Source organism: Nocardioides sp. cx-169 (assembly GCF_021083605.1).
Lineage (GTDB): Bacteria > Actinomycetota > Actinomycetes > Propionibacteriales > Nocardioidaceae > Nocardioides.
Genome location: NZ_JAJNRO010000017.1, coordinates 55611 through 108159, shown reverse-complemented (window position 1 = coordinate 108159; position 52549 = coordinate 55611). Strand labels below are relative to the sequence as shown.

Genomic DNA, 52549 nt, shown 5'->3' with positions numbered 1-52549 from the left:
GGCGACCTGCTCACGCAGCCGCGCCACTCCGGCGGCCACGAGGTGGCTCGCGGTGGGGGTGGCGGGGCTGCTCATAGGACTACTCAAGCACCCGCCACCGACAGTGGCAGGGTCGAGAATCCCCTTTATCCACAAGGGTTCTGAGGATTTCACGACCCTCTTCGCGTGGGCGGCGGTCTCCTCGGTGGTCGAGGTGCGAAGGCGCCCTGGCGCCTGAGCCTCGAGACCCGCCCCCACCAGGAGTCAGGTGAAGCTGGCGGCGCGGGTGAGGACGGCATCGATCATGGGTTCGGTGAGCTTGCCGGTGAAGGTGTTCTGCTGGCTGGGGTGGTAGCAGCCGAGGAGGGTGATGTCGCCGTACGGGGTGCCGATGGTGGCGGAGGCGTCGTGGCCGAAGCGGGGCTGGGGGCGGGGGACGGTCCAGCCGGCGGCGCGGAAGGCGCGCAAGGAAGCGGCCCAGCCGATCGAGCCGAGGGCCACGACCACACGCAGGGACGGGGCGACGAGCTTGAGCTCGATGTCGAGCCAGGGGGCGCAGTTGTCGCGCTCCTGCGGCGTGGGCTTGTTCTGCGGCGGGGCGCAGCGGACCGCGGCGACGATCCGGGTGGCGGTGAGCTCGAGGCCGTCGTCGGCGTGGGTGCTGGTGGGCTGGTTGGCCAGGCCGACGCGGTACAGGCTCGCGAACAGCCAGTCGCCGGAGCGATCGCCGGTGAAGATCCTGCCGGTGCGGTTGGCGCCGTGGGCGGCGGGCGCGAGCCCGACGATCAGCACCGCCGGGTCGGCGACCCCGAAGCCCGGGATCGGGCGTCCCCAGTAGGTCTCGTCGGCGAACGCCGCCCGCTTCTCGCGCGCGACCCGCTCGCGCCACTCCACCAGCCGCGGGCACCGGCGGCACTCCACGATCTCCGCCTCCAGTGCGGCGAGGGCGTCGGGCGCACCGGTCATACGAGCGACCAGGCGATCCCGTCGAGGATGTCGGACTCGGAGACCACCAGGGTCGGGACCGACGTGCGCCGCAGGACGCACGAGAGGATCAGTGCGCCGGCGTCGATCACGTCGGCACGTCCAGGATGCATGTAGCCCAGCGCCAGCCGCTCCGACACCGGCATCGCGACCAGCCGCGACACCGTCGCGTGCACCGCCTCGACCGCCAGCACCTGCTGGTCGATCGCGCTGCGCTCGTACGTCGGCAGGTCGAGCACCCCGGCGGCGACCGTGGTCACCGTGCCGGCGATGCCGACGACCGTCGCCGCGTCCGCGGGCGAGACCGGGCAGGCGTCCAGCGCCGCGTCGATGTCGGCGACGCACGCCGCGACCTCGTCGGCGGTCGGCGGGTCGGAGCGCAGGTGCCGCTCGTGCAGGCGCACCGAGCCGATGTCCATCGACGCCGCCGCGGACGGCGCGGTGTCGCCGAGGATCAGCTCAGTCGAGCCGCCGCCGATGTCGACGACCAGCACCGGAGCGTCCGGCCGCGCGGCGAGGTTGCGCACGGCGCCGGCGAACGCCAGCGCCGCCTCCTCCTCCCCCGAGAGCACCTCGGGCCGCACACCGAGCCGCGCGTAGACCCCGTCGGAGAACTCCTGCGCGTTGGCCGCGTCGCGGGTCGCCGAGGTGGCGCAGAAGCGCAGCCGGGAGACGTCGTGCTCGGCGAGGATCGCGGCGTACTCCTCGATCGCGGCGAACGCCCGCGCCAGTGCCTCCGCGCCCAGCCGCCCGGTGCGGTCGACGCCCTCGCCCAGACGCACCATGCGCATCTCGCGTACGGCGACGTCGGGCAGGTCCCCCACCAGCAGCTTGATCGTGTTGGTGCCGCAGTCGACGGCCGCGACAGTGCTCATGGCTCGACGGTCACGCACGGGCCGGCGGCCCACCACTCGCCGAGCAGGGCGAGCACCTCGTCGCCGAGCGGGTTGACGCCGGGCCCGGCGGCGAGCGCGTGAGCGGCGAGCACGTGGAGGCACTTGACGCGGTCGGGCATTCCCCCGGCGGAGATGCCCTCGATCTCAGGCACCTCGCCGAGCGTCGCGCGGTAGGCGAGGTAGGACTCGTGGGCGGCGCGGTAGGCCGCAGCGAGCTCGGGGTCCTCGCCCAGCCGGGCCTGCATCTCCTTCATGAGCCCCGAGCCCTCCAGCGTGCCGATCATCGAGGCCGCGCGGGGACAGGTGAGGTAGAAGGTCGTGGGGAACGGCGTGCCGTTGGGCAGGCGCGGCTCGGTCGTGACGACGTCGGGGTTGCCGCAGGGGCAGCGGTGGCCCACCGCATGGATGGACCGAGGGGACCGGCCGAGCTGTGCCTCGACCGTCGCCTCGTCCGCGGGGTCGATCACTGGTCGCCGTCGGGCTCGGCGGAGCCGTCGATCTGGGCGGCCGGCGGGGGTGCGGGCTTCGGCGGATGACCGGCGAGCTCGACGGACTCCCACGCCCGGCCCCACCATGCCTCGGGCGGCTCCCGGTCGAGGTCGGCGGGGTCGCTGAGCTCGGACTCGCTCTCGAGCGCCTCGCCGTCCTCGTCGAGGACGACGTAGGACCGCTCGCCCCGCATGACGAACTTCAGTCGCTCGCGCGCCTGGGCCTGGACGTACGCCGGATCCTTCCAGCGCCGCGTCTCGCGCTCCAGCTCGTCGATGCTGGCGGAGGTCTTCTCGTTGCGCTCCTTGAGCGCGTTGATCTCCGCGCGCTGGTCGAGGTAGGCGCCCATGGAGGAGGCGTAGGACACCGCGAGCACCGCGACCACCAGCACCAGCACCGCGGCACGCGCGGTGAAGCGCGACCGCCGCTGGGGCGGCGGGGCGACCCCGCGTCCCGCAGCGGACGCGCCACCCCGGGTGACCGCGCCCCGCCCCGGGACGCGCCCGGGGCCGGTGCGGCCCCGCGGGCGGGACCCGCGGGGCGGCGTACGGCGGTTGTCGGCCATGGGGCTGGGTCAGGCCTGGAAGCGCGGGAAGGCGGACGCGCCGGCGTAGCGGGCGGCGTCACCGAGGTCGTCCTCGATGCGCAGCAGCTGGTTGTACTTGGCGACCCGGTCGGACCGCGCCGGGGCTCCGGTCTTGATCTGCCCGCAGTTGGTGGCGACCGCGAGGTCGGCGATCGTCGTGTCCTCGGTCTCGCCGGAGCGGTGGCTCATCATGCAGCGGTAGCCGCTGCGGTGGGCCAGCTCGACGGAGTCGAGGGTCTCGGTGAGCGAGCCGATCTGGTTGACCTTCACCAGCAGCGCGTTCGCCTGTCCGCCGCTGATGCCGCGCTGCAGGCGCTCGACGTTGGTGACGAACAGGTCGTCGCCGACGATCTGGGTGCGGCCGCCGAGCTCGTCGGTGATGGCCTTCCAGCCGTCCCAGTCGTCCTCGTCGAGGGGGTCCTCGATGGAGACGATCGGGTACGAGGACACGAGCTCGGCGTAGTAGGCCGTCATCTCGTCGGCGCTCTTGGTGCCGCCCTCGAAGGCGTAGGAGCCGTCCTTGAAGAACTCCGACGCGGCGACGTCCATGGCCAGCGCGATGTCGCGTCCGAGCGTGAGACCGGCGGCCGAGACGGCCTCGGCGATCAGGTCGAGCGCGGCGCGGTTGCTGTCGAGGTTGGGCGCGAACCCGCCCTCGTCGCCGAGGCCGGTGGAGAGGCCCTTCTTCTTCAGCACCGACTTGAGCGCGTGGTAGACCTCCGCGCCCTGACGCAGGGCCTCGCGGAAGGTGGGGGCGCCGATGGGCGCGATCATGAACTCCTGCACGTCCACGTTGGAGTCGGCGTGCGAGCCGCCGTTGAGGATGTTCATCATCGGCACCGGCAGCAGGTGGGCGTTGGGCCCACCGACGTAGCGGTAGAGCGGCAGCTCGGCGGAGTCGGCCGCGGCGCGGGCCACGGCGAGCGAGACGCCCAAGATGGCGTTGGCGCCGAGCGTGGCCTTGTTGGGCGTGCCGTCGAGCTCGAGCATGGTCTGGTCGAGCACCCGCTGGTCGTCGGCGTCCAGGCCCTCGACGGCCGGGCCGATCTTCTCGACCACGGCGGCGACGGCCTGCTGGACGCCCTTGCCGCCGTAGCGATCGCCGCCGTCGCGCAGCTCGACCGCCTCGAAGGCGCCGGTCGAGGCGCCACTGGGCACCATCGCCCGGGCGAAGGACCCGTCGTCGAGGAGCACCTCGACCTCGACCGTGGGATTGCCGCGCGAGTCGAGGATCTCTCGCGCGCCGACTGCTTCGATTGCTGCCACTGGGAATGCACTCCTGAGCTGGGGGCCGTCTGCCCGGCCAGCCTAGTCCGGTCGGGCCGAGGTTGCCGGGAGGCGGGTCCGGCCGTCGAGCACCGTGGCGGATACTGCGAACTCGTAGTACTTTCGGGACACCCCGATCCCATCCCGCCGAGGCCCATGCCGCACCCACCAGAGCGTCCTCGAACCCGCCCGCGGCTGCGCCGCGCCTGCCTCGTCGCGGTCCTCGTCGCCGCCCTGGCGCTGGCCGGGTGCGCCGGCGAGCGGTCCCAGGACGAGGAGGGTGCCGGCAGCCCTACCGACCGCCCGACCGACAGCGGCGCCCCGGCCACCGAGACCGCGGCCGAGGCCTGGGACGACCAGGAGGATGTCGCCGAGCAGTGCCTGAGCGACACCCCCGCGTCCGCCACGATCCGACCGGCGACGCTGCGCGGAGCCGGCATGGACCTCAGGGCCGCCGCCCTCCTGCCGCCGCGACCCAGCGGTGCCGCCGTGGTCATGCTGCCGCAGGCCGGGTCGCCCGGCCTGTGCGGCTGGCTGCCGTACGCCGCCACGCTCACCGCCCGCGGCATCGTCACCCTCAGCATGGACCCCTGCGGCTCTGGTGCGAGTGCGTGCGACGACGACCGCGCGGCCGCGATCGCGGACCAGGTCGACCTCGCCGCCGGCTGGCTGCGGCGCGAGGCCGGCGCGCGGACGGTCGTCGTGCTCGGCGCCTCCATGGGCGGCTCGCTCGCGGTGCGTGCCACGGCCCAGGGAGCCGCGGTCGACGCGTGGGTGGACCTCTCGGGGCCCAGCGCCTGGGACGGCGTCCACCTGCTCGGGCTCGCCCCCCGGCTCACGTCGCCGGGGCTGGTGGCCCGCGCCCGCCGCGACGGCGCGTCCTCGGAGTTCCGCGCCGCCCGCGAGCTCGCCGCCCGCGCGGGTGCCCGGTTCCTCGCCCTGCGCGACGGGCACGGATGGGACCTGGTCCTCACCCTCGAGGGAGACCAGACGGCCACCGGCCGGGTGGTGGCCGACTTCATCGCGGCCGCCCGGCCCGGGACCCGGTCGTGACGACGCCGTCGCCGGACCCGACCCCGGGAGGCCGCACCCCCCGAGCGGACGAGCCACGCTTCGTCGTGGACCAGCCCGGCGGCAACGTCGCCCTCGACCTGTTCGTCATCGACCAGCACCTGGGCGCCCTCCTGGACTCCGCGCTCGCCCCGTGCGGCGTCTCCGCAGCCCAGTACGCCGTCTACAGCCAGCTCGCGGCCGGGGCGCGCACGCCGGGCGACCTCGGCCGCGCGCTCGGCATCCGGTCCACCACCCTGTCCGGCTACCTGTCGGCCATGGAGCGGGCCGGGCACCTCGTGCGCCGGCGCCACGCCCGGGATGGACGGTCCTGGGACCTCGAGCTGACGGAGTCGGGTCACGCGAAGGTCGCCGAGTGCCTCCCGCGGCTCCGCGCGAGCGTGCGGGCCGTGCAGGACCGGCTCGGCACCGCGGACGACGTCGTGGCGGTGCGGAGCATGCTGGCGAGGCTGGATCGCGCCATCACCGGTGTCCCGGCGGCCGCCGACGGGGACTAGGGCTGCCCGTCCGTCCGCTCGACGCGACGGCGTACGGCGTCGCGCAGCGCCTGCTCTGGGTCGCGGCCCTCCGCGCGGGCCTCGGCGACGAGGCCGAGCAGCCGGTCGCCGAGGTCGTCGCCGGTGGTGTCCACGGCGGCGCCCTGACGGGCGAGGCGGTCGAGCACCTTGTCGGCGTAGAGCAGGGCCGGCAGGGTCGGCGGCAGCCCGTCGGTGACCGAGGAGCGGTCCTTCTCGGTGGCCTTGATGGCCTCCCATGCCTCGTTGACCGCCGTCGCGTCGTTGGACGGCTCACCGTCGCCGAAGACGTGCGGGTTGCGGCGCACCATCTTCTCGGTGATGTCTCGCGTGACGTCGTCGAGGTCGAAGTGGCCGGACTCCTCGGCGATGACGGCGTGGAAGTAGACCTGCAGCAGCAGGTCGCCGAGCTCCTCGCGCAGGTGCTCGGTGTCGCCGGTGTCCAGCGCCTCGAGCGTCTCGTGCGTCTCCTCGAGCAGGTAGCGCGCGAGCGAGCGGTGGGTCTGCGAGGCCTTCCACGGGCACTCGGCACGCAGCCGGCGCATGACGTGCAGAAACTCGACGAGCGGCTGCCCCTCGTCGCGCCCGGTCACGGGCCCGGTCACGGGCTCAGCCGCAGCGCTGCGAGGCCGGAAGGCTCTTGGCGTACTGCTGGTCGGGCTCCTGGAGCGCCGCGGTGCGGGCGGTGTCGCCGACACCGACGGCCAGCTGGGTGTCGGCGTCGACCGGCTGCCCGTCGACGATCTCGATGCCGTACTCGGGATTGATCTCGACGTCGTGCTCCTCGAGCCACGCGTTGAGCTCGTCGACGCCACGCTGCCCCGCGGTCTGGTCGTCGGGCGAGCGCTGGCCCTCCTCGGAGAGCAGCTTGCGGCCGACCGCGAGCTCGACGGCCTGCACGTAGACCCCCGAGCCGTTGATCTCGAGGACGGCGTCGCGCTGCGCCTCGGTGAGGGCGGCGGTCTGGGCCCGCAGCTCGGCCAGGGCGCTGGCGTACTCCTGGGTCGGCTCGACCCCCTGCTCCTCGGCCAGCTGCTCGGCCGCGGCGGCGAGCGTGAGCTGGCCGACGACGCCGGAGCGGAGGTAGCCGAGCGGGACGGCGCTGCCGTCCTGGCTCAGCTGGTCGCGCACCGCCTCGCAGTAGTCGTAGACCAGCTCGTCGACGTGGCCGGTCGTGACCGTGTCGCCGTCGATGTCGGCGGCCACGCCGGGGTGGAAGGAGGTGCCGGCGACGCCGCAGCCGGTGAGGCCCACGGTCACCGCGGCGGCCACGATGGCCAGTCGGACTCGGCTGCTGCTGGTCACGCGAAATCTCCTCATGGCCGTGCTGGTGCTGGGCTCATTGCTGTGGCGGGTCGATCACGCTGTCGATGACGCCGCGGGCCCATTCAAGCAGGGCGATGCCGGTGAGCGGCGTGCCGGTCCGCCCGGGGGTGCCGGGGCGCGGCACCAGGATGGTGTCGACGGAGGTCTTGACGATGGACTTCGGGTAGAGCCGCTGCAGCCGCAGCACCCGCGACTCCGGCAGGCTGACCGGCGCGAAGCGGACGTTCTTCCCGGCGATGGTGACCTCCCCGATGCCGGCGGCGCGGGCGCGGGCGCGGAAGCGCGCGACGAGCAGCAGCGCCTCGACCTCCTGCGGCGGGTTGCCGTAGCGGTCCAGCATCTCCTCGCGGATCAGGTCCACGTCCTCGTCGGCGCGCACCTCGGCGAGGCGCTTGTACATCTCCAGCCGCAGCCGCTCGCTCGGCACGTAGTCGTGCGGCAGGTGGGCGTCGACGGGCAGCTCGATGCGCACCTCGTTCAGCTCGGGCTCGGTCTCACCCTTGAACTCGTTGACGGCCTCGCCGACCAACCGCACGTAGAGGTCGAAGCCGACGTCGGCGATGTGACCGGACTGCTCGCCGCCGAGCAGGTTGCCGGCGCCGCGGATCTCCAGGTCCTTCATGGCGATCGCCATGCCGCCGCCGAGGTCGGAGTGCTGGGCCAGGGTCGCGAGTCGCTCGTGGGCGGTCTCGGTGAGCGGCTTCTCGGCCGGGTAGAGGAAGTAGGCGTAGGCACGCTCGCGGCTACGGCCGACCCGGCCGCGCAGCTGGTGGAGCTGGCTGAGGCCCAGGGTGTCGGCGCGCTCGATGATCATCGTGTTGGCGTTGGACACGTCCAGCCCGGACTCGACGATCGTCGTGCAGACGAGCACGTCGAAGCTCTTCTCCCAGAAGTCCAGCATCACCTGCTCGAGCTGGTGCTCGCCCATCTGTCCGTGCGCCACCGCCACCCGCGCCTCCGGCACGAGCTCGCGGATCCTGGCCGCCGCCTTGTCGATCGAGTTGACCCGGTTGTGGATGTAGAACACCTGGCCCTCACGCAGCAGCTCGCGGCGTATGGCAGCGATGACCTGGCGGTCCTCGTAGGCGCCGACGTAGGTGAGGACCGGGTGCCGCTCCTCGGGCGGGGTGGTGATCGTGGACATCTCGCGGATGCCGGTGATCGCCATCTCCAGCGTGCGCGGGATCGGGGTGGCGCTCATGCTGAGGACGTCGACCGACGTGCGCAGGCGCTTCATCTGCTCCTTGTGCTCGACGCCGAAGCGCTGCTCCTCGTCGACGATGATCAGCCCCAGGTCCTTCATCCGGATGTCGGGGTTGAGCAGCCGGTGGGTGCCCACGACGATGTCGACGCTGCCGTCAGCCAGGCCGGCCATGACCTCCTTGGCCTCGGCGGGGGTCTGGAAGCGGCTGAGCCCCTTGACCACCACGGGGAAGCCGCTCATGCGCTCGCTGAACGTGCTCAGGTGCTGGGTCACCAGCAGTGTGGTCGGCACGAGCACGGCGACCTGCTTGCCGTCCTGGACCGCCTTGAACGCCGCGCGCACGGCGATCTCGGTCTTGCCGTAGCCGACGTCACCGCAGACCAGCCGGTCCATCGGCACGGTCTGGCGCATGTCGGACTTCACCTCCTCGACCGTCGTCAGCTGGTCGACGGTCTCGGTGAACGGGAAGGCGTCCTCGAGCTCGCGCTGCCAGGGGGTGTCGGGCCCGAAGGCGAAGCCCTTGGTGGCCTGCCGGGCTGCGTAGAGCTTGATCAGCTCGGCCGCGATCTCGCGGACCGCCTTGCGGGCGCGGCCCTTGCGCTTGGCCCAGTCGGCGCCGCCGAGCCGGTCCAGGCTGGGCTGCTCGCCGCCGACGTAGCGGGTCACCTGGTCGAGCGCGTCGGCCGGGACGTACAAACGATCATGGAGCGGACCACTGGCATTTCTGGGCTTGCTGGCGCCGTACTCCAGGACGAGGTACTCCCTGGTGGCACCGCCGACGACCCGCTGCTTCATCTCCACGAACCGCCCGACGCCGTGGGCCTCGTGGACGACGTAGTCGCCGGCCTTGAGCTCGAGCGGGTCGATCTGCTTCTTGCGCCGCGCGGGCATCTTGCGCATGTCGCGCGTGCTGGAGCGCTGGCCGCTGAGGTCCTCGCCGGTGAGCAGCACCAGGCGGTTGGTGTCGTCGACGAAGCCGTGCTGCACCGCGCCGCAGGTGACGGTGACGACGCCGTGCTCGATGCGGTCGGGGTCCTCCTCCAGCCGCGCCGCGATCTCACGCTCGCCCAGGACCTCCACCATGCGCTGCGCCGGTCCGTGGCCGGGGTGGACGACCACCGCGCGGAAGCCGTCCTGGAGCCAGCGGTCGAGGTCCGCAATGGCCTTGTCGAGGTCGCCGCGGTAGGCGTCGACCGGGCCGGCCGGGAGCGCGCGCGTCGGGACCCCCACGTCCTCGGCGCTGCCTCCGGCGCTGCCCTCGGCCCGGGCGTCGTCCAGGCCGAAGGGGCTCATGGTCCACCAGGGCTTGTCCTGCTGCAGGGTGTGCAGACGGACGTCGGCGATCGAGTGGTAGGACGCCGCGCCGAGGTCGATCGGGGCGGTGCCGCCGCCGGCCGCGGCCGCCCAGCTCGCGCCGAGGAACTCCTCGCTCGTCGCGACCAGGTCGTGGGCGCGGCTGCGGGCGCGCTCGGGGTCGAGGACGAGCACGTGGGTCTCGGGCGGCATCAGGTCGACGAGCAGCTCCATCTCGTCGACGAGGACGGGGGCCAGCGACTCCATGCCCTCGACGGCGATGCCGGCGGCGATCTTGTCGGTCAGCTCCAGGAGCTGGGGGTGCGCCTGGCCGAGCTCGGCGGCGCGGCGGCGTACCTCGTCGGTGAGCAGCAGCTCGCGGCACGGCGGCGCCCAGAGCCGCTCGACCTTGTCGAGGGTGCGCTGGTCGGCCACGGAGAACGAGCGGATCTCCTCGACCTCGTCGCCCCACAGCTCCACGCGCAGCGGGTGCTCCTCGGTGGGCGGGAAGACGTCGACGATGCCGCCGCGCACCGCGAACTCGCCGCGGCGCTCCACCAGGTCGACCCGGGAGTACGCGGCGTCCGCCAGGCGGCGTACGAGGTCGTCGAGCGGCTGGGTCTCGCCTGCGGCCAGCTCGACCGGCTCGAGGTCGGCCAGGCCCTTGACCTGCGGCTGCAGCAGGGAGCGGACCGGCGCGACGACGACCTGCAGCGGGCCGTTGCTCGGGTCGCTGCCGGGGTGCCGCAGCCGGCGAAGGATCGCCAGGCGACGACCGACGGTGTCGCTGCGGGGGCTGAGCCGCTCGTGGGGCAGGGTCTCCCAGCTGGGGTAGTAGCCGACGCCGGCCGGGTCGAGCAGGTCGCCGAGGGCGGTGACCAGGTCCTCGGCCTCGCGGGAGGTCGCGGTGACCGCGAGCACCGTGCGACCGGCGCGGACCAGCCCCGCCACCACGAAGGGGCGCATCGCCTCGGGGCCTGTGAGGTCGAGGGCGCGGACCCGCCCGCCCTCGGCGTCCGCGAGGACGTCGGCAAGGGTCGGGTCGGACAGGACGGCGTCGGCGAGGCCGGCGAGCGACACGGGGGGCTCCTGGGAGGGGCTGACAACACGACAGCCCCCGGTCACGGATGACGGGGGGTGGACGTCTCCCAGTCTACGACGACGTCGTCGAGGGGCGCGCCGCCAGAGCGCCGTACGGGCCGGCGGCGGCGTCGGGTCATCCGGCGGCGGTCTCCGCGGCGGCGAGCTCGGCCTTCCAGTCGCGGAAGCCCTCCTCGGTGCGGCCACGGCGCCAGTAGCCCGAGACCGACGCGTCCTCACGCGGCACCCCACGCTCCTTGAGCAGGTAGGGACGGATGCCGTGCATGACGGCCTGCGCCTCGCCGTGCACGAACGCGTGCACGCGACCCTCGCGCCAGGGCAGGGCGCGGACGGCGGCCACGAGCGGGTCGCCCTCGGTCGCGCCGCGGCGGTGCACCCAGGTGACGGTGACGCCGTCGGACTCGGGCAGGTCGACTTGGTGCGCGGCGTCCTCCACCTCGATCAGCACGTCGGCCACGGCGCCCTCGGGAAGCGCGGCCAGGGCCTGCCGGATCGCCGGGATCGCGGCGTCGTCGCCGGCGAGCAGGTGCCAGTCGGCGTCGGGCGAGGGGGCGTAGGCGCCGCCGGGGCCGCGGACCTGAAGGGTGTCGCCGGGGCGGGCGGCGGCGGCCCAGGGGCCGGCCACGCCGGTGTCACCGTGCACGACGAACTCGATCGCGAGCGTGCCGGCGTCGACGTCGGGCTCGAGCGCGGTGTAGGTGCGCACGACGTCGGCGCCCTCGACGGGCAGGACGAGCTTGACGTAGCGATCGGTGTCGACGCTGGCCGCGAAGGCGGAGAGGTCGTCGCTGCGGAACCGCACGCGCACCAGCGCGGGGCTGACCCGCTCGGTGGACGTGACGGTCAGCTGGGTGGTGCCGGGCACGGGCGCTCCTGGGGTCGGTTGTTAGGTCAGCCTAACTCGGTGTCGCCGGCCGCGGCGGCCCGTCTCTCCACGCGGGCGTCACCCGTCTTGGGTAAGTCGTCGTCCCAAGCCAGCGCCCCCTCGCTCGCGCTCCTAGGTTCGAGCCGCTCGACACTCGACCGAGGGAGACACCGATGAGAACCGTCGTGGGGTACGCGCCCGGGGTGTACGACCTGTTCCACGTGGGCCACCTGAACCTGCTCTGGCGGGCGCGCACCACGTGCGAGCGCCTCGTCGCAGGGGTCGTCTCCGACGAGCTCTGCCTGCGGATGAAGGGCGTGCGGCCGATCGTCCCGCTCGACGAGCGGGTCGCCATCGTCGGCGCCATCGACGTCGTGGACGCCGTGTACGTCGAGGACGTGCCGGACAAGCTCGTGGCGTGGGACGCGGTGCGGTTCCACCGCATCTTCAAGGGCGACGACTGGCGAGGCACGCCGAAGGGCGAGCAGCTCGAGCGGCGCATGAGGTCGGTGGGCGTGGACGTCGTCTACTTCCCCTACACCCACCAGACCTCCAGCACCCGGCTGCGGCTGGCGCTGCGTCAGCTCGACGCGGCTAGCGTCGCAGCGCAGGACGACGCCCGCGAGCTCCAGGTCTGACCACCAGGTCGTCGACGGCCGAGGCGATCTCCTCGCCGTACCGCCGGACACCGAACCGCTCCTCCGCCTCGTGCAGCCCCTGCGTCGCCAGGCGCCGGCCGAGCTCCGGGGCCTCCAGGAGCCGCGCGACCGCGTCCGCGAGCGCCTCGGGGTCCTGGGCCGGCACCAGCAGTCCCGTGACCCCGTCCTTGACGGTCTCCAGGTGCCCTGGCACGGCCGAGGCGACCACGGGCCGCCCCGCCAGCTGACCCTCCACCACCGCGTTGCCGAAGGACTCCCCCAGGGAGGTCGCCACCAGGGCGTCCGCCCGCTCCAGCGCCGGCCAGATCGGCGCCTGGTAGCCGGTGAAGCTCACGGCGCCGCACAGGTCGGGGCGCTCGGCGCGCCGGCGCAGCCCCTCGACGTAGGCCTCGTGCCCCGGTCCCGTCGTGCCGCAGAGCTCGAGCTCCACGGGCAGTGCGGCCGCGCGCAGGAGGGCCGCCGCCTCGATCGCCACCTCGGGCGCCTTGCGGGGTGAGAGCCGTCCGACGACCAGCATCCGGAACCGCCCGTCTCGCGGGTGGGAGACGGGGTGCCCGCCCGGCCCACGGACGCCGTTGGGCACGAGCCGGAGCCGGCGGCGCAGGTACGGCGCCGTGCGCACGGTGAGGTCCATCGTGGTCCGGCTGTTGGCGACGACCGTGTCGGCAAGCGCGAGAGGGGCCGCGAGCGTGGCGCGGATCCACGCCGGGTCGCGGGCCTCGGCCTCGTGCACGTGACACAGGACCGGCACCCCCGCCATCCGGCCGGCCAGCTGCCACCAGGGCAGCGTCAGCGTGTTGACGTACAGGACGTCCGGCTGCAGGCGCTCCAGCAGTCGTCTCATCCGCGTCAGGGCGTCATGGCTGCCGCGGACCAGCGCGGCGACGCCGCCCGGACACAGCGCCGCCCGGCACAGCACCGGGAACGGCAGCAGCTCGACCTCGGCGCCGAGGTCAACCAGCCGGGGCAGCAGCGGCCCCGTCGAGGGCGTCACGACGACGACCCGCCAGCCGCGCCCCCGGTATGCCCTCACGCTCTCCAGGAGCTGCAGGTCCGCGCCGTAGACGTCGGCAGAGGGGTTGGCCATCACCACGGTTCGTTGCGTCATCCGTGCAGTGAAGGAAGACCCGGTCCGGCACCGGCGATTGCGCGCTGCCTATGCCCAAAATTGGCTACGTCTCCCCTGAGCGCGCCTTGCGGTACCGGGGCCGTCCTTACGTTCGTGGCCCGGCCCCGGCCCGACACGTGACGAGGCCGCCCGTCCGGGTCCGCCCAGCTCCAGGAGGCCGTCGATGGCCGTGTCGCCGACGTTCAGCCCTACGCCACCGACGCCCGAGCCCGTCCCCGAGCACGCCACCGTGCTGGCGTGGTACCGCGTCCACCTCGAGGCCCTGGGCAGGGCACAGAAGCCGTCGCGCGGGACGCCGGCGTACTCGCGCCTGGTGAACCGGCCCGTGGCCCGCCGAGTCGCCGCCGCGGCGCACGTCGTCGGGCTGTCACCCAACGCCGCCACGCTCTTCGGAGCGGCGTTCACCAGCACAGCGCTGGTGCTGCTCGTCGTCAACGAGCCCTCGCTGGAGCTCGGCCTCACCGTCTCCGCGCTGCTCGCCCTCGGCTACGTCATGGACTCCGTCGACGGCCAGCTGTCCCGGCTGCGCGGCGGCGGCTCGGTCAGCGGCGAGTGGCTCGACCACACGCTCGACTGCGTCAAGACCTGCGTGTTCCACCTGGCCGTGCTGGTCTCGCTGTTCCGGTTCCCTCCGGTGGAGTCCGAGGCCGCGCTGGTGCTCCCGATGGCGTTCCTGGTCGTGGACATGACGACGTACTTCGGGATCATCCTGGTGCCCTATCTACGACGCCGAGCCCCCCTGGCAGCCGCAGCCGAGCCTGGCCCGGAACATCCGTTGCGGACGTGGCTGGTACTGCCCAACGACTACGGGACCTTCTGCTGGGTCTTCGTGCTCCTGGCCTGGCCCCACGTCTTCCTCGGCGGCTACGCGGCCCTCCTGGTGGCCAACGCCGCCTTCCTCCTGCTCGCCTGCGTCAAGTGGTGGCGCGAGCTCCGTCTGCTCGACGTCCTGGGGGCATAGATGCGCATCGCGATGCTGGGGACCCGCGGAGTGCCCGCCCACTACGGGGGCTTCGAGACCGCAGTCGAGGAGATCGGCCGGCGGCTGGTGACCCGCGGCCACGAGGTGACGGTCTACTGCCGCGAGACGGCGGACGCCGCCCCCGACAACTACCTGGGGATGCGACTCGTCCACCTCCCGAGCTGGAAGGTCCTGCGCGCGATGGGCGCGGGGACGCACGTGCTCGCCTACGACGTCTCGTTCAACCGTGAGGTGCTCGGTGAGCACGGCGGCTACTTCGCCGGGCCGACGGACCTTCCGGCGCTCCTGCACGCCGCCGAGCTGCGGCCGGGGCTGGCCAGGGAACGAGGCGCCCTCCACCGCGCGCGGGCCGCCCACCGCTACGACTGGTTGGAGGTGGCCGCGGGCTACGAGCAGCTGTGCAAGAAGCTGGAAGGCGGTCAGTCGATCCGACACAGCGCCGATGGTCGTCGGCGCGCCTCGGCGGACGCGGTGTGAGAGGGCCCACGCCCCCGCGCCCCCGGCTGCCCGCCGCGGTGGGGGCCGTCGCCGCGCAGGCCGTCCTGGCGCTCGGCAGCTTCGCCCTCCAGCTCCTGGCGGCCCGGGCGCTCGGTGCCGAGGGGCTGGGCGTCTTCGCCATGCTCCTGGGCTCGGCGGTGATCGCGACCGCCGTGTCCAGCGGCCTGGTCGGCGACTCGCTGACGGTGCTGGACCGCCACGATCCCGCCATCCGGTCCGCCCTCGCCCGGCTCGCCGTCGTCGCCGTCACCGGCGCTTCCGGCGCCGCCCTGGTGCTGTCCTGGACGCTGGGCGACCTGCCGGCAGGCACGGCGGTGGTCTTCGCGGCCGCCACGGCCGCCTTCATGACGGCCGACCTCCTGCGCCGCGTGCTGATGGCGTGCCAACGGTTCTGGCATCTGGTCGCCGTCGACTGCGGCGCCTTCGTGGCGAGCATGCTGCTGCTGAGTCTGCTCAGCGGCGGTGGCCTCTCGCTCGACGGCTTCCTGTCCGCGCTGCTGGTGGGGCAGGTGGTGGCGTGCGCCGGGTGCCTGCGCGCGTTGCCGCGCCGCGAGCGCCGGTGGCCTCTGCGACAGCGCGGCACGGGGCGGGAGAGGGCGCTGCACGCCGTGCTGTCGTTCGGCTCCTGGCGCGCGGTGCAGCAGTTCGTGCGTCCGACGACGCTGAACCTGGTGCGCTGGGTCGTGCTGGTCACCGCGGGACAGGTGGCAGTGGGCGAGCTGGAGGCCGCCCGTCTCTTCGCCGCGCCGGCGATGCTCCTGGTGCAGGGCATCGGCTCCTACCTCTTCTCGTCGTACGCCGTCGGCCGGGAGGAGTCGATGTCCACCCTCCTGCGCCGAGCCGATCGCGGCGCGAGAGTCCTGCTCGGCGTCTGCGCTGTGGTGGCAGCCGCCGCCACGGCGGGAGCACCGCACCTGGGGCCCGTGCTCACCGCCGGGCGCTTCGACCTGGCCAGGCTCGCCGTGCTCGGGTGGGCCGTCTACGCCGCGTCCTGCGCCGTGGTGCTCCCCTACGGAACCTTGGCCGCCGTACGTGGCGACCAGGCCAGGGTGCTCGGGCTGCGGGTGCTGGACTCGCTGGCCGGGCTCGGCGCCACCGCCGCAGCGCTGCTCTGGCTGGACCTCCCGGTCTCGGTGGCTCCGTGGCTGCTGTCCGCTGGCTCGGTAGCCGCCGGTGTCGTGTGCCGGCAGTGCCTGCTCGTCCCCCGGTGTGCGGAGCGACCCGAGCCCTCCACGCAGCCGGCGGTGGCGCCATGAGGACGGCGGTGCCCACGTCGCGCCCCGCCGCCTCGAACCGGGCGGGCCTCGCGCGTGCGGACCTCGGCGTCGTCTCGCCCCTGGGCCGCCCACCGGCACGCGCCCTCGTCGTCTGCCTGCTGCTGCTCGTCTCCTCGGTGGCCTGGCGCAAGGGCAGCTACTTCTCCGGCGGGGTCGACGCCGTCGTCATGGCCAAGGCGGCCCTCAGCCTGGTCGCGCTCGCCGCGGCCGCCACCGCGCCCGCGAGGGGCACGCCCTGGGCCCGGCTCCGCGTGGGCCCCCTGCCGCTGCTCGGGGCCTACCTCGCCGTCACGACGGTGGGCGCGGCGCTGTACGACTCCGCGATGCCCACGATGGTGCTGGCCGCACGGCTGCTCATCCTCGCGGCGACCGCGGTCTGCCTGGTCCATGCCTTCCCCGCCGGGGAGCTGCTGAGCGCTCTCACCTGCGCCATGCTCCTGCTCGCCGGGTTCGCGTCGGTGACCGGGTTGGGGTCGCTCGCCTCCTCGGGGCGGCTCTACGGAGGGGTGCCCCCGCTCAACGCCAACGAGATCTCGCTGCTGGTCAGCGTGCCGCTCCTGTGCATCCTGTGGCGCTGCGTCCACCGCTACGCGACCTGGAGGGACTTGGCGGCGATCGCGCCGTGCCTCGGCGTGATCTGGCTGACCGGGACGCGCACCGGTCTGGTCGCCCTCGCGCTCGCGGCCCTGGTGCTGGTCCTGATGGCCCCTCGGATCCCGGTGCCGATGATGTGCGCCGGGCTGCTGGCGATCCCGTCGGTGCTGGGCATCGTGTTCCTCACGCCGGTGGTCAACGCCTACGCCACGCGCGGCGACTCGGCCAGCCTCCTGACTCTGAACTCCCGGACCGTCGCCTGGCACGCCGCCTTCAACTTCGCCGACACCTGGCCGGAGAGGGTCCTGGGGGTGGGCCTGGCCGTCAAGCGGATCCCGGTCTCCGCGATGTACCGCTCCGACCAGATCCTCGACAGCACCTGGGTCTCGGCGTACGTGCAGGCCGGGGTGGCCGGCACCGCGCTGCTGCTCCTGCTCGTCCTGGCGACGGGCGCCCGGGTCGCCGCGACGCGGCCGCCGATGCGCTCGCTCTCGGCGTCCCTGCTGCTCCTGCTGCTGGGCCGCAGCTTCCTGGAGAGCGGGGTCCTCGACGCCACGCCCTCGGGCATCACCTTCCTCCTCGTCGCCCTGGCGCTCCAGCCCCGTCCCCCCCAGGAGGAGCCATGACCTTCACCGTCCTCACCGTGTGCGCGGCCAACATCTGCCGCTCCCCCCTCATGGCCATCTGCCTGGAGCGCTCCTTCCTCGCCCGCGGGTTCGGGGGCGACGTCGACGTGCGCAGCGCCGGCGTGAGCGCCGCCGAGGGCGTCGGCGCGTGCCCCGAGGTCACGCGGCTGACCCGGTCACGCGGCCTACCGTGGCTCACGCTCGAGCAGCACCGGTCCCGCGTGCTCACCGACGAGCTGATCGACCGGGCCGACCTGATCCTGACCGCCGACCGAGGCCTGCGCTCGGAGATCGTCAAGCGCGCCCGGCCCGGCTCCATCGGCCGTACCTTCACCCTGCGGGAGGCCGCCGAGCTGGCCGAGGCGGTGTCCTTCCGGGTCGAGGAGCGCACCATGGAGGGGAACCTGCGCACCCTGACCACCCAGCTGCACCACAGCCGCGGCTTCATCGACCTGCCCCGCGTCCAGCGGTTGCCCACCAGGTCACTGCCATGGCGCCGACTCGAGGTGCACACCCACGACGTGCCGGACGCCCACGAGGGAGCACGCGCTCCCCATGGCATCGTCCTCCGCCTCACCGTGCCCACAGCCGACCGGCTCGCGGCGACCCTCGCCCATGGCGTGCTCGCCCACCTGCGATGAACGCCGCCGCGTACGTCGAGCTCCGGCTGCCGGCCGTCGGGCCTCGCGGCTGGCACCTCGCCCTGGCCGCCGCGCTGTGCCGCGTGGGGCACCTCCGGGTGGGGGTCGCCTGGGGCGACGACGTGCCGGTCCCCGAGCGCGACCTCGAGCGGCTGCTCGCGATCGAGCGGAGGCTGCACCGGCTACCGAGCGCCGGGGCGACCCGCGCGGGGCGCGAGCGCCTGGCCCACCTGAGCACGAGGCGGCCCGAGAGCGGGCGGGTGCTCGTACTCGACCTGACCGCCGGGCCGGCGGGCGGTGGTGAGGGATGGTCGCTGACCTTCGACGGTCGCCGGGGTGAGGGTGCCGCCGCGGCCGCCTTGCTCGCCGGGCGGTTCCCGGTGGTCGAGGTCGTCGACGCCTCCGGCACCCCCCTCGCCAGCGCGCGTCCCGGCAGCGAGTGGCCCGGCGTGACCGCGGCCGCCCTCGACGACGTGCTGGCCGGCTGCGTCAGCCTCCTCGTCGCCGCCGTCGCGGGGCGACCGCCGCGGCTTCCGGAGGAGCCGGCCCTGGACCGCCGTCCGGCCGGCGGTCGATCCCCCACCCACCAGGCGGTGCGGGCCGTGGCGAGGGTGCCCCTGCGCCGAGCCGCCCGCATCCTCTACCGGACCCCGCACTGGCGGGTCGGCTGGCGCTTCGTCGACGGGGCGGGCGTGATCGACACCCTGCAGCACCCGGCCTCGGGGTGGCAGGACCTGCCCGACGACGGTCACCACTTCTACGCCGACCCCTTCCCCCTCGAGGTCGCCGGCCGCACCTACCTCTTCGTCGAGGACTACGACCACCGCGTCGGCAAGGGCGTCATCTCCGTGGTCGAGTTCGACCACCAGGGGCCGATGGGCACGCCGGTGTGCGTCCTCGAGCACGAGGTCCACCTCTCCTACCCGTGTGTGCTGGAGCAGGACGACGAGGTGTGGATGATCCCCGAGACCTCGGCGGCCGGCACCGTCGAGCTGTACCGGGCCACCGACTTCCCCCGCTCCTGGGTGCTCGACACGGTGCTGCTGCGCGACGTGGACGCCAACGACGTCACCCCCTTCCGCCACGGCGGACGGTGGTGGCTCTCGGCCACGGTCCGCGGCGACGGCTCGTGCTCCGACGCCCTCCACGTCTGGTACGCCGACGACCTGCGCGGCCCCTGGACGCCGCACCGGGCCAACCCGGTCGTCCTGGACATCGCCAGCGCGCGCCCCGCCGGCCGGGTCCTGGAGCGGGACGGCCGGCTGGTGCGGCCGGCCCAGGACGGCACCGGGGGCTACGGCTCGGCCCTCGCCATCGCCGAGGTGGTGCGGCTGGACGCCGACGCGTTCGAGCAGCGCACCATCGGCCGCCTCACGGCGGGCGAGGACTGGCGCGGGAGCCGGCTGCACACGCTCAACCGGGCCGGCCGCCTCGAGGTCATCGACGGCTCCTCCAGGTCCCCGCGTCTCCGCTGGCCCTGTTGACCGCCGCAGCCGGGGAGTGCCACCTTGGATGGAGGCGCCCCCGGGCAGAGCCGGGGCCGCCCGGAGCCTGAATCGTGATGTCTCGGAGCACGCACACCTCGGCACGCCAGCTGCTGCTGGCCCTCTCGCTGACCCTCCTGGCGAGCCTGCTGCCTGCGGGCTCGACGGCCGCCGTACCCGACGCGCCCGCGGCGCCTGCCCCGTCGCCGGCTGCCCGTCCGGCGACCCTGCACGTGGCCACCACCGGGCGCGACTCCGCCCGCGGCTCGTCGGCTGCGCCCCTGCGCTCGATCCGGGCGGCCGTGAGCCGCGCCCGGTCGGGCGACCGGATCGTGGTGCACGGCGGCGTCTACCACGAGGAGATCGAGATCCCGGAGGGCAAGCGGCTCTCCCTGCGCAACGCGCGGGGCAGCCGCGTGTGGCTCGAGGGCTCCCGCCTCGTCAAGGGCTGGCGCAAGGAGGGCGAGGGCTACGTCCACGACGGTTGGCGAGCGGAGTTCGACAGCAGCCCGACCTACCACTGGGGCGCGCCCGACAACGAGGCGGAGTCCTGGTCGTTCCTCAACCGGGCCCACCCCATGGCCGCCCATCCCGACCAGATCTGGGTGGGGTCGAGGGAGCTGCGACAGGTGGCCTCGCTCGCCGGCCTGCGGCCGGGCACCTTCTTCGTCGACGACGCCCGTGACCGCCTCCACGTCGGGACCGACCCACGCGGGCGGTCCGTGCGCGCGAGCGAGCTCGCCAAGGCGATGTCGATCCGCAGCCGCCGCACGTCGGTGCGCGGCATCGGCGTCCGCCGCTTCGCTCCCTCGGTGCCGCACATGGGTGCGGTGACGGTCGAGGCGCCCGGCGTGACACTGAGGGACCTGCGGATCGAGGGCAACGCGACGACCGGGCTGCACGTCTCCGCCCGCAACGCCACGCTCGCCCGGCTGGTCCTGGCGGGCAACGGCATGCTCGGAGCCGGTGCGACGTACGCCGACGGGCTGCGGATCAATGGGCTGCGCGTGCGCGGCAACAACACCGAGCGGTTCAACTACTCGCCCGTGGCCGGTGGCATCAAGGTCGACCGCACCCGCGGGATCCGGGTCCGCAACAGCGTCCTCAGCCGCAACGCCGGGACCGGCCTGTGGCTCGACGAGTCCTCCTACGACATCCGCGTGACCGACTCGTCGATGCGCGACAACCTCCACCACGGCCTGGCGCTGGAGATCTCCGCCAAGGCGGTCGTGGCCGACACCGTGATCGAGGGCAACACCGACGACGGGATCAAGGTCAACGACACCAGCGACGTGCAGCTGTGGAACAACACCGTCGTGGGCAACGGCCGGCCGATCAACATCGTCCAGGACGACCGCGACCCGGCGGACGACGACACCGAGGGTCGTGACCCCCGGCAGCCGCGGCCCGACCGCACCATGCCGTGGATCAACGGACCGGTCGAGGTCCACAACAACATCCTGTCGGCCAGGTCCGGCAACTGCCTGCTCTGCGTGGAGGACTACTCCGGCCGGTTCACCGCGGAGGAGCTGCGGGTCCGCGCCGCGGGCAACGTCTACCACCGTCGCGACCGCCGGTCCCCCTCGTGGGCCGTCGTCTGGTCGCGGGCGTCTCGCGACCCCGCCGTCTACGAGTCGTTGCGCGGCTTCCGCGCGGCCACCGGCCAGGAGCGGCGCTCCCTGGAGCTGGTCGGCGTCCCCGCCGTGACCGGGTCCCTGCGTGCGAGCAAGCGGGTCGCCTCCCGTGCGCGTGCGATCGCCGTCCTCCTGCCGCCGAGGCTCGCACGGGTCCTCGGCCGGGGCACCGGCCAGCGCCACCTCGGCGCGTGGGTCGGCCAGGCGCACGCCTAGCGATCGCAGCCCTCGCCCGCGTCGATCCGCACCCGGGTCAGCGACACCCCGTTCGTCTTGGGCGCGGGGTGCTGGGCGGGCGGCGACGCGGCCGCCCGTGCCCGGTCGGTCGCGAGGTCCGGCGGCAGCGGCGACAGCTCGCCGCGGTCCCGCGTCAGCTCCGAGCGGTAGTCGTGCTCGCCGCCGCGCCGGGACCGCTCCCGGGTCAGCACCGTGCCGAGCAGGTCGACCCGCGCGTTGCGCAGGCGCTCGATGCTGGACCTCACGTGCTCGGGCCGCGTCGAGAACGCCCGCATGACCAGGACGACGCCGTCCATCTGGTGACCGAGGACCACGCCGTCGGTGACCGAGAGCAACGGCGGCGAGTCGTAGATGACCACGTCGAACCGTCCGTGCAGGGTCTCCACGAGGGTGGCCATCGCCGAGGATCCCAGCAGGGCCGCCGGGTCCGGGGGCAGGGACCCGGCGGGCAGCACGGTGAGCAGCGCCTGGTTCCACGGGACCAGCACGTCGTCCAGACGGCTCTCCCCCACGACCACGTCCGAGAGGCCCAGGCTCCCGTCGATCCCGAGGAACCTCGAGACGCCGGGACGCCGCAGGTCCGCCTCCACCAGGCACACGGAGGCGCCGCTCTGGGCCCAGCTGATGGCCAGGTTGCAGGCGACGGAGGTCTTCCCCTCGCCGGCGGCGGAGGAGGTGACGGCGAAGTGCCGTAGCTCCCGGTCGATGGTGGCGAACTTGAGCGCCGTGCGGATGGTCCGGTACCTCTCCGCCGACGACGACCGCCAATCCAGCGCCACCAGTGGACGCTTCGCGGCCGAGCGCTCGTGGAGGGTCGCCCCCAGGGGTGACATGTCCGTCAACGTACGCACGCCGTCCTGCGTCTTCACCCTCGTGTCGAGGTGGTGTCGCAGGACGGCGCCCATGAGGCCCAGCGCGAGCCCGGCCACCGCGCCCAGGACCAGATCCACCAGCACTCGCGGTGACGACGGCTTCACGGGGACCTCGGCGGGGCGGGCCAGCGAGACCCGGACGTTCGACGGTCCCCCCTCGCGCGTGGTCTCGAGACCCTCGATGACCGTGCCCAGCTGCTCCGAGACGGCGTCCGCCGTACGGGCCGCGCGGGCCGGGTCGGGATCATCCACCGACACGTCGAGCAGGACGGTCTCCGGGGCGCTCGAGACCGAGACCAGCGTGGCCAGCTCACGCTCGGTCACGTCCAGGCCGAGCTCGCTGATCACCGGCCCCAGGACGTCGGGGCTCTTGACGAGCGGCGCGTAGGACTTCACGCGCTGGACCGCGAACTGCGAGCCCTGGAAGATCTCCCCCTGTCCGGTGTCGTCGACCTGCTCGGCCACGGTGACGAAGGACGTCGCGGTGGCCGTGTAGAGGGTCTCGGCGGTGGCGATGGCCGCGGCCCCTGCCAGCAGCCCCAGGACCAGGCCCGCCACCCACACCCGCCAGCGACGCTGGAGGATCGTGAAGTACTCGGCGAAGGTCATCGTCGTGTCCCTACTGCGTCGGCGAGACGCTGAGGTCGTCGAAGAGTCCGAGCACCGGAGCGTTGGTGGCCGAGCCCGAGAGGTAGGTGCGCAGCCCGAGCCCACCGGCCACCTGCAGGCCGGCCGTGTCGTCGGTGAGCGACGCCGTCCAGGCCTCCGGCTCCTCGGTCCCGCTCGGCCACAGCTTCACGCGCAAGGTCGTCGGTGAAGTCCCGAACGCCTGGGCCCGCACCTGGACGAGGTCGCCGGCTCCCACGGTGAGCCCCGGGACCGTCCTGGTGAGCAGCGTCGTGTCGGCGCCCGACACGGTGCGCCCCAGGATCAGGGACACCGAGCCGCCGGCCACCAGCCGCACATCGGCGTAGTAGCGGTTCCCGTTGGTCAGCAGCCGTGGCTGGATCGTGAGGTAGGTGCCGCCGCCGGTGGCCGCCTTGTCGGCACCCACGCGCACCCGCAGGTCGGTGTCCGCGGACGAGGCCGCGTTGAGCGCCATCCCGGGTCCGGTGCCGGGACTGGACATCCGGATCCGCCCGACTCCGTCGGTGACCGAGAAGTTGGTCACCGCTCCCGCCCGGGTCCAGGCCCCGCCGAGGTCGGCGCTGCCCCACCCGTCGACGAGCTGCCGCGCGAACGCGTCCAGGGCGAAGGGCTGCGGTCCCGCAGGGGGCGCGCTCACCTGCACCTGCTTGGTGATCTCGGTGTGGGCGCCGTCGTCGTCGGTCACCGTGAGCGTCACGTCGTACGTGCCGGCGGCCGCGTACGTGTGCGAGGTCGAGGACGAGGGCGAGGCGGGTGCCGTCTCTCCGTCACCGAAGGCCCAGGCGTAGGACACCACGCTCCCGTCCGGATCGCTGGCGGTCGCGGCCAGGTCGGCCGTGAGGCCGGCGGGGGTGGCCGTGAAGTCGGCCACCGGCGGGACGTTCGGCGTCGGGGCACCGGTGCCCGCGGCGTAGTGGCCCACGACCTCGGCGTCGCTGAGTGCCCGCTTGTAGATCGCCACCTCGTCGATGTCGCCGTCGAGGAAGGCCGACGAGGGTGCCGAGGGCCAGTTGTTGAGCGTGTCCCCACCCACGCGCCAGTAGCCGCGGGCGAGGTGCTCGGCGGTGGTCACGTCGGCGCGCTGTGCGACCAGCGCGCCGTCGACGTAGAGCCGCATGCCGCCCGGTGAGAGGCTCGCGACCGCATGGTGCCAGGCGCCGTCGCGGTAGCTCCCCGGGCTGGTGACCACCTGGCGGCTCTGGTCGGGCCTGACCCCGAACAGCACCTGGCCTGCGTTGTTGAGGTAGAGGTGCCGGTCCGCCTTCGAGGAGTTGCGGTCGTTGCGGTTGCCGCGTCCGACGATCTTGCCGCCGGTCGTCGACGTCGTACGGAACCACGCCTCGAGGGTGAAGACGTCCGGCGGGCTGTCGATCGTGGTCGTGTGTGCGCGCGTCGACGTCGCGCCGTTGAAGCGGGCCGCGGTGTTGGCCGGGTCGTTGGTGAGCGCGCCCGGCACCCCGGGGGTGACCCCGGTGGCGGTGGTCGTCAACGGCCGGAACCCGGCCGCATCCGCCGGGGAGGTCCCGCTCTGCTCGTCGAGCCGCCACCAGTGCGTGGGCTCGCTGGCCTGCACGGCCTCGACGTACGGGCTGTCGGTGCCGGAGCCGGCCACCACGACGTCGGTCCACGGCGAGTTCGCGATGTTGCCGAAGGCGTCCGTCACCGCGACGCGGTAGCGGTGGCCGCTGCCGGGAGCCAGGCCGGTGTCGTTGAAGCCCATCCCGACGTGGTTCCACCATCTCGCCCGCACCTGGCGTGTGTGGATCAGCCCGGCGCCGCTCTGGACGTCGCGGTAGACCCGGTAGGTCAGGTAGTCGTTGTCGATGTCCTCGTTGCTCGTCCAGTTGATCCGGACCTTGCCGGCCTCTGTCGAGCTGACGTTGAGCGGGTAGCTGGCGTTGAACAGGCTCGGGCCCTGGTCGTTGGGCGCGATGGCGGTCCTGGCGAAGCGCACCAGACCCTGCTGACTCTGCCCGTTGACCCGGGTGAACTCCCCGCCCATGGCCACGTAGTCGGCGTTCCCGGTCACGCTCCAGGGGCCCTGGATCTGCCCCGTGTAGGTGCCCGCGTTGAGGTTCGGATACCACGTGAGCACCGAGGAGCTCGGCTGGCCGAGGAAGCTGTAGTAGCGACCCTGGTCCGGCTCCCACGTGACGCTGCCGGTGGGCTGCTTGCCGAAGGCCATGCCGCGGAAGTAGGGGTAGTCGCCGACGCCACCGTCGCCCTGCCGGATGCCGTCGATGTTCTCGCAGTAGTGGGTGTGGCTGGCGGCGTACACGACGTCGCCCTGGGCATGCAGCGAGTAGGTGTCGCCGTGGCAGTCGTTGGCCCAGCGCACCGTCCCGCCCTCCCACGCCGCGCTGAAGGTGCCCTCCCAGGTCCCGCCGCTGCGGCCGAACGTGTAGCCGCCTCCGTAGACGTACTCGTCGTCGGAGGTGAGCGTCGTGATGGCGCCGTCGGCCGTGCCGTTGCGGACGATGCTGTTGGCCGCGAAGGGCAGGCTGGCGCCGGTGGTGGCGTCCACCATGGCGAGCCCGTAGCCGGGGTTGGAGGAGCCGTTGAGGGCCGTGAACGACCCGCCGACGGCCAGTCTGGTCCCGCCCGGGTTGAGCGTCATCGCCCAGACGTCGCCGCCCGTGGCCGCCGGAGCCCAGTTCAGGAGGGCGCCGTTCGTCGCGTTGAAGGCGGCCAGGCCCTGGCGCACCTGCGTGCCGACGTCCTGGAACTCACCTCCCGCGTAGACCGTGGTGTTGGTCGCGGCCAGCGCGTTGACGTGGTAGTTCACGGGCGGGTTGAACGTGTCGATCAGTGCGCCCGTCGACGCGTTGAACGCCGCGATCCGGCGTCGTGAGACTCCGTTGACGGTCGTGAAGTCACCGCCGACGTAGATCCGGGTCTGGTCGGGCGAGACGGCGATCGCCCGGACCTGGGCGTTGAAGGTGGGGGCGAAGCTGGTGACCAGCGCCCCGGTCACGATGTCGTAGGCGAGCAGGTTGGCCCGCGGCACCGTGCCCGACCCCGACGGCGAGCCGGCCGGGCGTGCGTTGCTGAAGCTGCCGCCGGCGTAGACCCGGTTCCCGACCATGGCCTGCGCCCACACCACGCCGTTGATCTGCACCGTGGGCAGCGCGTCCGCCGACACCGTCGTCGGCGTCGCGGGGTCCGAGGGGTCCTGGGGTGAGGAGTCCGACCAGCCCGGCGCGGGCCCGGTGCTCACCAGGCCGGCCGCCGCCACCAGAGAGACGACGGCGGCCGACAGCGCGTGGCGCCGGGAGCGGGCGCCGCTCCTGCCAGCGCCCGGCACGACTCGGGTCGTCTTCCCCCACCAGCCTCGACGTGTCACCGCCATCCCCTCCACCCACTCGACCACGCTGCCGCCCCGGCAGGCGCCGGCGCGGTCCCGACCGTAGGGAGACCCCCTCGGCCCGATCGGGCGCTGCCGCAAACACCACCAACATTGGGGATAACGCGGGCACCGGACCCGACCGCGCCCACGCCGTGACGAATCGTCCGAGGGATCGCACTCGTCCCCCGGAGGCATGTCTCATGCGCACCACTCGTTCACGCCGCCGACGTCGCGCGGCGCTCACCCTGCTCACGGTGCTCGGCCTCGTCGCCGTGATCTCGACGGCGAGCGCCTACTACCTCGGGCGACGACTCGTGGCGCCTATCGAGCGGATCGACGGCGTCTTCGCCGGCCTGGAGGACCGACCGTCGAGGCCGACCACCGGCCCGGCCGCCAAGGCGGTCAACATCCTGCTGCTCGGCACCGACCGCCGCTCCGACGAGCCCACGACCGGCGACCTCGCGCGCGCCGCCGCCTGGGTGCCGGGAGCCCAGCGCTCGGACGCGATGCTCCTGCTGCACATCGACGGAGACCGCGAGGGGGCCACGGTCGTCTCGCTGCCGCGCGACTCGTGGGTCGACGTGCCCGGCCACGGCCACAGCAAGATCAACGCCGCCTTCTCCTACGGCGGACCGTCGCTGGCGGTAGCCACCGTCGAACACCTCACCGGCGTCCGCATCGACCATCTCGCGGTCATCGACTGGGACGGCATCCGCCGACTCACCGACGAGCTGGGCGGCGTGACGGTGACCGTGCCCGAGACCGTGCACGACTCGGCCCGCGACGTGACCTGGACCGCCGGCGAGCACCATCTCACCGGCCAGGCGGCGCTCGACTACGTCGGCCAGCGCTTCGGCCTGCCCGGCGGTGACCTGGATCGGGCCAGCCGTCAGCAGAACCTCCTGCGGGCGCTCATGGTGGACACCCTGGGACGGCTCCAGGACTCCGGCCCCTGGGGTGTCTACGAGCTGCTCGGCGTGGTGACCCGTCATCTGAGCATCGACTCAGGATGGTCGACGAAGGACATGGCCACGCTGGCCTGGTCGCTGCGCGACCTGGACGAGTCCGCCGTGTCGTTCCTGACCGTGCCGGTCGCCGGGCTCGGCTGGGAGGGGCCGCAGAGCGTCGTCCACCTCGACCTCGCGGCGGGTCGCCGACTCTGGGAGGCCGTCCGCGCCGACCGCGTAGCACCGTGGCTGCGCGCACACCCGCGGGAGCGGCTGGGCGAGACCGTCCGCTGACGGGGCCGGTCACCACTCCGGGAGGCCACCCCACTCGTCGAGGACGGCCGCGGCCGCCACCTGCCGCGAGACCCCCAGCTTGTGCAGGATCGACCTGACCTGACTGCGCACCGTCGAGTGCGCGACTCCATGCAACTGGGCGATCTCGCGCACCGAGCGCCCCAGGTGCAGGAGCCGGAGCACCTCCAGCTCTCGCGGCGTGAGCGAGCTGAGGCGCGCGTGGAGCTCGCTTCGCTCGGGCTCCAGTCGGTGCCACTGGGCCACGAGGTCGTCACTGTCCGGGGGCAGCCGGTCGGCATCGGCGACACCACAGGATCCGCCGATCTCGGCCAGCAGCTCGGAGAGGCTGGTCGCGCTCTTCAGGATGCCGATGACGCCGACCTCGATCATGGCACCCCACAGCGGACCGCGAGGGCTGTCGGTCAGCAGCAGCCACCGGGTCGGGTAGGCGCCCACGAGCCACCGGGCCGTGTGGACGGCGGGCGGCGACAGGTCGCAGAGCATCAGGCCCAGGGGCGGCCGGGGACTCTCCTTCGCCCACCCCGCACGGTGGTCCTGTCCGTCGCCCGGCCACGGCACCCTCACGACCGTGACGTCGCTGCCGACCAGCGCCGTTGAGACGGCGTCCGCCACCAGCGACCGGTCGGAGACGACCGCGATCGCGTGGTCGAGTCCGCTCACAGCAATCGTCCCCGAGAGGCGTTCGGACGCATGATGGTCCTCCCCGATTCCTGACTTCGCCGGCTTTCATCCTCCGGCCTCGTGCTGCGCCGGCGCGGCCATCCACGAGGTTTGCGACCCATTTTGGGGATGCCGGACCCGCACCCGAGCGGCACAGTGAGTCTCACGACGTTCACGGTCGTCCCGCTCGCCCGGTCGGAGGGACGGCTGGTGTGTCGTCGGGCCCTCCTCAAATTCGGGTATACGCACCCGGAGCGCGTGTCGCTCGCGCGGCGGCTTCCTACATTTCGGGTATGGGGAGCACCGGGACACGAGGTCGAGGGCCGCTCCCCGCCCTGCCTCCGTACCCGACCCTCGTCTGGACCCCGCGGAGCACCGCCATCGTCGTGGCGACGGTCCTGACCCCGCTGCTCGGCATCCTCGTCCTCGCTCCCGAGCTCCGGTCGACCAACGGGGTGGCCACGGTCAGCCAGGTCCTGGTCTTCCTGACCGTGCTCGGCGCCGCGGCCCTGCTCTGCGTCCAGTACCGGCTGACGGAGTCGAACGTCGTGGGCTGGATGACGCTCGCCGTCACCCTGTACGCCGTGCAGGGGATCGCCCAGGCCGGGCTGCGGGCCGCCGGTGGCGACATGTTCTTCGACCGGGCCGGCTGGATCGTCGTGATCGACGTCCCGGCCGCCCTGGTCATCCTCTGCTGCCTGCGACTCCCCGACCGGGTGGGCCACGCGGTCGATCCGATGAGCGCCGGTCTGTGCCTCGGGCTGCTCTTCGCCGGGATCAGCCTGGCCGCGACCCGTTGGGGCGGCGAGCTGCCCACCAGTGCGCCTGCCGCGCTGGCCGCGCAGATCACCCTGGTCGTGGTCGGGGCCGGCATCGCCCATGCCGCCTACCGGCTCGAGGGGGTCCCGCAGTGGTGCGCCACCCGGCTCGGCCTCGGGACCATCGCCCTGGTGGCCAACCGCATCGCCAGCCTGCAGGACGTCCAGACCGCCCTGAGCGACGCGGTCGCCGTCGTCACCGGCCTGGTCGGCGCCGTGCTGATCGGGTGCGGAGCCGCCGCCGCGCTGCGCCACGCGGTGCAGGAGCAGCACCACTCGTTGATCGCCATGTCCGACCAGGTGAGCACGATGGAGGCGCAGGAGCGCGACGTCCGCGCGCGGCTGCACGAGATCACCAACTCCCTGGCCGGCATCGTCATGGCCTCGACCCTGATCCACCAGCAGGACAAGGTCCCCGTCGGCAAGCGGCGCCAGCTCGAGCGGATGTTGGAGTCGGAGGCCAGCCGCCTGTCCCGCCTGCTGGCCGCGCGAGGCGGCGCTGCGGCCGAGCCGGCCGTCCAGCCGGACCCGCAGGACGACGGGCCGTCGTACGTCGACCTCGACGAGGTCATCTGGCCGCTCGTGACCGCGCAGGAGGCCCAGGGGCGACACGTGGAGTGGTCGCCCACGGGACACCGTGGCCTCGGTGACCCCGACGCGGTGGCCGAGGTCGTCAGCATCCTGCTGGACAACACCGCCAGGCACGCACCGGGCGCACGCTCCGCCGTCGAGGTGACGCGGACCGGCGACACCGTCGAGGTCATCGTCCGCGACGACGGTCCCGGCATTCCGGCGGAGGTCCGCTCCCACCTCTACGAATGGGGAAGTCGCGGTCCCGACTCACGCGGCCAGGGCATCGGGCTCCACCTCGCCCATCGCCTCATGGCCTCCACCGGCAGCTCGCTGCGCCTCGAGGGCGAGGCGAGCGGCAACACCTTCGTCATCAGCATCCCCGCAGCCAAGGAGAATCATCCGTGCCCACCGTCCGAGCCGCTCGACCCAACTCACGTGTCCTCATCCTCGAGGACCACCTGCTCTTCGCCGAGTCACTCGAGCTCGCCCTGAACCTCGAGGGGTACGCCGCACGGCGACTGCCCCTGCCCGCCTCCCCCACCGGCACCGGTCAGCTGCTCACGACCGCGCTCCGCATGGGACCGCGGGTCGTGCTCCTCGACCTCGACCTGGGGCCGTTCGGCGACGGGGTGCGACTCATCCATCCGCTCGCGCTTTCGGGTGCCAACGTGGTGGTCGTGACGGCGTCGCCCGACCGGTACCGGTGGGGCGAGTGCATGCGTCACGGCGCCCGCAAGACGATGTCGAAGACCCAGCCGCTCAACGAGATCCTCGGCGTCGTGCGTCGCATCCACGACGGGCTGCCCGTGGTGGGCGCACGCGAGCGCGACGAGCTCATCCGGGGCTGGCACGAGCACCGCAAGGGCGTGCAGGACGAGCGCCAGCGGCTGGAGAGCCTCACCCCCCGCGAGAGCGAGGTCCTGGCGAAGCTGATGGCCGGCATGCCGGTCCGCGACATCGCGCGCGACAGCGTCGTGTCGGTCGCCACGGTGCGCACCCAGGTCAAGTCGATCCTGTCCAAGCTCGCGGTCTCCTCCCAGCTGGCGGCGGTCGGCATGGCGCACCACGCCGGCTGGCACCCCGCCGTCCGGATGGCTCTCAGTACGCCCCCCGGTGCCCCAGGACGGCCTTGACCGTCCGGCACAGGATGCGCAGGTCCAGCGACGGGGACCAGTTGTCGACGTAGTGCAGATCCAGCCGGACCGTCTCCTCCCAGGTGAGGTCCGACCTGCCGGAGACCTGCCACAGACCGGTGATCCCCGGGCGGACGGCCAGTCGCCGGCGCATGTCGTCGGTGTAGACGGCGACCTCGTCGGGAAGCGCCGGGCGCGGTCCGACCAGCCGCATGTGTCCGAGGAGCACGTTGAGGAGCTGCGGCAGCTCGTCGAGCGAGTATCGGCGCAGCCACCGGCCGCGCGTCGTCACGCGCGGGTCGCCGCGCATCTTGAAGAGCACCCCGTCGGCGTCGTTCGTGAGCTCGTCGGGGGAGGGCGGGGTGAGTCCCATCGTCCGGAGCTTGTAGATGGTGAAGGTCCGTCCGTCCCGTCCGACGCGCTGCTGCCGGAAGATCGCGGGCCCCGGCGACTCCCGCCGGATGGCGAGGCACAGCACCGCCAGCAGGGGCAGCAGCACCAGCAGTGCCACGGCGGCGACGCAGCGACCGGTCACGTCGAGGAGCACGGCCCTGCCGCCGGCCCGCTCGACCCCGTGCACCCGCACCAGCGGGAGCCCGTCCACGTCGGTCGCCTCCAACCGGGACGCGGTGACTCCGACCAGCCCGGGGCCGACGTACAACGGCAGGCGCGCCGCCTCCAGGGACCACTGCAGCCGGCGCAGGCCCGCGGGCTCCAGCCCGGCCTCGGGCATCACCACCACCGCGCAGGCTCCGATGCGGGCGGCGTACGACGCGATGCCGTCCGCGGGGACGGAGGTGACGCCCGGTGTCTCCGCTGGGTCGGCGACGGAGTCCAAGCGCACGGACACCACGGAGAGCTCCGGGCCGGTCCGTCGCTCGAGCGCCGCCACGGCGTGCTGGCGCGCGTCGTCACCGATGACGAGCACGCGCGGGCGGCCACGGACGCCGCGCGTGCCTGCGGCCCACCAGACCATCGCCCGAGCCAGGAGCGAGGCCCCGGCGCACGCCGCGGCCGTGAGGAACGCGTGCCCGGGGGTGTAGCGGGGACCCAGACCCACCGACAGGGCACATCCCGCGAGCGCCACCAGGGCGCCGGCGTGGACCAGCCGACGCGCCGCGTGGACCAGCGTCCCGACCGGTGCGGTCTCGGTCGCGCGCGCCGCCTGCAGGGCCACGCACCAACCCAGCGGGATCGCGACAAGCACCGGAGTCGGCGCCGGGACCAGCGTCCGCGACAGCACCAGCGCCGCGAGCGCGGCCGTCAGCAGGTCCCACAGGGGCAGGGAGCGCGGCCCGGACCAGGGCACGGCCTCCGGCCGGGCCTGGACCAGCCGCGGCGCGTCGCGCTCGTGCGCCCCCGTGACCCGGACCGTCGCCTCGGTCACCGCCTACCACCCCGTGTGCCCCTCGTGCGAGCGCTCACCTCGATCGACCTTCCCTCCAGACGGCGCCATCCTGGCGAGCGAGCCGGCCCGGCGGCGCCCCTGCGAGGACTTTCCCCACTTGTGGGGAGGGAGGAGGGACGGGCACGCGTCCCTGGTGGCGCGGGGGCGGCGCGACCCCTGATTCTGCGGACCAGGGGCCTTGTCGCGACCAGTTCCGCGGCGATCTCCCTCCACGACGGGGGAAATCGTGTTCACCACGTTGATTTTGCGTTTTATTGTCGGATGTGTGCCTCCATGTTTCTGGGATCCGGGTTCCTTGACGAGATAGGGGGTCACGATGCAACGCGTCGCGAACCTCATGCAGTGGCAGTGCAGGCTGCTCGCCCGCGACCGGCGGCGTGCGCCTCTGCTCCGCGTGGCGCGGGCCCCGCGACGTAGCGGGTGGGGCCTGGGCATGTCGACCCTCGCCGCGCTCCCCCTCGTCCTGTGCGCCGCCCTCCCCGCCGACGGGGCCGCCGGCGGCCCCGCCCCGCGGTCGGCCCCGGACGAGCTGGCCGAGCGCCGGCGCCTGCTCGCCCGGGCGAGCGCCGCGGAGGCGGCCCTCGCTCGGTCGCAGGAGCGGCTCCACGAGCTGCGGGCGACCCTGGCGGGGCTGCGGCTGTCGCACCAGCTGCTCGTGGATCGGCGCGCGCGTCTGTCCCGCACCGCCCGGTGGCGACTGGAGCGGCTGCACAGCGCGGAGCTGGCGCGCGTCGAGCGGCTGCTGTCGACGGCCGACGTCGCCGCCGTGACCGCCGTGTGCCTGGACGACATCGTCGGGCCGATGGTCCAGACCATCGCGCTGCGTGGGTGCGACGTGCGGTGGCAGTGCACCGGCTCGCTCGCCTACGCACGAGCCGACGACCTCACCGAGATCCTGCACATCCTGCTCGACAACGCCGTCCAGCACGCCCCCGGACGAGCCGTCGTGGTCGAGACCGCCGTACGCGGGCCATGGGTGGAGCTGCGGGTCCAGGACGACGGCCCCGGAGTCCCCGAGGCGCTCTCGACGGTGGTCTTCGACCGCGGCACCCGCGCGGTCGACTCGTCGGGAGAGGGCATCGGCCTCCATGTCGCCCGGCGGCTGGCCCAAGAGGCCGGCGGCGACCTGTGGTTGGAGCCCAGCTCCCCGCTCGGTGGCGCGGAGTTCGTGCTGCGGATCCCCGCGACGTCAGGACCGGCACCGTGCCTGCCAGCCGGCGCCTGACCCGGATCACCATCGTCGAGGACCACACCCTCTTCGCCGAGGCCCTCGACGTGGCGCTCACCCTGCAGGGCTACGACGTCCACCGTCCGGCGCCGTCGGAGCACGCACGCCCCTCCCACGAGCGGCTGCTCGCCGAGATCCTGCGCTCGCGGCCGCGGATCCTCCTGCTCGACCTGCACCTGGGGCACGGGCTGCACGGCGTACCGCTCATCCGGCCCTGCAGCGAGGCTGGCATCGCCGTCGTCGTGGTGACGGGCAGCCTCGACCCCGGCGGCTGGGGCGAGTGCCTGGTCCACGGCGCTCTCACCGTGCTGCCGAAGTCCACCCCCCTGAACTCGATCCTCGCCACCATCAGGCGGATCCGCGAGGGGCGCACCGTGCTGCCCCGCGAGGAGCGCGCCCGGCTCGTCGACGAGTTCCGCACGCTGCGGAAGCAGCAGGCGGAGAGCCGGACCCGGCTGGCGAGCCTGACCGCGCGCGAGCGCGAGATCCTGGCGCAGATGATGGAGGGCCGTCAGGTGCGTCAGATCGCGCAGGACTTCGTGGTCTCCGAGGCCACCGTGCGCACGCAGGTCAAGTCCATCCTCGCGAAGCTCGGTGTCTCCTCCCAGCTCGCGGCGGTGGGGATGGCACTGCGGACGCGCACACCGGACGTGGACACGCACTATTGCGGAGAGGGCTGAGCGGGCGGCCTCATCGGATGCGCGGCTATGCTGCGGAAACGAGCGAACGAGCACGAGCCTTTCTTGGGGGCCGCAGATGGCATCGCGCGCTGATCTCAAGATCGGCCTGCTGGGTGAGCTCGTCGTCCGCAGGCCGGATGGCAGCCTCGTCGAGCGCGCCGAGTGGTCCACGGGCAAGACCATGGACCTGCTCCGGATCGTGGCGCTCAGCGGCAACCAGGGGGTACGGCGGTCCTGCCTGACCGATCGGCTGTGGCCGCACGCCGGCCGGGACCGAGGCCTGGCCAGCCTGCGCACGGCCAAGAGTCAGATCCGGCGCGCGACCGGCATGGCCTGCCTGGTGCGGCAGGGGGACGCGATCAGGCTGGTCGGGGCCTGGGTCGACGTCGCGGTGTTCCTGGCCGAGGCCAAGCGGGTGCACTCGCTGGCTCGAGACGGGCTGCACTCGCGCGCCGTCGACCTCGCGCTGGCGGCCGATCGCCACTACCGCGGCGACTTCCGTGCGCACGACGACGAGAGTGCGTGGGCCAGGTCCGAGCGCGACAACCTCCGGGAGACGCGCAAGACCATGTCCGGCCAGGCTGCCGACTCGGCCCTCGCGATCGGCGACCTCCACCGGGCCCTCGCGTTCGCCGACACCGCGGCGCGCATCGACCCGATGTACGAGACGGCCTGCCGTGCCCGGATGACGGCCTACGCACGGCTCGGCGAGGTCGGCAGCGCTCTGCGGGTCTACGAGGCGCTCCGTGCCGGCCTGGCCGACGAGATGGGCGCCGACCCGTCGGCGCTGACCCAGGAGCTCCACCTGCGCCTGCTGCGAGCCGACGCCACCTGACTGCCCGACGCTCAGACCTCGGCCGGCGGGGCCTCAGCCTCCGCCCTCGAGCGCAGGGTGCAGAACTCGTTGCCCTCGGGATCGGCCAGCACGACCCAGCCCGTGCCCGGCCCGTGCGTGTCGCGCAGATCCGCCACCTGCGTCGCGCCGATCCCGAGCAGCCGCGCCAGCTCCTCGTCCCGGGTCCCGGTCCGCGGGCGCAGGTCGAAGTGCAGCCGGTTCTTGCCGGCCTTGACGTCCGGCACCTCGATGAACAGCACCGCGTGCCCGCTGTCCGGGTCGAGGATCATGCACTCCTCGTGGCCCGGGAGGTTCGGGTCGCCGGGCACGTCGACGTACCCCAGCACCTGCTTCCACCACTCCGAGAGCTCGTAGGCGTTCGCGCAGTCCACCGTCGTGTGCGAGATCAGCGAGGTCATCTCCCCACCCTCGAGGAGCGCCGCCCTCTCCCGCAACCGGATAGCCCGGACCGACCCGTCAGCCGGCGGAGGTGACGCCGTGGCGCTCGATGAACTCGAGGATCTGGTCGGCGAGCTCGGGGCGGCAGACGATCAGGTCGGGGAGGTAGACGTCGTCCTGGTTGTAGAGGAGTGGGGAGCCGTCGATGCGGCTGGTGAACAGGCCGGCGGCCTGGGCGACGGCCACGGGGGCCGCCGAGTCCCACTCGTACTGACCGCCCGCGTGGACGTAGGCATCGGTGATGTCGCGGACCACGGACATCACCTTGACCCCCGCGGAGCCCATCGGGACCAGCTCGGCGCCGATCTCCTCGGCCAGCCGCTCCACGAACGCCGGCGGCCGACTGCGCGACACCGCGATCCGCGGCCGCTCCGAGGTCGACGGCGCGACGACGGGGGGCTGCCCGGTGTTGAAGGTCTCGCCCAGCGCGGGCTGAGCGACCGCGCCCGCGGTGAGCTCACCGTCGTACTCCCCGTCGGGCGTCCGCTCCCAGAGTGCGACGTGCACCGCCCAGTCGTCGCGCGGCGGCTCGGAGAACTCCCGGGTCCCGTCGAGGGGGTCGATGATCCACACGGCGTCCGCCTCGAGCCGGGCCTTGTCGTCGGCGCCCTCCTCCGACAGCACCGCGTCGTCGGGCCGGTGCTCGGCGAGCAGCTCCATGAGCAGCTCGTGGGCCGCGGCGTCGCCGGCGTCCTTGAGCTCCTTGCCCTCGAGCCCCTGCGTGCGTACGTCGAGCAGCTTGCGCCCCGCCTCCTGCGCCAACCAGGTGGCCAGCACGTGGTCGTCGGTCGCTGCCGCGTCGGGCGGTGTCGTCGGTTCGAAGGTCACCGCGCCACCCTAACGACCGGTCCGGCTAGGAGGCAGGGAGAGGCCGGCGTCTCGAGACGGTCAGCTGTTGTAGCGCTGCTGGGCCTTCTCCAGGCCCTCGAGGATCAGCGACTCCACCGCGTCGGCGGCGGTGTCGACCTGGAAGGGCAGCTCCTTGCGCTCTACCTTGCTGTAGTCGGACAGCACGAAGTCGGCCACGTCCTGGCGGCCGGGCGGGCGGCCGATGCCGGCGCGCACCCGGTAGAAGTCACCGGTGCCGAGGGAGGAGCGCAGGGACTTCAGCCCGTTGTGGCCGTTGTCGCCGCCGCCGAGCTTGGTCCGCAGGGTGCCGAAGTCGATGTCGAGCTCGTCGTGGATGGCGACGATCCGCTCGGGGGGCACCTTGTAGAAGGTGGCCAGCGCCTTGACCGGGCCGCCGACCTCGTTCATGTACGAGCGCGGCCGGGCCAGCACGACCCGGGGGCCCTCCGTGCCGGGGGGCCCGAGGCGACCCTCGACCACGTCGGAGCGGCCGGTCTTGTGGGCACGGAAGGACGAGCCCAGCCGCCGAGCCAGCTCATCGACGACGAGGTAGCCGACGTTGTGCCGGTGCCCGGCGTACTTCTCCCCGGGGTTGCCCAGCCCGACCACGAGCCAGAGATCGGCTGTGGTCACGGCTGGGCCCTCCTCGGGATGTGTCTCAGCGGCGCTGGAGACCGGTGCGATGAGTCGGCCCAGGAGCCACCTGAGCCGACGGATCACTCGCTGTCGGTCTGGCCCTCGGCGGGAGCGTCGCCCTCGGCCGCCCCGGCGGAGGCGGCGGCGTCCTCATCGGACTCCTCGCGCTCGATGCCGGCCTCGGCCTCGGCCTCCTCCAGCTCGGCCTCGAGAGCCTCGGCGGAGACCTGCTCGGTGACGTTGACCATCAGCGTGTCGGCGTCGACCAGGAGGGTCGAGCCCGACGGGAGCTTGAGGTCGGAGGCGAGGATCTGGGTGCCGGCGGCGGCGCCCTCGATGTCGACCTCGATGAACTCGGGGATGTGCGTGGCCTCGGCCTCGAGCTGCACGGTGGTGTTCTCGGTGACGACCAGCGTCTCGCGGGCGGCCTCGCCGACCAGGTGCACGGGCACGTCGACGGTGACCTTCTCGCCGGTGCGGACCGCGACGAAGTCGATGTGCTCGAGCGTGCGCTTGATCGGGTCGACCTGGACCTCGCGGGTCAGGGCCAGCTGCGTGGTGCCCTCGATGTCGAGCTCGAGGAGCGCGTTGGCGCCGCCGTGCTTGAGCGCCATCATCGTGTCGTGGCCCGGCAGGGTGATGTGGATGGGGTCGTTGCCGTGGCCGTAGACCACGGCGGGCACCTTGTGCTCGCGGCGGATGCGGCGGGCCGCGCCCTTGCCGAACTCGGTGCGGGACTCGGCCTTGATCTTCTCTGCGGACATGGTGATCTCCTCGGTACGTCGGTGGCATGTGGGCCGGGGCGGGAAGCACGAAAGCCGCGCGACAGCGCGGCTTCTCTCAGGCCGGCCCTGTCGATCACGGAGCTGGAGGCTCCCTCGCCGAGGCAACTTGCCGATTCTAGACAAGGGCCGCGGCGGGACGCGAATCGCGACGCGGTCGTGCGTACGCTCGCCGGTGTGTCTCTCAACCTCGACGAGGCCCGTGCACGGGCCGCGACTCTCTCCGGCGTCTCCTACGAGCTCGACCTCGACCTGCGTGACCCCGCGGCCGGCAGCTTCGGCTGCCGCACGACGGTGCGCTTCGCCGCGAGCGCGCCCGAGACCTTCCTCGAGCTGACCGACGCCACCGACCTCAGGGTGATCGTCGACGGCGTCGCCACCACCGCGTCGTACGACGGCCGCCGGATCGCCCTCTCCGGCCTCACCGCCGACAACGTCGTGACCGTCGAGGCGCGGATCCCCTACGTCACCGACGGCGACGGGATGTACCTCTTCACCGACCCGGCCGACGGCGAGACCTACGTGTCGGCCTACTGCGGCATGGACATCGCCCAGCGGGTCTTCGCCTGCTTCGACCAGAACGACCTGAAGGCGACGGTGGCGCTGTCGGTCACGGCCGACCCCGCCTGGACCGTCCTGGCCAACGGCCGGGTCGCCGAGCGCGACGGGGGACGCTGGCGGTTCGCCCGGACCGAGGTGTTCGCGATCCCGATGTTCGTCGTCTGCGCCGGTCCGTGGCACTCCCGCACGTGGGAGCACGCCGGGCTGCCGTTCGGCTGGCACGCGCGCCGGTCATTGGCCGCCGAGCTGGATCGCGACTTCGACGAGCTCCGCACCACGACGCAGGCGTGCTTCGACCACTACGGCGCGCTGTTCGACGAGCCGATGCCCTACGACAGCTACGACCAGGCGTTCGTGCCGGGCCAGAACTGGGGGGCCCTCGAGTCCCCCGGGTGTGTCACCTACCGCGACGAGTTCCTCCCCCGCGGCCGGGTGAGCGACCTGCTGCGGCTGCGCCGGGCCTCGACCATCGCGCACGAGATGGCGCACATGTGGTTCGGCAACCTCGTGACGATGCGCTGGTGGGAGGACACCTGGCTGCAGGAGTCGTTCGCGGACTACATGGGCTACCGCGTCGCCGCCGACGGTGCGGGCTACGCGGGCTCGCTGCTGGCCCACGAGCTCTCCCGCAAGCCCAACGCCTACACAGCCGACGAGCGCCGCTCGACGCACCCGGTGGCGCCGGAGGCCGAGGACGTGCCCGACGTGGACGCGGCCTCCACCAACTTCGACTCGATCAGCTACTCCAAGGGCAACTCCGTCATTCGCCAGCTCGTCACCTGGCTGGGCGACGAGGCGTTCCTGGCCGGGGTCAACGCCTACCTGAGCCGGCACCGACTCGGCAACGGCACCCTGGCCGACTTCATGGCCGCGCTCGATGCCGCCTCGGACCGCCACGTCGCCTCGTGGGCGCAGGTCTGGCTGCGTACCACCGGCTTCGACACGATCCGGGTGGAGCGCGACGGCGACGTCCCCGTCGTGAGCCGGGACGGCCTGCGCCCGCACCGCCTCCGGCTGACGTCGTACGACGCCGGCCTGGTCGAGCAGGAGAGCCGGCTGGTCGACGTGGCGGACCGGCCGGTGCGCCTCGAGGACTGGGCCGGCCGGATGGTCGTGCCCAACAGCCACGGCGAGACCTACGCCCGCATCGTCCCCGACCCGGTCTCCTGGTCGGCCTTGACCGAGCGCCTCTCGGATCTCGACGACGACCTGGTCCGCGCGATCGTCTGGGCCAGCTCGTTCGACCTCGTGCACACGCGGCGCCTGGACCCGGCCGACTACCTGGCGCTGGTGCGCCGCCACCTGCCCCGGGAGCGGCACGTCACCGCGGTCGCCACCGTGCTCGGCCGCACGCTTGACGCGATCGTGCCCCTGCGCGTCGCGGCCGCCGATGCCGCGGAGACGATCGACCTGGTCGCCGAGGCCTGCGCCGAGGGGCTGGCCACCGTCACCGACCAGCAGCTGCTCCTCGAGCTCACGCGCGGGCTGGCCCGCACCAGCCGCGACCAGGCGCTGCTGCGCGGCTGGCTCGCCGACGGGCGCACGGAGCGGGGCGTGGACCTGGACCCGGCGACGCGTTGGAGCGTGGTCGCGCGGCTGGCGGAGACCGGCGCGATCGGCGCCGACGAGATCGAGGCCGAGCGGCTCCGCGACCGCAGCATCGACGGCGAGCTCGGCGCCGCCCGGGCACTGGCCGCCCGGCCCACCGTCTCCGCCAAGGACGCGGCCTGGGCCGCGGCCACCGAGGACGACCGGGTCTCCAACCGGCGCTACGAGGCGCTCATGCGCGGCCTGTGGTCACCCGAGCAGGCCGACCTCCTCGCGCCGTACGTCACCGCCTACTGGGCCGTCAGCCCGGGCATCGCGGAGCGTCGGGGCCAGGCCTTCTCGCAGGTGGTGCACCGCGCCTTTCCCGCCCTCGCACTGACCCCGCGGCAGGTGGCCGAGCTGGAGACGGCCCTCGCCGGCGACCTCCCGACCGTGCTCCGGCGCGGCTGGGAGGACCGGCTCGACGACCTCACCGCGGGTGACCCGACGGCGCGAGCGTGACCCGCCTGCGCGCGCTCGCCCTCGCCGTGGTCGTCGCGGCCCTGGTCGTCGGCGCCGTGGTCTGGGGGCGACACGACGACTCCGCGCGCCCGCGCAGGGAGGAGGCCGCGCCCGAGCCCGTGGCGCGGGTCGCCCCCCGCCTGGACGGGCGGGTCCTCGACACCATCGGCGTCGCGTCGGTCAACGCCTGGCTGGTGCTGGGCGAGCCTGGGGCACGGGCCGACTGGGACCGCGTCACGTCCAATCCCGAGATCGATCTGATCGGGTGGCAGGAGGCCAGCTCCGAGGCGTGGGCGGGGCTCTATCCCCGCTACCGCGCCCGCGGCTGGGAGACCTGGCACCGCGCCGGCGCGGACGGCCCCGAGGCGCTCGCCGTCAGCTGGCGCCGCCGCGTCTTCACCCTGGTCGACGCCGGCTACGTCCGGGCCCACGACGCCAGTCCGCCCGGCGCATCGGACGCCCCGTTCCCCGTCAAGTGGGTGCTGCAGGTCTCGCTGCGCCACCGCGCGAGCGGGATGCTCGTGACGGTGCTCAACACCCATGTCAACCACACCGTCGAGACCGGCCACGGCTGGGAGAAGAACCTCAACGCCGTCATGGCCCGTCGCCACTACCGGCTGCTGACGCGGATGCTGGACGAGGCACCGGGCGACGTGGTCATGAGCACCGGCGACTACAACTGGGACTACGCCGACGACACCGAGTACCACCCGCGCGGGGGCATCGGCCAGACGGTCGACCGCCGCAACCAGTCGTCCTACGAGGCCCTCGGCCTCGACGGCGTCGAGGCCACCCTGCGCACCCGCTGGATCGACTACGTGTGGCTGGCCGACCGCTCCGTGCGCCGGCCCGACGGCCGGGGCGTCGCGCAGTTCGCGCGCCACCGCAGCCTCAACGGCTTCCGCAGCGACCACCGGCCGCTGCTCGCCGTGATCCGGCTCTACGCCACGAGCTGAGGCGACGCGCCGACGATCAGGCGTGTCCGTCGAACATCGACGTGACGGAGCCGTCCTCGAACACCTCGCGGATCGCACGCGCGACGAGCGGCGCGATCGACAAGCAGGTGAGCTTGTCGAACTCGCGGTCATCGGTGAGCGGGAGCGTGTTGGTGACGACCACCTCGGCGGCCGGGGAGTTCTTGAGGCGGTCGACCGCCGGGTCGGACAGGATCGCGTGCGTGGCGGCGATGATGACGCCCTTGGCGCCCTCGTTCATCAGCGCCTCGGCGGCCTTCACGATGGTGCCCCCGGTGTCGATCATGTCGTCCACGAGCACGCACATGCGGCCCGCCACGTCGCCGACGACGCGGTTGGCGACGGTCTCGTTGGGGCGGTCGGTGCGGCGGGTCTTGTGGATGAAGGCCAGGGGCACGCCGCCCAGCCGGGCCGACCAGCGCTCGGCGACCTTGATCCGCCCGGCGTCCGGCGAGACCACCGCCATCTGGTGGGTGCCGTACTTCTCGAGCACGTAGTCGGCCAGGATCGGCAGCGCCATGAGGTGGTCGACCGGGCCGTCGAAGAAGCCCTGGATCTGGTCGGCGTGCAGGTCCACGGTGATGAGCCGGTCGGCGCCGGCGGTCTTGAACAGGTCGGCCATGAGCCGCGCGGAGATCGGCTCGCGGCCGCGGTGCTTCTTGTCCTGGCGGGCGTAGCCGTAGAACGGCATGACCACGGTGATCCGCTGGGCACTCGCCCGCTTCAGGGCGTCGACCATGATCAGGTGCTCCATGATCCACTCGTTGATCGGAGCGGTGTGGCTCTGGATCACGAAGGCGTCGCAGCCGCGGACGGACTCCTCGAAGCGCACGTAGATCTCGGAGTTGGCGAACTCGTACGCCGACTGCGGGACCAGGTCGGTCTCGAGGATGGTGGCCACCTCTTCGGCGAGCACGGGATGCGCCCGGCCACTGAAGATCATGAGGTTCTTCTCGGTGGCCCGCTTCATTCCGGTCACGATCTCGTGCTCCTGGCTCGCGGAGGGGTGTCACACCAATTCTCGCGCGTCCCCCGTGCTCAGCCCAACTCGGGGTCCTCTTCTGGAGGGGTGACCTGCGTCGCGTCGCCCGAAGCGGCCTCGGCGGCTCTCGCCTGGGCGGTACCGGGGCGCTTGGCCTGCGCCCAGCCGGGCAGGTTGCGCTGCGGCCCGGCGCTGACGGCCAGCGCGCCCGGCGGCACGTCCCGCCGTACGACGGTCCCGGCGCCGGTGGCCGCGCCGTCGCCGACCTCGACGGGCGCCACGAAGGTGTTGTTGGACCCCGTCTTGGCGTGCCGGCCGATCGTGGTGCGGTGCTTGGCGACCCCGTCGTAGTTGGCGAAGATCGTGCCGGCGCCGATGTTGGTGCCCTCCCCGATCTCGGCGTCGCCGACGTAGGACAGGTGCGGAACCTTGGCCCCCTCGCCGATGTCGGCGTTCTTGGTCTCCACGAAGCCGCCGATCTTGCCGCGGGCCCCGAGCCTGGTGCCGGGCCGGAGGTAGGAGAACGGGCCGACGGTCGCCTCCTGCCCCACCACGGCCAGCTCGGCGTGGGTGCGCACCACGCGCGCCCCGACCCCGATCTCGCAGTCCTTGAGCGTGCAGTCGGGGCCGATCACGGCGTCGGCGGCCACGACGGTGGCCCCGAGCAGCTGGGTGCCGGGGAGGATCGTGACGTCCTGGGCCAGCTCCACGTCGGCGTCGATCCAGGTGGTCTCGGGGTCCATCACGGTCACGCCCTCGCGCATCCACCGGCCGACGATCCGCCGGTTGAGCTCGCGGCCGAGGATGGCCAGCTCCTCGCGGTCGTTGGCGCCCTCGGTCTGCCACGGGTCGTCGATGGGGTGCGCGCCGACGGTGAGGCCGGCGTCGCGCGCCAGCTGGACCAGGTCGGTGAGGTAGTACTCGCCCTTGGCGTTGTCGTTGCCGATCCGCGGCAGCGCCTCGACGAGGAATGACGCGTCGAAGGCGAGGATGCCCGAGTTGATCTCCGCGATCTCACGCTCCTCGGGCGTGGCGTCCTTCTCCTCCACGATCGCCTCGACGTCGCCGTCGGCGTCGCGCACGATCCGGCCGTAGCCGAACGGGTCGGCCACGACCGCGGTGAGCACGCTGACGGCGCGCTGGGCCGCCTCGTGCTCAGCCGCGAAGGCACGCAGGCTCTCGCCCTGCAGCAGCGGGGTGTCACCGGTCGCGACGATCACAGTGCCGTCGCCGAGGCCCTCGAGCGCCTCGACCGCGACCCGGACGGCGTGGCCGGTGCCGCGCTGCTCCTCCTGCACGGCGAGGACCGCGTCGGGCATGAAGTCCTGGATGTGCGGTCCGACGGCCTCGCGCTGGTGACCCACGACGGCCACCACCTGGTGCGGCTCGACGGCGCGCACGGCGTTCAGGACGTGCTCGATCATGCTGCGCCCGGCCACCGGGTGCAGGACCTTCATGGTCTTGGACTTCATCCGGGTGCCGCCACCGGCGGCGAGGACGATCACGGTCACGGTGCTGGACAAGACTGATCCTCCGGGTCGGCGTCCGGCTCACTGTAGTTGGCGAGGCGCTCGCGGGAGCCCTCGCGGTCCTGGCAGTGGTGGGTTGCGGCGTGCCGCCGAGAGGAGCGGGTCTGCGGACGCGGGCTGCGCGCGTCAGCGGATCTTGGACAGCGCCCCTGGCCCGAAGACCGAGCCGCGGTCGGCACCGAGGTCGACGATCGACGTCAGACCGTCCGCGTAGCGGGTGCAGCGTCCGTGCCGCGTGGCGGCACCCGGAGCCTGCGGGCTGCCGGAGCGAGGGTGGCGACCAGCACCGCCGTGGTCGCGTGGGTCATGTTCCTGACGAGCTTCCTCATGCGTGTCTCCGATGATCGAGGCCTGCTCCTACCTCCCCCGCGACACGCAATACCGAAGCGGGTGCACCCGCCATCCCTCAAATGAGGGACGTCGACTCAGCGCGGACGAACGGCTCCCCAGGCGACACCGAGCTCCAGCATCGACCCGACGCCGAAGTGGCTCATGGCCTCGGAGAGCCGGCGCCGCCCCGTGCGCTCGGAGATGCCGAGGGCCCGTGCCGCCGCCTCGAGGGTCGCGCCGCCGTTCATCAGGGTCAGCAGCGGGTCCCAGGTCGCGGCGCCGCTGTGGACGGGCACCGCTCGCTCCCACATGCGCTCGAACATCCAGCTCGCCATGCCGGCGACGGCCCGGTTGCGCACCGACATCACCGAGGTGGGCCACCGCTCCCCCCACACCAGGGGCAGCGCGACGGTCGTCTCATCAGTGATCCAGAACCAGCCGGGCGGGTCCGCCATGAGCCGGATCTGGACACCGGCCTCCATCTCCTGGGCGATGCGCTCCTGGGCTGCGGGATGGGTCCCGTCGGCGAGCGAGGCGATCACCCGGGCGTGGCGGCCCTCGCCCTGGGTCGCCTCGTGCCAGACGCGCTGCATGGCCGGGTCTGCGACATAGAGCGGGGCGGCGTCGGGCAGCACCACGTCGGTGCGCAGCGAGGGGTCCTTCGCCTGCTTGACGTGCCAGAGCTCGACCACGGCCTCGGGGCCGTGGAAGACGTCGACGTCGGCGAGCTGCTGGCCGGCCTCGCCGGTGTCCCACTCGCGCGCGAGGGCCGGCAGCTGGCCCACGACCTCGGCCAGGTCCGCCAGCCGGCGCAGGACCTCGGCGCTGAGGTCGCTCGACCGGCGGCGTACGACGTCGGCGACGACCTCCTCGGGCGCGGTGTAGCGCACCTGGTCGCCCTGGACCGCGACGTAGCCGTCGGACTGGAGCCGCTCGAGGTCCTGTCGTACGGCGGTCTCCTCACGCACGGCGAGTGCCGCCAGCTCCGCGACGGTGCGCGCCCGCGACCGGAAGCCGATCCCCAGCAGCTCGAACGCCTGGCTGTCGGGGGAACCGCCGAGTCGGTCGAGAGACATGGGGTGATCGTGACATGCCGCCAGCAAAGCCGTCGATTGCGACCCTCGGGTGGCCGTCGTCTGCCATGACAGGAACCGGCCAGGCCGATCGCTGCCATGGCCGGTTTCGGACACCCATCGCGGGGCTTCGGCCAGCAAGATCCGTGTCACAAGCACGTCATCTCTGGAAGGACCCTCCATGCTCGCTCATCGTGCGCACCCGCCGCGCCGCCTCGCCGCGGGGCTCGCCACGGCCGCCGTCCTCACCGCAGGGCTGGCCTGCGCGGGCACGGCTCACGCCGCGGAGCCCACCGGGCTCCCGCGCACGATCGGCTTCCAGCCGCTCGACCTGGTGACGACCGCGTCGGACGTCTACGCCGTGGGGGACATCGACACCGACGGGTCCGGCGAGGAGCGCGAGGCCCGCGTCGAGGCCATCGGGTCAGGCGCCTCCGTCCGCCTCGGCGCGGACACCGAGGCGGGCCAGATCAGCGCCACTCCCGACGGCGGGACCCTGTACGTGCTCGGCAGCCGGCCGGACGGGGGCTGGCCCGCCAACACGCTGTGGACCGTGAACGCCGCCACCATGCAGGTCACGGACACCGTCACGGTCGAGGGTCGGCCCTACGCCCTGGCAGCGGGCGCCGCCGGCGCCTACGTCGCCTACACCGGGATGAGTAGGACGGCCGTGTCGGGCGGCTCGCTGTCGACCGAGGTCCCCGGCAACCTGCAGGCCAACCACCTCGAGGTCCTGCCCGGCGCCGGAGGCACCGAGTCGCTCGTCCTCGGAGCCACCGACTACGACGAGTCCGGCGACGTTCCCACCCTGCGCACGATCACGGCAGCCGGGGTCAGCGAGCGCATCGTGCTCGGCCCGGACGAGGACCACCGCGGCTTCATCACCGACCTGGACGTGGACGAGGCGCGCGGCCTCACCTACGCCGTCACCGCCCACGCGGGCGAGGACGGCACGGACTACGGGCTGAACATCATCGGCGCCGGCGTCGACCGCTACGTCCCGCTCGGCGCCGGCCAGCTCTCGGCGGTCGACGTGTCGCCCGACGGCAAGACCGTCTACCTCTCGGGCCACTGGGTGTCCGCCCACGACGTGGACGCTCTCGAGTCCTACACGGAGGAGAACCCGGCCCCCGGCAGCACCCTGCCCGGCAGCACCTCGGTCGGCGTCGTCGAGGTCGCCCCCAGCGGCCGCATCTACGTCGCGGGACAGGACCAGCTCGAGGACGGCAGCACCGTCAACCGGGTCCACGCCATCGAGACGCCAGGCGCGCCCACGAGCCTCACGGCCACGGCCGACGAGGAGTTTCCCGGCTCCGTGACCGTCACCTGGGCCCCGCCCGCGGACGTGGGCGGGGTCGACCCCGAGTCGCTCACCTACCCGATCACCGTGCAGGACCGGGCCGGCGGACAGCCGGTCGTCGACGTCGCCTACGGAAGCGACTACGAGCTCCAGGACCTCGAGGTCGGCCACACCTACACGGTGAGCCTGGCCACCAGCAACGGTGCGTTCACCTCCGCCGCCGCCACGACGACGGTCACCGTCAAGGCCCCCGTCGCGGCCCCGTCCCGGATCGCCGTGCGTGGCAAGTCCGCGGTCGGCTCGAAGCTCACCGTCGCCAACACCGGGTCGTGGACCTCGGGCACCACGCTCAGCTATGTGTGGACCAACGACCGCGACCAGGTCGTCTCCAAGTCCTCCTCGCTGACGCTGACCAAGGCGCACCTCGGGCGCCGGATCTACGTCCAGGTGACGGGCACCAAGGCCGGCTTCGCACCGGTCACCGTGTACGGCTCCCTCGGCGGCAAGATCGTGCAGGGCACGCTCGTCGCCCGGATGCCGAGCGTCACGGGAGCGGCGAAGGTGGGCAAGAAGCTCACCGCCAAGACCGGCGCCTGGACCCCCGGCACCGCGTTCAGCTACCGCTGGACCGCCAACGGCAAGGTGATCAAGGGCGCCACCGCCAGCACACTGAAGCTCAAGGCCGCTCAGGCCGGCAAGCAGATCCGCGTGGTCGTCACCGGGACCAAGCCCGGCTACCGGCCCACCACGAAGACCAGCAACCCCACCGCCAAGGTCAAGCGCTAGGGGCTGCGCCGCGACGGTGGCTCCGCGTCTTCATGGGGGGGATGCGGAGCCTCCGTCGCATTTTCGTCGACGGTGCCCTTACCGCTCCCAGGTGATCTGGTGGCCGTCGAAGGCGTCGTAGTCGTCGCCGTAGCTGAGCTGAAGCCGGTCGAGTGGCGCTTCGCCCTTGCCACTCAGATAGGTGGCACAGCCCTCGACGGTGGTGCCCGCGGCGACGTCGGCTCGGAAGGTCTCCTCCTGGCACAGCGGGAAGGGCTCGAAGATGGCCAGCCCGTCCAGCTGGGTGTCGCCGGCCCAGGCCGAGAGGAAGTGGTGGATGGGCAGGTAAGGCGAGTCGCCCGACACGTGCCTCAGCTCGTAGTGCACGAAGAACGGTGTCTGCCGGGCTGACGCGGGGCGGCCCAGGCCGGCCAGGTCGCTGCTGCTTCCCTCGTCGATCCGAGTGATCGTGACCTCCAGGACCTCGCCCGCACCATCGCGGGTGACGGTCGCGGTCTCACCGACCCTGAGCGCGCTACCGGGCGTGGTGAGGCCATCGGCCGAGGGCGAACCGCCGGCCGCCGGCCCATCCCCAGGCTCGTTGTCACCACAGGCGACGAGACCGGACAGGGCGAGCAGCGAGATCAGCGTCGCTACCTGACGCCGTGGACTGTGAGACATGGCAGGTCCTCGACTCGATCTGGTCGGACTCATGGGGGCGCGACCTTCCGTGCGCACCCTGACAGGGCTCTGCCCCGATAGCCGGTCGGCGAAACGGTCGCCGATCAGGCGGCGTAGCCGCCTGTGTGCGCCTGGCTCCCCGGGTAGGAGTCGAACCTACGTCGCTAGTCCTGATTCAAAGTCAGGCGGGCCCTGCCGGCAGACCAACCGGGGATAGGGGCACGACGATATAGCGCGGCCGTCTCACCGGCGGGCGGTGGTCGGCGACGGCTCCTGAGAGCAGGCAAGAAGTCAGGCCGGCGGCTTTCAGCGAGCTCTCGATGCGCGTCACCTTCAGGTAGAGCCGCAATGTCCGTCCGATCCGGATGAATCCATAGCGCTCGTAGAAGCTCAGCGCGCGCTCGTGGACGGCGTCCACAACCACGAGGCGCCCGCCCGCAGCATGCGCCGCCGCGACAACCGTTTGCAGCGCGTCGAGCAGCAACTCTCCCCCGAGGCCCTGGCCTTGCAATCAACGCGGAGGCCGGATGGCCGCGCGATAGTCCCTGCAGGCGGCTAACTGAACGCCTGGAGCGTACGGCCGGAGGCGAGCTCGAGGGTCGAACTCACCGAGGCGATCAGCATCCACCCGGTGAGAGTATCGGCGCATGGACCTTCCGGTGATGCCGCCGATCCGACCGATGCTGGCGAAGACCACCACGCTGGAGAAGGCGCTCGCGCTGCTCCCTGACGTCCAACTGGAGCCGAAGTGGGACGGCTTTCGCTGCCTGGTGTTCAAGGACGGCGACGAGGTCGAGCTGGCCAGCCGCAACACCAAGCCGCTGACCCGCTACTTCCCCGAGGTCGTCGAGGCGGTCAGGGCGCAGCTACCGCAGCGGTGCGTGGTCGACGGCGAGCTGTTCGTCGCGAGCATCTCCCCCGACGGCGACCGCCTGGAGTTCGAGGTGCTGCAGGAGCGCATCCACCCGGCCGCCTCCCGGGTCAGGCTGCTGAGCGAGACCACGCCCGCCGGGCTCGTCATCTTCGACCTGCTCGCCCTCGGCGACACCTCGTACGTCGACCGGCCGCTGCGGGAGCGGCGCGCGGCACTGGAGGAGTCGTTCGGCGACCTGGCCGGGCCCTGCTACCTCACCCGCACCACGACCGACCCGGCCGTGGCCGAGGAGTGGTTCACCCAGTTCGAAGGTGCCGGGCTGGACGGCGTGATCGCCAAGCCGCTCGATGCGCCGTACTCGCCGAACGGCCGGACCATGATGAAGGTCAAGCACGAGCGCACCGCCGACGTCGTCGTCTGCGGCTACCGCGAGCACAAGACGAGCACCCCGGATCGGCCGCTGCTCGGCAGCCTCCTGCTCGGCCTGTGGGCAGGCGGCCATCTGCAGCACGTCGGCGTCAGCGCGTCGTTCACCGAGGCCCGGCGCGCCGAGCTGTTCCAGGAGCTGCAGCCGCTGGTGTGTGACATCTCCGAGCACCCGTGGTCGGCCTGGGCCGGCCCGGAGTCGGCGCAGGCGATCGCCAATCCCGACCGGGTGCCCGGCACCCAGAGCCGCTGGAGCGCGGGCAAGGACCTGAGCTTCACGCCGCTGCGGCCCGAGCGCGTGCTGGAGGTGAAGTACGACGCGATGGAGGGTCGCCGCTTCCGGCACACCGCTCACTTCACGCGGTGGCGGCCCGACCGCGACCCGGAGTCGTGCGGCTACGAGCAGTTGGAGCAGCCGGTGCGCTACGACCTCGCTACTGTGCTCCGTGGGGTCCCGACCGGCTCGGGACCCGACGACTCCAGGGGAGAGACAGATGGCTGACTACGACGTCGTGCTGCTCGTCGAGCAGGAGCTGACCGCGGCCGACGCCGCCCAGGTGCGCTCGCTCCACGAGGGGCTGGACGACCCGGTGACCTACCACGTGCTGCTGCCGCTCGAGGACGCCGCCGCCCGCCTCGAGGCGTCGATGGGCTCGCTGTCGGCCGGCGAGATGCTGGCCTCCCCCGCGATGGCGATGAGCGACGTGGACCTGGACGCCGTACGCAAGGACTGCGAGGACCGCTCCACGCGCGAGCTGCACAGCACCGTGGCGGCGCTGCAGGCGGCCGGAGCCATCGTCGGCAGCGCCACCGTGTTCAGCGACCCGCCCATCGACGCGCTGGCCGCGAAGGTCACCGAGGTGGACGGGCGCGAGGCGATCATCCTGACCCGTCCGCACGTGGTGGCCGAGTTCTTCCACCTCGACTGGACCAGCCGCGCCCGCCGCAAGATCGGCGTCCCGGTGCTGCACCTGCTCGAGCGCGAGACCTTCGACGAGCAGGCCGGCGGCACCGGCGAGGGTGTCACCGGCATCTGAGCGCGCGCGCCGTGGATAGCATCGCCCGGTGAGGTTCCCGCTCCGTCGAACGGTCGACGCCCCCGCCGCCGCGGACGACGCAGCCCCGCCACCGCCGCGCCCGCCGCGCGGCCGTCCGGCGGCGGCGTACGCCGGCGTGCTGGACGGGCGTCACCTCTGGCTGGCGATCGACGCCGCGCCCGGCTCGCTTGCCCTGCGCGAGACCGACTCAGGCGACGTCGTCTCGCTGCGCAGCGAGGTCGACGACGACGACCCCGCCTACCGGTCGATCCGCGTCGACCTCGCCGGCCTCGCCGGGGCGTCGTACGACGCCGTGCTGGTCCCCGGCAGCGGGGGCCGGGCCCGGCCGGTGTGGATCTCCCCCTTGCCGCACGACTCGCTGGTGCGCACACCGGTGTCCGAGGACGGCCGGTACCGCTGGGACCTCGGCCGGCTCGACGACGGCACGCTGCGCCTGACCCGCGTCGAGCAGCCGGAGACCGTGCTGCTGCGACGGGTGGGTCTGGCCGGCGACAGCTTCGTGCTGACCACCGACCCCGTGCCCGAGCCGGTGCTCACGCTCGTCGGAGACACGGGCTCGCTCCTGGAGCGGCCGATGTCGCCGACCCGCGACGGCCTGCTCGAGGCCACCCTGTCGCTGGCAGACCTGTCCCTGGCCGACCTACCGCCGGATGTCCCCGCGGAGACCCGCGTGCTGGTGGGTGGGCTGCCGGTCCGGCGCCGGCGCCACGACCTGAGCCGGCCGGGCATCGGCGTCATCCTGCCGGCGCTGTTCGACGGCGACCGCGAGGCCGCGCGCGTGCGCGTGACGCCCGACGGACTGCTGGGCGTGTGGCTCGACCAGCGCACGGGAGGGGCCGCATGATGCGGATCGCCTTCCTGGTCGAGGACATCGACCGGCACAACGGACCGGCGCGCGTCGTGACGACGCTGGCGCGCACGCTGGCCCGCGACCACGACGTCCAGGTGGTGGCCCTGCACCGCAGGCTCGAGCGCCCGCACTTCGACCTCGGACCGGACCTGCGCCCCCGCTACCTGGTCGACCTGCGGGACCCGAAGGCTCCTACCACCGTCGAGCCGGGGCTGGCGCCCGAGCCCCAGGCCCTGCGGCTCTTCCAGCGCACGTCGGCGTTGACCCCGTGGCTGACCGCCCTGGACGACGTCGCCCTCGAGGCGGCGCTGCCCGTCCTCGACGTGGACGTCGTCGTGACCGTCAGCCGCTCGCTCCTCGCGGCGGCGATCGAGCTGTTGCCCGACCAGACGGTCGTGGTCCACCAGGAGCACCGGGCGCTCGTCGAGATGCGCTCCGGCAACGAGGCGCTGCTGAAGTACGCGCCGCTGGCCGACGTGGTCGCGGTGCTCTCCGAAACGTCCGCCGAGTGGCTGCGCGGCAGTCTCGGCGAGCTCGCCCCCGAGATCGCGGTGGTCCCCCACCCGCTGCCCCTGGGCTTCGCGCCTCGCTCCCGGCTCGACCAGCCCACGATCATGGCGGCCGGCCGGCTGGCCCCGGACCGGCAGTACGCCAAGCTGGTGCAGGCCTTCGGCGAGATCGCCGACCAGATCCCCGACTGGCGCCTGCGCATCTGGGGCAAGGGCTCCCAGCGCGGCGAGATCGTGCGCCAGGTCCACAAGTGGGGGCTCTTCGACCGCGTCGAGCTGCCCGGCGACCACACCGACATGGCGGGCGAGTGGGCGAAGGCCTCGATCTGCGCCATCACCTCGCGCACGGAGGCCTTCCCGCTGTCGGCGCTGGAGGCCATGGCCGCCGGCGTCCCGGTGGTCAGCTTCGACTCCGCCTCGGGGCCCCGCGAGCTCATCGACCACGACCGCAACGGCCTGCTCGTCGGCCCCGAGAGCATCTCCGGGATGTCCGCGGCGCTGCTGCGCCTGGCCCAGGACTCCGAGCTCCGCGCCCGCCTGGGCGAGGGTGGCGTTCGCACCTCGCACCAGTACGCCGCCACGTCGATCGCCGAGCGCTGGCACGGCCTGTTCGCCGACGCCCGCGCCCGCCGCGCCGGCCGCGGCCGCCTGACGGCGCGGGCGCTGGCCAGGCCGGCGCGGCGCCGCACGACCGGAGCGCCCGTCGCCGAGGTCCGCGACGTCACCCCTGCCCAGGCCCGCCACGCCGCGCTTTCCCTGGCCGTCGAGACGGCCCGGCAGAGCACCGAGCAGTGGCTGGTGGTGCCAGGCGACCACACGGCGCCCACCGCCGTCGTGCTGCCCATGGCCGCCCGGCGCGACTTCCTCGAGCACCTCGCGGCGGCCGACGCGGCGGCATACCTCTGCCTGCGCGACCCGGGCCTGAGCGGCTGGCCGGAGCGGCGCGGATCCCTCGCCCAGCTCGCGACCGAGCTGCGCCGCGGGATGACCTCGGTGGTCGCGATCGAGCCCTGGCCCACCCACGACGGCAGCCCCACCGTGCTGGCGCACGGCTGCTCGGTCG

The 52549-nt window shown here is 73.1% G+C and carries 46 protein-coding genes and 1 tRNA gene (1 of these 47 running past the window's edge); 23 read left to right on the top strand and 24 right to left on the bottom strand.

Annotated elements, in window-relative coordinates:
* Positions 1 to 243 precede the first annotated feature (243 nt).
* The 5 genes from LRP67_RS19845 to eno are packed head-to-tail and all read right to left on the bottom strand — an operon-like array spanning position 244 to position 4200.
* Positions 244 to 945, bottom strand: a complete 702-nt coding sequence (locus LRP67_RS19845; RefSeq protein WP_231271867.1) for a uracil-DNA glycosylase — start codon at positions 943 to 945, stop codon at positions 244 to 246.
* Entirely contained in the window at positions 942 to 1838 is an 897-nt protein-coding gene (locus tag LRP67_RS19840; RefSeq protein ID WP_231271866.1) for an exopolyphosphatase, read from the bottom strand. Before LRP67_RS19840 ends, LRP67_RS19845 begins: the two co-directional genes overlap by 4 nt.
* Positions 1835 to 2326 (bottom strand): DUF501 domain-containing protein, encoded by a 492-nt coding sequence (locus LRP67_RS19835; RefSeq protein ID WP_231271865.1) that lies wholly within the window; start codon positions 2324 to 2326, stop codon positions 1835 to 1837. The genes LRP67_RS19840 and LRP67_RS19835 overlap by 4 nt, the downstream gene beginning before the upstream one ends.
* Complete coding sequence (locus LRP67_RS19830) at positions 2323 to 2913, bottom strand: septum formation initiator family protein (protein ID WP_231271864.1); 591 nt, start codon at positions 2911 to 2913, stop codon at positions 2323 to 2325. The genes LRP67_RS19835 and LRP67_RS19830 overlap by 4 nt, the downstream gene beginning before the upstream one ends.
* A 9-nt stretch (positions 2914 to 2922) precedes the next feature.
* Complete coding sequence (gene eno, locus LRP67_RS19825) at positions 2923 to 4200, bottom strand: phosphopyruvate hydratase (protein WP_231271863.1); 1278 nt, start codon at positions 4198 to 4200, stop codon at positions 2923 to 2925.
* Positions 4201 to 4356: 156 nt separating this feature from the next.
* Between eno and LRP67_RS19820 the strand changes: the two genes are divergently transcribed.
* Together LRP67_RS19820 and LRP67_RS19815 are read left to right on the top strand one after the other, a co-directional pair.
* On the top strand, positions 4357 to 5253 hold the full coding sequence (locus LRP67_RS19820) for an alpha/beta hydrolase (protein WP_231271862.1): 897 nt from the start codon (positions 4357 to 4359) through the stop codon (positions 5251 to 5253).
* Positions 5254 to 5318: 65 nt separating this feature from the next.
* Positions 5319 to 5768, top strand: a complete 450-nt coding sequence (locus LRP67_RS19815) for a MarR family winged helix-turn-helix transcriptional regulator (RefSeq protein ID WP_231271861.1) — start codon at positions 5319 to 5321, stop codon at positions 5766 to 5768.
* Here LRP67_RS19815 and LRP67_RS19810 read toward each other — a convergent pair.
* The 4 genes from LRP67_RS19810 to LRP67_RS19795 form a co-directional block, all read right to left on the bottom strand.
* Positions 5765 to 6391, bottom strand: a complete 627-nt coding sequence (locus tag LRP67_RS19810; protein WP_231271860.1) for a MazG family protein — start codon at positions 6389 to 6391, stop codon at positions 5765 to 5767. The two genes, LRP67_RS19815 and LRP67_RS19810, sit on opposite strands and share 4 nt — an antisense overlap.
* A 4-nt stretch (positions 6392 to 6395) precedes the next feature.
* A complete protein-coding gene (locus LRP67_RS19805; RefSeq protein ID WP_231271859.1) occupies positions 6396 to 7091 on the bottom strand; it encodes a hypothetical protein in 696 nt (231 codons plus the stop codon).
* A gap of 34 nt (positions 7092 to 7125) precedes the next feature.
* Positions 7126 to 10689 (bottom strand): transcription-repair coupling factor, encoded by a 3564-nt coding sequence (gene mfd / locus LRP67_RS19800; RefSeq protein WP_231271858.1) that lies wholly within the window; start codon positions 10687 to 10689, stop codon positions 7126 to 7128.
* Positions 10690 to 10825: 136 nt separating this feature from the next.
* Positions 10826 to 11575, bottom strand: coding sequence for a siderophore-interacting protein (locus LRP67_RS19795; protein ID WP_231271857.1), 750 nt, complete (start codon positions 11573 to 11575; stop codon positions 10826 to 10828).
* A 173-nt stretch (positions 11576 to 11748) separates the two neighbouring features.
* On the opposite strand from LRP67_RS19795, the gene LRP67_RS19790 reads away from it, so the two are divergent.
* Positions 11749 to 12213 carry an adenylyltransferase/cytidyltransferase family protein gene (locus LRP67_RS19790; protein WP_231271856.1) on the top strand — a complete coding sequence of 155 codons (465 nt, stop codon included), beginning with the start codon at positions 11749 to 11751 and terminating at the stop codon, positions 12211 to 12213.
* Here the strand turns inward: LRP67_RS19790 and LRP67_RS19785 are convergent.
* On the bottom strand, positions 12170 to 13342 hold the full coding sequence (locus tag LRP67_RS19785) for a glycosyltransferase family 4 protein (RefSeq protein ID WP_231271855.1): 1173 nt from the start codon (positions 13340 to 13342) through the stop codon (positions 12170 to 12172). The two genes, LRP67_RS19790 and LRP67_RS19785, sit on opposite strands and share 44 nt — an antisense overlap.
* Positions 13343 to 13526: 184 nt before the next feature.
* Here LRP67_RS19785 and LRP67_RS19780 point away from each other — a divergent pair, with 184 nt between their 5' ends.
* The 7 genes from LRP67_RS19780 (at position 13527) to LRP67_RS19750 (ending at position 21315) form a co-directional block, all read left to right on the top strand.
* Entirely contained in the window at positions 13527 to 14324 is a 798-nt protein-coding gene (locus tag LRP67_RS19780; protein ID WP_231271854.1) for a CDP-alcohol phosphatidyltransferase family protein, read from the top strand.
* Complete coding sequence (locus tag LRP67_RS19775; protein WP_231271853.1) at positions 14325 to 14822, top strand: glycosyltransferase; 498 nt, start codon at positions 14325 to 14327, stop codon at positions 14820 to 14822.
* A complete protein-coding gene (locus LRP67_RS19770) occupies positions 14819 to 16099 on the top strand; it encodes a hypothetical protein (RefSeq protein ID WP_231271852.1) in 1281 nt (426 codons plus the stop codon). The genes LRP67_RS19775 and LRP67_RS19770 overlap by 4 nt, the downstream gene beginning before the upstream one ends.
* Positions 16100 to 16107: 8 nt before the next feature.
* Positions 16108 to 17340, top strand: a complete 1233-nt coding sequence (locus LRP67_RS19765; RefSeq protein WP_231271851.1) for a hypothetical protein — start codon at positions 16108 to 16110, stop codon at positions 17338 to 17340.
* On the top strand, positions 17337 to 17981 hold the full coding sequence (locus tag LRP67_RS19760) for a hypothetical protein (protein ID WP_231271850.1): 645 nt from the start codon (positions 17337 to 17339) through the stop codon (positions 17979 to 17981). The genes LRP67_RS19765 and LRP67_RS19760 overlap by 4 nt, the downstream gene beginning before the upstream one ends.
* A complete protein-coding gene (locus LRP67_RS19755; protein ID WP_231271870.1) occupies positions 17978 to 19465 on the top strand; it encodes a hypothetical protein in 1488 nt (495 codons plus the stop codon). Before LRP67_RS19760 ends, LRP67_RS19755 begins: the two co-directional genes overlap by 4 nt.
* A 77-nt stretch (positions 19466 to 19542) precedes the next feature.
* Positions 19543 to 21315 (top strand): right-handed parallel beta-helix repeat-containing protein, encoded by a 1773-nt coding sequence (locus LRP67_RS19750; protein WP_231271849.1) that lies wholly within the window; start codon positions 19543 to 19545, stop codon positions 21313 to 21315.
* Here LRP67_RS19750 and LRP67_RS19745 read toward each other — a convergent pair.
* Positions 21312 to 22817 carry a polysaccharide biosynthesis tyrosine autokinase gene (locus LRP67_RS19745; RefSeq protein ID WP_231271848.1) on the bottom strand — a complete coding sequence of 502 codons (1506 nt, stop codon included), beginning with the start codon at positions 22815 to 22817 and terminating at the stop codon, positions 21312 to 21314. The two genes, LRP67_RS19750 and LRP67_RS19745, sit on opposite strands and share 4 nt — an antisense overlap.
* A gap of 10 nt (positions 22818 to 22827) precedes the next feature.
* Complete coding sequence (locus LRP67_RS21985) at positions 22828 to 26199, bottom strand: LamG-like jellyroll fold domain-containing protein (RefSeq protein WP_231271847.1); 3372 nt, start codon at positions 26197 to 26199, stop codon at positions 22828 to 22830.
* Positions 26200 to 26402: 203 nt separating this feature from the next.
* On the opposite strand from LRP67_RS21985, the gene LRP67_RS19735 reads away from it, so the two are divergent.
* A complete protein-coding gene (locus LRP67_RS19735; protein WP_231271846.1) occupies positions 26403 to 27443 on the top strand; it encodes an LCP family protein in 1041 nt (346 codons plus the stop codon).
* 9 nt (positions 27444 to 27452) lie between these two features.
* Here the strand turns inward: LRP67_RS19735 and LRP67_RS21980 are convergent, their stop codons facing one another.
* The gene (locus LRP67_RS21980; protein ID WP_231271845.1) at positions 27453 to 28124 is read right to left on the bottom strand and encodes a response regulator transcription factor; all 672 of its coding nucleotides are present in this window, start codon (positions 28122 to 28124) and stop codon (positions 27453 to 27455) included.
* A gap of 386 nt (positions 28125 to 28510) precedes the next feature.
* On the opposite strand from LRP67_RS21980, the gene LRP67_RS21975 reads away from it, so the two are divergent.
* Both LRP67_RS21975 and LRP67_RS19720 read left to right on the top strand, forming a co-directional pair.
* On the top strand, positions 28511 to 30007 hold the full coding sequence (locus tag LRP67_RS21975; protein WP_231271844.1) for a sensor histidine kinase KdpD: 1497 nt from the start codon (positions 28511 to 28513) through the stop codon (positions 30005 to 30007).
* Complete coding sequence (locus LRP67_RS19720; RefSeq protein ID WP_231271843.1) at positions 29917 to 30648, top strand: LuxR C-terminal-related transcriptional regulator; 732 nt, start codon at positions 29917 to 29919, stop codon at positions 30646 to 30648. The genes LRP67_RS21975 and LRP67_RS19720 overlap by 91 nt, the downstream gene beginning before the upstream one ends.
* Here the strand turns inward: LRP67_RS19720 and LRP67_RS19715 are convergent.
* Positions 30614 to 32035: an exopolysaccharide biosynthesis polyprenyl glycosylphosphotransferase gene (locus tag LRP67_RS19715; RefSeq protein ID WP_231271842.1), complete on the bottom strand. Its 1422-nt coding sequence runs from the start codon at positions 32033 to 32035 to the stop codon at positions 30614 to 30616. The two genes, LRP67_RS19720 and LRP67_RS19715, sit on opposite strands and share 35 nt — an antisense overlap.
* Positions 32036 to 32372: 337 nt before the next feature.
* Between LRP67_RS19715 and LRP67_RS19710 the strand changes: the two genes are divergently transcribed.
* The 3 genes from LRP67_RS19710 (at position 32373) to LRP67_RS19700 (ending at position 34799) form a co-directional block, all read left to right on the top strand.
* Positions 32373 to 33281 carry a sensor histidine kinase KdpD gene (locus tag LRP67_RS19710; protein ID WP_231271841.1) on the top strand — a complete coding sequence of 303 codons (909 nt, stop codon included), beginning with the start codon at positions 32373 to 32375 and terminating at the stop codon, positions 33279 to 33281.
* On the top strand, positions 33260 to 33964 hold the full coding sequence (locus LRP67_RS19705; RefSeq protein WP_231271840.1) for a response regulator transcription factor: 705 nt from the start codon (positions 33260 to 33262) through the stop codon (positions 33962 to 33964). The genes LRP67_RS19710 and LRP67_RS19705 overlap by 22 nt, the downstream gene beginning before the upstream one ends.
* 76 nt (positions 33965 to 34040) lie before the next feature.
* On the top strand, positions 34041 to 34799 hold the full coding sequence (locus LRP67_RS19700; RefSeq protein WP_231271839.1) for a bacterial transcriptional activator domain-containing protein: 759 nt from the start codon (positions 34041 to 34043) through the stop codon (positions 34797 to 34799).
* Positions 34800 to 34810: 11 nt separating this feature from the next.
* Here LRP67_RS19700 and LRP67_RS19695 read toward each other — a convergent pair whose 3' ends face one another.
* From LRP67_RS19695 to LRP67_RS19680, 4 genes are all read right to left on the bottom strand, one after another.
* Positions 34811 to 35218, bottom strand: coding sequence for a VOC family protein (locus tag LRP67_RS19695; RefSeq protein ID WP_231271838.1), 408 nt, complete (start codon positions 35216 to 35218; stop codon positions 34811 to 34813).
* A gap of 58 nt (positions 35219 to 35276) precedes the next feature.
* Positions 35277 to 36086 (bottom strand): 3'(2'),5'-bisphosphate nucleotidase CysQ, encoded by an 810-nt coding sequence (locus LRP67_RS19690; protein WP_231271837.1) that lies wholly within the window; start codon positions 36084 to 36086, stop codon positions 35277 to 35279.
* A gap of 60 nt (positions 36087 to 36146) precedes the next feature.
* Positions 36147 to 36740, bottom strand: a complete 594-nt coding sequence (gene pth / locus LRP67_RS19685; protein WP_231271836.1) for an aminoacyl-tRNA hydrolase — start codon at positions 36738 to 36740, stop codon at positions 36147 to 36149.
* An 83-nt stretch (positions 36741 to 36823) separates the two neighbouring features.
* Positions 36824 to 37507: a 50S ribosomal protein L25/general stress protein Ctc gene (locus LRP67_RS19680; RefSeq protein ID WP_231271835.1), complete on the bottom strand. Its 684-nt coding sequence runs from the start codon at positions 37505 to 37507 to the stop codon at positions 36824 to 36826.
* 195 nt (positions 37508 to 37702) lie between these two features.
* Here LRP67_RS19680 and pepN point away from each other — a divergent pair, with 195 nt between their 5' ends.
* Both pepN and LRP67_RS19670 read left to right on the top strand, forming a co-directional pair.
* Positions 37703 to 40135, top strand: coding sequence for an aminopeptidase N (gene pepN / locus LRP67_RS19675; protein WP_231271834.1), 2433 nt, complete (start codon positions 37703 to 37705; stop codon positions 40133 to 40135).
* On the top strand, positions 40132 to 41091 hold the full coding sequence (locus tag LRP67_RS19670) for a hypothetical protein (RefSeq protein WP_231271833.1): 960 nt from the start codon (positions 40132 to 40134) through the stop codon (positions 41089 to 41091). Before pepN ends, LRP67_RS19670 begins: the two co-directional genes overlap by 4 nt.
* Before the next feature lie 16 nt (positions 41092 to 41107).
* On the opposite strand, the gene LRP67_RS19665 is transcribed toward LRP67_RS19670, so the two are convergent.
* From LRP67_RS19665 to LRP67_RS19655, 3 genes are all read right to left on the bottom strand, one after another.
* Positions 41108 to 42079 carry a ribose-phosphate diphosphokinase gene (locus LRP67_RS19665; RefSeq protein WP_231271869.1) on the bottom strand — a complete coding sequence of 324 codons (972 nt, stop codon included), beginning with the start codon at positions 42077 to 42079 and terminating at the stop codon, positions 41108 to 41110.
* A 68-nt stretch (positions 42080 to 42147) separates the two neighbouring features.
* Entirely contained in the window at positions 42148 to 43614 is a 1467-nt protein-coding gene (gene glmU, locus LRP67_RS19660; RefSeq protein ID WP_269211854.1) for a bifunctional UDP-N-acetylglucosamine diphosphorylase/glucosamine-1-phosphate N-acetyltransferase GlmU, read from the bottom strand.
* A gap of 431 nt (positions 43615 to 44045) precedes the next feature.
* Entirely contained in the window at positions 44046 to 45026 is a 981-nt protein-coding gene (locus LRP67_RS19655; protein ID WP_231271832.1) for a hypothetical protein, read from the bottom strand.
* Positions 45027 to 45204: 178 nt separating this feature from the next.
* On the opposite strand from LRP67_RS19655, the gene LRP67_RS19650 reads away from it, so the two are divergent.
* On the top strand, positions 45205 to 47109 hold the full coding sequence (locus LRP67_RS19650) for a fibronectin type III domain-containing protein (RefSeq protein WP_231271831.1): 1905 nt from the start codon (positions 45205 to 45207) through the stop codon (positions 47107 to 47109).
* A gap of 78 nt (positions 47110 to 47187) precedes the next feature.
* Here the strand turns inward: LRP67_RS19650 and LRP67_RS19645 are convergent, their stop codons facing one another.
* The 3 genes from LRP67_RS19645 to LRP67_RS19635 form a co-directional block, all read right to left on the bottom strand.
* On the bottom strand, positions 47188 to 47769 hold the full coding sequence (locus tag LRP67_RS19645) for a hypothetical protein (RefSeq protein WP_231271830.1): 582 nt from the start codon (positions 47767 to 47769) through the stop codon (positions 47188 to 47190).
* Positions 47770 to 47901: 132 nt separating this feature from the next.
* Positions 47902 to 47983 (bottom strand) — tRNA-Gln (locus LRP67_RS19640).
* Positions 47951 to 48253, bottom strand: coding sequence for a hypothetical protein (locus LRP67_RS19635; protein ID WP_231271829.1), 303 nt, complete (start codon positions 48251 to 48253; stop codon positions 47951 to 47953). The genes LRP67_RS19640 and LRP67_RS19635 overlap by 33 nt, the downstream gene beginning before the upstream one ends.
* 163 nt (positions 48254 to 48416) lie before the next feature.
* Here LRP67_RS19635 and LRP67_RS19630 point away from each other — a divergent pair, with 163 nt between their 5' ends.
* The 4 genes in view from LRP67_RS19630 to LRP67_RS19615 are tightly spaced (at most 28 nt apart) and all read left to right on the top strand, a layout consistent with a single transcriptional unit that may run on beyond the window.
* Positions 48417 to 49571 carry an ATP-dependent DNA ligase gene (locus LRP67_RS19630; RefSeq protein WP_231271828.1) on the top strand — a complete coding sequence of 385 codons (1155 nt, stop codon included), beginning with the start codon at positions 48417 to 48419 and terminating at the stop codon, positions 49569 to 49571.
* Positions 49564 to 50106, top strand: coding sequence for a hypothetical protein (locus tag LRP67_RS19625; RefSeq protein ID WP_231271827.1), 543 nt, complete (start codon positions 49564 to 49566; stop codon positions 50104 to 50106). The genes LRP67_RS19630 and LRP67_RS19625 overlap by 8 nt, the downstream gene beginning before the upstream one ends.
* A 28-nt stretch (positions 50107 to 50134) precedes the next feature.
* Positions 50135 to 50971: a hypothetical protein gene (locus LRP67_RS19620; protein ID WP_231271826.1), complete on the top strand. Its 837-nt coding sequence runs from the start codon at positions 50135 to 50137 to the stop codon at positions 50969 to 50971.
* Positions 50968 to 52549 carry the 5' portion of a stealth conserved region 3 domain-containing protein gene (locus LRP67_RS19615; protein ID WP_231271825.1) on the top strand. The gene runs 1106 nt beyond the window's last position, so the window shows 1582 of its 2688 coding nt (coding positions 1-1582); the start codon lies at positions 50968 to 50970; its stop codon lies beyond the right edge, outside the window. Before LRP67_RS19620 ends, LRP67_RS19615 begins: the two co-directional genes overlap by 4 nt.

Excerpts from the sequence above, each read along its gene's own strand:
- LRP67_RS19645 (WP_231271830.1), bottom strand. The coding sequence starts at position 47,769 with ATGTCTCACAGTCCACGGCGTCAGGTAGCGACGCTGATCTCGCTGCTC.
- LRP67_RS19785 (WP_231271855.1), bottom strand. The coding sequence starts at position 13,342 with ATGACGCAACGAACCGTGGTGATGGCCAACCCCTCTGCCGACGTCTAC.
- LRP67_RS19780 (WP_231271854.1), top strand. The coding sequence starts at position 13,527 with ATGGCCGTGTCGCCGACGTTCAGCCCTACGCCACCGACGCCCGAGCCC.
- LRP67_RS19655 (WP_231271832.1), bottom strand. The coding sequence starts at position 45,026 with ATGTCTCTCGACCGACTCGGCGGTTCCCCCGACAGCCAGGCGTTCGAG.
- LRP67_RS19665 (WP_231271869.1), bottom strand. The coding sequence starts at position 42,079 with ATGAAGCGGGCCACCGAGAAGAACCTCATGATCTTCAGTGGCCGGGCG.
- LRP67_RS19760 (WP_231271850.1), top strand. The coding sequence starts at position 17,337 with ATGACCTTCACCGTCCTCACCGTGTGCGCGGCCAACATCTGCCGCTCC.
- LRP67_RS19775 (WP_231271853.1), top strand. The coding sequence starts at position 14,325 with ATGCGCATCGCGATGCTGGGGACCCGCGGAGTGCCCGCCCACTACGGG.
- LRP67_RS19830 (WP_231271864.1), bottom strand. The coding sequence starts at position 2,913 with ATGGCCGACAACCGCCGTACGCCGCCCCGCGGGTCCCGCCCGCGGGGC.
- LRP67_RS19700 (WP_231271839.1), top strand. The coding sequence starts at position 34,041 with ATGGCATCGCGCGCTGATCTCAAGATCGGCCTGCTGGGTGAGCTCGTC.
- LRP67_RS19650 (WP_231271831.1), top strand. The coding sequence starts at position 45,205 with ATGCTCGCTCATCGTGCGCACCCGCCGCGCCGCCTCGCCGCGGGGCTC.
- LRP67_RS19755 (WP_231271870.1), top strand. The coding sequence starts at position 17,978 with ATGAACGCCGCCGCGTACGTCGAGCTCCGGCTGCCGGCCGTCGGGCCT.
- LRP67_RS19750 (WP_231271849.1), top strand. The coding sequence starts at position 19,543 with ATGTCTCGGAGCACGCACACCTCGGCACGCCAGCTGCTGCTGGCCCTC.
- LRP67_RS19820 (WP_231271862.1), top strand. The coding sequence starts at position 4,357 with ATGCCGCACCCACCAGAGCGTCCTCGAACCCGCCCGCGGCTGCGCCGC.
- LRP67_RS19630 (WP_231271828.1), top strand. The coding sequence starts at position 48,417 with ATGGACCTTCCGGTGATGCCGCCGATCCGACCGATGCTGGCGAAGACC.
- LRP67_RS19735 (WP_231271846.1), top strand. The coding sequence starts at position 26,403 with ATGCGCACCACTCGTTCACGCCGCCGACGTCGCGCGGCGCTCACCCTG.
- LRP67_RS19710 (WP_231271841.1), top strand. The coding sequence starts at position 32,373 with ATGCAACGCGTCGCGAACCTCATGCAGTGGCAGTGCAGGCTGCTCGCC.
- LRP67_RS19625 (WP_231271827.1), top strand. The coding sequence starts at position 49,564 with ATGGCTGACTACGACGTCGTGCTGCTCGTCGAGCAGGAGCTGACCGCG.
- LRP67_RS19790 (WP_231271856.1), top strand. The coding sequence starts at position 11,749 with ATGAGAACCGTCGTGGGGTACGCGCCCGGGGTGTACGACCTGTTCCAC.
- LRP67_RS19845 (WP_231271867.1), bottom strand. The coding sequence starts at position 945 with ATGACCGGTGCGCCCGACGCCCTCGCCGCACTGGAGGCGGAGATCGTG.
- LRP67_RS19745 (WP_231271848.1), bottom strand. The coding sequence starts at position 22,817 with ATGACCTTCGCCGAGTACTTCACGATCCTCCAGCGTCGCTGGCGGGTG.
- LRP67_RS19695 (WP_231271838.1), bottom strand. The coding sequence starts at position 35,218 with ATGACCTCGCTGATCTCGCACACGACGGTGGACTGCGCGAACGCCTAC.
- LRP67_RS19680 (WP_231271835.1), bottom strand. The coding sequence starts at position 37,507 with ATGTCCGCAGAGAAGATCAAGGCCGAGTCCCGCACCGAGTTCGGCAAG.
- LRP67_RS19840 (WP_231271866.1), bottom strand. The coding sequence starts at position 1,838 with ATGAGCACTGTCGCGGCCGTCGACTGCGGCACCAACACGATCAAGCTG.